General features: G+C 72.5%; 59 protein-coding genes and 1 riboswitch (1 of these 60 running past the window's edge). Of the genes, 48 read left to right on the top strand and 11 right to left on the bottom strand.

Features of this window, described 5'->3' with window-relative positions; genetic code table 11:
- The 9 genes in view from CCO04_RS15215 to CCO04_RS15175 are tightly spaced (at most 19 nt apart) and all read left to right on the top strand, a layout consistent with a single transcriptional unit that may run on beyond the window.
- Nucleotides 1-138, top strand: the 3' portion of a protein-coding gene (locus CCO04_RS15215) for an MCE family protein (protein ID WP_215814998.1). The gene continues 1224 nt to the left of window position 1, outside the view; only the last 138 of its 1362 coding nucleotides appear in the window; its start codon lies off the left edge, out of view; it ends in the stop codon at nucleotides 136-138.
- On the top strand, nucleotides 135-1406 hold the full coding sequence (locus CCO04_RS15210) for an MCE family protein (RefSeq protein WP_215814997.1): 1272 nt from the start codon (nucleotides 135-137) through the stop codon (nucleotides 1404-1406). Before CCO04_RS15215 ends, CCO04_RS15210 begins: the two co-directional genes overlap by 4 nt.
- Nucleotides 1403-1990 carry a hypothetical protein gene (locus CCO04_RS15205; RefSeq protein ID WP_215814996.1) on the top strand — a complete coding sequence of 196 codons (588 nt, stop codon included), beginning with the start codon at nucleotides 1403-1405 and terminating at the stop codon, nucleotides 1988-1990. Before CCO04_RS15210 ends, CCO04_RS15205 begins: the two co-directional genes overlap by 4 nt.
- A gap of 14 nt (nucleotides 1991-2004) precedes the next feature.
- On the top strand, nucleotides 2005-2904 hold the full coding sequence (locus CCO04_RS15200) for a hypothetical protein (protein ID WP_215814995.1): 900 nt from the start codon (nucleotides 2005-2007) through the stop codon (nucleotides 2902-2904).
- 19 nt (nucleotides 2905-2923) lie between these two features.
- Entirely contained in the window at nucleotides 2924-3931 is a 1008-nt protein-coding gene (locus tag CCO04_RS15195) for an NAD(P)/FAD-dependent oxidoreductase (protein WP_308281246.1), read from the top strand.
- Between the two features lie 5 nt (nucleotides 3932-3936).
- The gene (locus CCO04_RS15190) at nucleotides 3937-4404 is read left to right on the top strand and encodes a pyridoxamine 5'-phosphate oxidase family protein (RefSeq protein WP_215814994.1); all 468 of its coding nucleotides are present in this window, start codon (nucleotides 3937-3939) and stop codon (nucleotides 4402-4404) included.
- Nucleotides 4405-4418: 14 nt separating this feature from the next.
- Entirely contained in the window at nucleotides 4419-4613 is a 195-nt protein-coding gene (locus tag CCO04_RS15185; RefSeq protein WP_215814993.1) for a ferredoxin, read from the top strand.
- 2 nt (nucleotides 4614-4615) lie between these two features.
- A complete protein-coding gene (locus CCO04_RS15180) occupies nucleotides 4616-5518 on the top strand; it encodes a 3-oxoacyl-ACP reductase (RefSeq protein ID WP_215814992.1) in 903 nt (300 codons plus the stop codon).
- Between the two features lie 2 nt (nucleotides 5519-5520).
- Nucleotides 5521-6276 carry a glucose 1-dehydrogenase gene (locus tag CCO04_RS15175; protein WP_215814991.1) on the top strand — a complete coding sequence of 252 codons (756 nt, stop codon included), beginning with the start codon at nucleotides 5521-5523 and terminating at the stop codon, nucleotides 6274-6276.
- A 15-nt stretch (nucleotides 6277-6291) separates the two neighbouring features.
- On the opposite strand, the gene CCO04_RS15170 is transcribed toward CCO04_RS15175, so the two are convergent.
- The gene (locus CCO04_RS15170; protein ID WP_215814990.1) at nucleotides 6292-6903 is read right to left on the bottom strand and encodes a TetR family transcriptional regulator; all 612 of its coding nucleotides are present in this window, start codon (nucleotides 6901-6903) and stop codon (nucleotides 6292-6294) included.
- Nucleotides 6904-7053: 150 nt separating this feature from the next.
- Between CCO04_RS15170 and CCO04_RS15165 the strand changes: the two genes are divergently transcribed.
- From CCO04_RS15165 to CCO04_RS15155, 3 genes are read left to right on the top strand one after another with little or no spacing between them, the layout of a single operon-like run.
- Complete coding sequence (locus CCO04_RS15165) at nucleotides 7054-8349, top strand: glycosyltransferase family 4 protein (RefSeq protein WP_215814989.1); 1296 nt, start codon at nucleotides 7054-7056, stop codon at nucleotides 8347-8349.
- A gap of 10 nt (nucleotides 8350-8359) precedes the next feature.
- On the top strand, nucleotides 8360-9109 hold the full coding sequence (locus tag CCO04_RS15160; protein ID WP_215814988.1) for a class I SAM-dependent methyltransferase: 750 nt from the start codon (nucleotides 8360-8362) through the stop codon (nucleotides 9107-9109).
- A complete protein-coding gene (locus CCO04_RS15155; protein WP_308281244.1) occupies nucleotides 9106-10245 on the top strand; it encodes a prenyltransferase in 1140 nt (379 codons plus the stop codon). Before CCO04_RS15160 ends, CCO04_RS15155 begins: the two co-directional genes overlap by 4 nt.
- Here the strand turns inward: CCO04_RS15155 and CCO04_RS15150 are convergent.
- A complete protein-coding gene (locus CCO04_RS15150; protein ID WP_308281243.1) occupies nucleotides 10225-10881 on the bottom strand; it encodes a class I SAM-dependent methyltransferase in 657 nt (218 codons plus the stop codon). The genes CCO04_RS15155 and CCO04_RS15150 overlap by 21 nt on opposite strands.
- Nucleotides 10882-10931: 50 nt before the next feature.
- On the opposite strand from CCO04_RS15150, the gene CCO04_RS15145 reads away from it, so the two are divergent.
- Nucleotides 10932-13004: an acyl-CoA dehydrogenase family protein gene (locus tag CCO04_RS15145; protein WP_215814987.1), complete on the top strand. Its 2073-nt coding sequence runs from the start codon at nucleotides 10932-10934 to the stop codon at nucleotides 13002-13004.
- A gap of 355 nt (nucleotides 13005-13359) precedes the next feature.
- On the opposite strand, the gene CCO04_RS15140 is transcribed toward CCO04_RS15145, so the two are convergent.
- Nucleotides 13360-13557, bottom strand: coding sequence for a hypothetical protein (locus CCO04_RS15140; RefSeq protein WP_215814986.1), 198 nt, complete (start codon nucleotides 13555-13557; stop codon nucleotides 13360-13362).
- Between the two features lie 35 nt (nucleotides 13558-13592).
- Nucleotides 13593-14897 (bottom strand): alpha/beta hydrolase, encoded by a 1305-nt coding sequence (locus tag CCO04_RS15135; protein WP_215814985.1) that lies wholly within the window; start codon nucleotides 14895-14897, stop codon nucleotides 13593-13595.
- Nucleotides 14898-14961: 64 nt separating this feature from the next.
- On the opposite strand from CCO04_RS15135, the gene CCO04_RS15130 reads away from it, so the two are divergent.
- The gene (locus tag CCO04_RS15130) at nucleotides 14962-16365 is read left to right on the top strand and encodes a wax ester/triacylglycerol synthase family O-acyltransferase (protein ID WP_215814984.1); all 1404 of its coding nucleotides are present in this window, start codon (nucleotides 14962-14964) and stop codon (nucleotides 16363-16365) included.
- A 138-nt stretch (nucleotides 16366-16503) separates the two neighbouring features.
- Here CCO04_RS15130 and CCO04_RS15125 read toward each other — a convergent pair whose 3' ends face one another.
- Nucleotides 16504-17418 (bottom strand): alpha/beta fold hydrolase, encoded by a 915-nt coding sequence (locus CCO04_RS15125; protein WP_215814983.1) that lies wholly within the window; start codon nucleotides 17416-17418, stop codon nucleotides 16504-16506.
- 34 nt (nucleotides 17419-17452) lie between these two features.
- Between CCO04_RS15125 and CCO04_RS15120 the strand changes: the two genes are divergently transcribed.
- The 5 genes from CCO04_RS15120 to CCO04_RS15100 are packed head-to-tail and all read left to right on the top strand — an operon-like array spanning nucleotide 17453 to nucleotide 22101.
- On the top strand, nucleotides 17453-19615 hold the full coding sequence (locus CCO04_RS15120) for an acyl-CoA dehydrogenase (protein WP_308281242.1): 2163 nt from the start codon (nucleotides 17453-17455) through the stop codon (nucleotides 19613-19615).
- On the top strand, nucleotides 19612-20148 hold the full coding sequence (locus CCO04_RS15115) for a MaoC family dehydratase N-terminal domain-containing protein (protein WP_215814981.1): 537 nt from the start codon (nucleotides 19612-19614) through the stop codon (nucleotides 20146-20148). The genes CCO04_RS15120 and CCO04_RS15115 overlap by 4 nt, the downstream gene beginning before the upstream one ends.
- Nucleotides 20145-20534: a Zn-ribbon domain-containing OB-fold protein gene (locus CCO04_RS15110; RefSeq protein WP_252373344.1), complete on the top strand. Its 390-nt coding sequence runs from the start codon at nucleotides 20145-20147 to the stop codon at nucleotides 20532-20534. The genes CCO04_RS15115 and CCO04_RS15110 overlap by 4 nt, the downstream gene beginning before the upstream one ends.
- Nucleotides 20531-20932, top strand: coding sequence for a MaoC family dehydratase (locus CCO04_RS15105; RefSeq protein ID WP_215814980.1), 402 nt, complete (start codon nucleotides 20531-20533; stop codon nucleotides 20930-20932). The genes CCO04_RS15110 and CCO04_RS15105 overlap by 4 nt, the downstream gene beginning before the upstream one ends.
- A complete protein-coding gene (locus CCO04_RS15100) occupies nucleotides 20929-22101 on the top strand; it encodes a lipid-transfer protein (RefSeq protein WP_215814979.1) in 1173 nt (390 codons plus the stop codon). The genes CCO04_RS15105 and CCO04_RS15100 overlap by 4 nt, the downstream gene beginning before the upstream one ends.
- 4 nt (nucleotides 22102-22105) lie before the next feature.
- On the opposite strand, the gene CCO04_RS15095 is transcribed toward CCO04_RS15100, so the two are convergent.
- The gene (locus tag CCO04_RS15095) at nucleotides 22106-22600 is read right to left on the bottom strand and encodes a cupin domain-containing protein (protein ID WP_215814978.1); all 495 of its coding nucleotides are present in this window, start codon (nucleotides 22598-22600) and stop codon (nucleotides 22106-22108) included.
- Between the two features lie 160 nt (nucleotides 22601-22760).
- On the opposite strand from CCO04_RS15095, the gene CCO04_RS15090 reads away from it, so the two are divergent.
- The 8 genes from CCO04_RS15090 (at nucleotide 22761) to CCO04_RS15055 (ending at nucleotide 28393) form a co-directional block, all read left to right on the top strand.
- Entirely contained in the window at nucleotides 22761-23075 is a 315-nt protein-coding gene (locus CCO04_RS15090) for a hypothetical protein (RefSeq protein ID WP_215814977.1), read from the top strand.
- Between the two features lie 54 nt (nucleotides 23076-23129).
- Nucleotides 23130-23259, top strand: a riboswitch (FMN riboswitch).
- Between the two features lie 137 nt (nucleotides 23260-23396).
- Nucleotides 23397-24401: a bifunctional diaminohydroxyphosphoribosylaminopyrimidine deaminase/5-amino-6-(5-phosphoribosylamino)uracil reductase RibD gene (gene ribD, locus CCO04_RS15085; RefSeq protein ID WP_215815607.1), complete on the top strand. Its 1005-nt coding sequence runs from the start codon at nucleotides 23397-23399 to the stop codon at nucleotides 24399-24401.
- Nucleotides 24401-25009: a riboflavin synthase gene (locus CCO04_RS15080; RefSeq protein ID WP_215814976.1), complete on the top strand. Its 609-nt coding sequence runs from the start codon at nucleotides 24401-24403 to the stop codon at nucleotides 25007-25009. Before ribD ends, CCO04_RS15080 begins: the two co-directional genes overlap by 1 nt.
- The gene (locus CCO04_RS15075; RefSeq protein WP_215814975.1) at nucleotides 25006-26259 is read left to right on the top strand and encodes a bifunctional 3,4-dihydroxy-2-butanone-4-phosphate synthase/GTP cyclohydrolase II; all 1254 of its coding nucleotides are present in this window, start codon (nucleotides 25006-25008) and stop codon (nucleotides 26257-26259) included. Before CCO04_RS15080 ends, CCO04_RS15075 begins: the two co-directional genes overlap by 4 nt.
- Before the next feature lies 1 nt (nucleotide 26260).
- Nucleotides 26261-26746: a 6,7-dimethyl-8-ribityllumazine synthase gene (ribH, locus tag CCO04_RS15070; protein WP_215814974.1), complete on the top strand. Its 486-nt coding sequence runs from the start codon at nucleotides 26261-26263 to the stop codon at nucleotides 26744-26746.
- Nucleotides 26747-26805: 59 nt separating this feature from the next.
- Entirely contained in the window at nucleotides 26806-27069 is a 264-nt protein-coding gene (locus CCO04_RS15065) for a phosphoribosyl-ATP diphosphatase (RefSeq protein ID WP_038678649.1), read from the top strand.
- Between the two features lie 26 nt (nucleotides 27070-27095).
- Entirely contained in the window at nucleotides 27096-27938 is an 843-nt protein-coding gene (gene hisG / locus CCO04_RS15060; RefSeq protein WP_215814973.1) for an ATP phosphoribosyltransferase, read from the top strand.
- 5 nt (nucleotides 27939-27943) lie between these two features.
- A complete protein-coding gene (locus CCO04_RS15055) occupies nucleotides 27944-28393 on the top strand; it encodes a PH domain-containing protein (RefSeq protein WP_252373343.1) in 450 nt (149 codons plus the stop codon).
- Nucleotides 28394-28397: 4 nt separating this feature from the next.
- Here the strand turns inward: CCO04_RS15055 and CCO04_RS15050 are convergent, their stop codons facing one another.
- From CCO04_RS15050 to CCO04_RS15040, 3 genes are read right to left on the bottom strand one after another with little or no spacing between them, the layout of a single operon-like run.
- Nucleotides 28398-29291 carry an aldose 1-epimerase family protein gene (locus tag CCO04_RS15050; protein ID WP_215814971.1) on the bottom strand — a complete coding sequence of 298 codons (894 nt, stop codon included), beginning with the start codon at nucleotides 29289-29291 and terminating at the stop codon, nucleotides 28398-28400.
- A gap of 9 nt (nucleotides 29292-29300) precedes the next feature.
- A complete protein-coding gene (locus CCO04_RS15045) occupies nucleotides 29301-29837 on the bottom strand; it encodes a uridine kinase (protein ID WP_215814970.1) in 537 nt (178 codons plus the stop codon).
- Nucleotides 29821-31068: an amino acid deaminase/aldolase gene (locus CCO04_RS15040; protein WP_252373342.1), complete on the bottom strand. Its 1248-nt coding sequence runs from the start codon at nucleotides 31066-31068 to the stop codon at nucleotides 29821-29823. Before CCO04_RS15040 ends, CCO04_RS15045 begins: the two co-directional genes overlap by 17 nt.
- 26 nt (nucleotides 31069-31094) lie before the next feature.
- Between CCO04_RS15040 and CCO04_RS15035 the strand changes: the two genes are divergently transcribed.
- The 10 genes from CCO04_RS15035 to CCO04_RS14990 all read left to right on the top strand — a co-directional run bounded on the left by CCO04_RS15035 (nucleotide 31095) and on the right by CCO04_RS14990 (nucleotide 42480).
- Nucleotides 31095-31628, top strand: coding sequence for an SseB family protein (locus CCO04_RS15035; protein ID WP_215814968.1), 534 nt, complete (start codon nucleotides 31095-31097; stop codon nucleotides 31626-31628).
- Nucleotides 31629-31907: 279 nt separating this feature from the next.
- Nucleotides 31908-32591, top strand: coding sequence for a translation initiation factor IF-3 (gene infC / locus CCO04_RS15030; RefSeq protein WP_215815606.1), 684 nt, complete (start codon nucleotides 31908-31910; stop codon nucleotides 32589-32591).
- A gap of 54 nt (nucleotides 32592-32645) precedes the next feature.
- The gene (gene rpmI / locus CCO04_RS15025; protein ID WP_028654205.1) at nucleotides 32646-32840 is read left to right on the top strand and encodes a 50S ribosomal protein L35; all 195 of its coding nucleotides are present in this window, start codon (nucleotides 32646-32648) and stop codon (nucleotides 32838-32840) included.
- 41 nt (nucleotides 32841-32881) lie between these two features.
- On the top strand, nucleotides 32882-33268 hold the full coding sequence (gene rplT / locus CCO04_RS15020) for a 50S ribosomal protein L20 (RefSeq protein WP_215814967.1): 387 nt from the start codon (nucleotides 32882-32884) through the stop codon (nucleotides 33266-33268).
- A 5-nt stretch (nucleotides 33269-33273) separates the two neighbouring features.
- On the top strand, nucleotides 33274-34050 hold the full coding sequence (locus CCO04_RS15015) for an RNA methyltransferase (RefSeq protein WP_215814966.1): 777 nt from the start codon (nucleotides 33274-33276) through the stop codon (nucleotides 34048-34050).
- A 59-nt stretch (nucleotides 34051-34109) separates the two neighbouring features.
- A complete protein-coding gene (locus CCO04_RS15010; protein WP_308281239.1) occupies nucleotides 34110-35138 on the top strand; it encodes an ATP-binding protein in 1029 nt (342 codons plus the stop codon).
- A 4-nt stretch (nucleotides 35139-35142) separates the two neighbouring features.
- The gene (locus CCO04_RS15005; protein ID WP_215814965.1) at nucleotides 35143-35745 is read left to right on the top strand and encodes a DinB family protein; all 603 of its coding nucleotides are present in this window, start codon (nucleotides 35143-35145) and stop codon (nucleotides 35743-35745) included.
- A 45-nt stretch (nucleotides 35746-35790) separates the two neighbouring features.
- Nucleotides 35791-36888 (top strand): phenylalanine--tRNA ligase subunit alpha, encoded by a 1098-nt coding sequence (gene pheS, locus CCO04_RS15000; RefSeq protein ID WP_215814964.1) that lies wholly within the window; start codon nucleotides 35791-35793, stop codon nucleotides 36886-36888.
- Nucleotide 36889: 1 nt separating this feature from the next.
- Nucleotides 36890-39373 carry a phenylalanine--tRNA ligase subunit beta gene (gene pheT / locus CCO04_RS14995; protein ID WP_215814963.1) on the top strand — a complete coding sequence of 828 codons (2484 nt, stop codon included), beginning with the start codon at nucleotides 36890-36892 and terminating at the stop codon, nucleotides 39371-39373.
- Nucleotides 39370-42480: an AAA family ATPase gene (locus CCO04_RS14990; RefSeq protein WP_308281340.1), complete on the top strand. Its 3111-nt coding sequence runs from the start codon at nucleotides 39370-39372 to the stop codon at nucleotides 42478-42480. Before pheT ends, CCO04_RS14990 begins: the two co-directional genes overlap by 4 nt.
- Before the next feature lie 4 nt (nucleotides 42481-42484).
- Here the strand turns inward: CCO04_RS14990 and CCO04_RS14985 are convergent, their stop codons facing one another.
- Complete coding sequence (locus CCO04_RS14985; protein ID WP_215814961.1) at nucleotides 42485-43327, bottom strand: ABC transporter permease; 843 nt, start codon at nucleotides 43325-43327, stop codon at nucleotides 42485-42487.
- Complete coding sequence (locus CCO04_RS14980; RefSeq protein ID WP_215814960.1) at nucleotides 43327-44334, bottom strand: ATP-binding cassette domain-containing protein; 1008 nt, start codon at nucleotides 44332-44334, stop codon at nucleotides 43327-43329. The genes CCO04_RS14985 and CCO04_RS14980 overlap by 1 nt, the downstream gene beginning before the upstream one ends.
- A 102-nt stretch (nucleotides 44335-44436) precedes the next feature.
- Between CCO04_RS14980 and argC the strand changes: the two genes are divergently transcribed.
- From argC to CCO04_RS14925, 11 genes are read left to right on the top strand one after another with little or no spacing between them, the layout of a single operon-like run.
- Complete coding sequence (argC, locus tag CCO04_RS14975; RefSeq protein WP_215814959.1) at nucleotides 44437-45483, top strand: N-acetyl-gamma-glutamyl-phosphate reductase; 1047 nt, start codon at nucleotides 44437-44439, stop codon at nucleotides 45481-45483.
- Nucleotides 45480-45884: an ACT domain-containing protein gene (locus CCO04_RS29240; protein WP_215814958.1), complete on the top strand. Its 405-nt coding sequence runs from the start codon at nucleotides 45480-45482 to the stop codon at nucleotides 45882-45884. Before argC ends, CCO04_RS29240 begins: the two co-directional genes overlap by 4 nt.
- A gap of 31 nt (nucleotides 45885-45915) precedes the next feature.
- Nucleotides 45916-47067: a bifunctional glutamate N-acetyltransferase/amino-acid acetyltransferase ArgJ gene (gene argJ / locus CCO04_RS14965; RefSeq protein ID WP_215814957.1), complete on the top strand. Its 1152-nt coding sequence runs from the start codon at nucleotides 45916-45918 to the stop codon at nucleotides 47065-47067.
- On the top strand, nucleotides 47064-47987 hold the full coding sequence (gene argB / locus CCO04_RS14960) for an acetylglutamate kinase (RefSeq protein WP_215814956.1): 924 nt from the start codon (nucleotides 47064-47066) through the stop codon (nucleotides 47985-47987). The genes argJ and argB overlap by 4 nt, the downstream gene beginning before the upstream one ends.
- Entirely contained in the window at nucleotides 47984-49177 is a 1194-nt protein-coding gene (locus tag CCO04_RS14955) for an acetylornithine transaminase (RefSeq protein WP_257759322.1), read from the top strand. Before argB ends, CCO04_RS14955 begins: the two co-directional genes overlap by 4 nt.
- Nucleotides 49174-50106: an ornithine carbamoyltransferase gene (argF, locus tag CCO04_RS14950; protein WP_215814955.1), complete on the top strand. Its 933-nt coding sequence runs from the start codon at nucleotides 49174-49176 to the stop codon at nucleotides 50104-50106. The genes CCO04_RS14955 and argF overlap by 4 nt, the downstream gene beginning before the upstream one ends.
- 4 nt (nucleotides 50107-50110) lie before the next feature.
- Complete coding sequence (locus CCO04_RS14945) at nucleotides 50111-50635, top strand: arginine repressor (RefSeq protein ID WP_215814954.1); 525 nt, start codon at nucleotides 50111-50113, stop codon at nucleotides 50633-50635.
- 1 nt (nucleotide 50636) lies between these two features.
- Nucleotides 50637-52067, top strand: coding sequence for an argininosuccinate synthase (gene argG / locus CCO04_RS14940; RefSeq protein ID WP_215814953.1), 1431 nt, complete (start codon nucleotides 50637-50639; stop codon nucleotides 52065-52067).
- Between the two features lies 1 nt (nucleotide 52068).
- Entirely contained in the window at nucleotides 52069-52542 is a 474-nt protein-coding gene (locus CCO04_RS14935) for an NUDIX hydrolase (protein WP_215814952.1), read from the top strand.
- Nucleotides 52539-53969, top strand: coding sequence for an argininosuccinate lyase (gene argH, locus CCO04_RS14930; RefSeq protein ID WP_215814951.1), 1431 nt, complete (start codon nucleotides 52539-52541; stop codon nucleotides 53967-53969). Before CCO04_RS14935 ends, argH begins: the two co-directional genes overlap by 4 nt.
- A 22-nt stretch (nucleotides 53970-53991) precedes the next feature.
- Nucleotides 53992-54606, top strand: coding sequence for a DNA-3-methyladenine glycosylase (locus CCO04_RS14925; RefSeq protein ID WP_215814950.1), 615 nt, complete (start codon nucleotides 53992-53994; stop codon nucleotides 54604-54606).
- Nucleotides 54607-54971 lie beyond the last annotated feature (365 nt).

Here is a 54971-nt window from a genome sequence, read left to right as displayed (position 1 = left end):
GGCGGCCTGCTCGGTGGCAAGGGCGGCCTGCTGGGCAGTGACGGCCCGCTCAGCGGCCTGACCCGCGGGCTGCTCGGCACCCAACCGTCGTCGTACGACAACGGATCGACGCGCAGCCTGCTCGGAGGTGTCGCATGAGTCGCGGCGTACGGATCCGGCTGATGGCGTTCGTCGTCCTCAGCGCGGTCGGCATCACCTACATCGGCGCCAGCTACCTGGGCCTGGTCGACAAGATCACCGGGCGCGGGCTGACCGTGACCGCGAGCCTGCCCGGCTCCGGCGGCCTCTTCGAGGGCAGCGAGGTGACCTACCGCGGCGTCAAGATCGGCCGGGTCTCGCGGATGGACACCACCGAGGACGGCGTCGACCTCACCCTCGACCTCAAGGACGGCACCAAGCTGCCGCGCGACGCCCCGATGTTCGTGCACAACCTCTCCGCGGTCGGCGAGCAGTACCTCGACTTCCAGCCGCCCGACGACAAGGGCCCCTACGCCGAGAACGGCACCCGGTTCACCGGCAGCGACAAGTCGCTCCCGGTCGACGAGGGCGACCTGCTGGTCGACCTGAGCCGGTTCGTCGACTCCGTCGACAAGGGCAGCCTCCAGACGGTCGTCGAGGAGCTCGGGCTGATGTTCAACGACACCGGCACCGACCTGCAGCAGCTGCTCGACGGGGGACAGGCGTTCATCGCCGAGGCCAGCGAGCACACCGACGAGACCATCGCGCTGCTCGACAACGGTCTGGCCGTGCTGCGCACGCAGCGCGGCCAGAAGGAGAACATCCGCAAGTTCTCCCAGGACCTCAACACGATCACCACGACCCTGCGCGGCAGCGACGGCGACCTGCGCAAGGTGCTCAGCGCGACCCCGGGCGCGGCCCGCGAGGTCGACCAGCTGCTGCGCCAGCTCGAGCCGACGGTGCCGATCCTGCTGGGCGACCTGGTCTCGGTGAACCAGGTCCTGCTCAGCGAGCTCGACGGCATCGAGCAGCTGCTCGTGACCTACCCGGCGCTCATCGCCGGCGGTCCGACGGGCAGCACCTCCGACGGCTGGGGCCACGTCAACCTGCAGTTCGACTACAGCGTCCCGCCCTGCACCAAGGGCTACGTTCCCCCCAAGGACTGGCGCTCGACGCAGGACCTCACGGACGCCGAGCCGGCCAAGGTGAGCTGCACCGCGGGGCCGCCGTACGTGATGCGGGGGAGCAAGTACGCACCGGGCTACCGCAAGAACCGCGCCTCGCCCGGCCGCGTCTACAGTGACACCTACGATCCGGCCACGGGGGCAGTGCCGGGTCTGGTCGACACCGCGGGCAATCCGGTCAGGCTGAACCAGCCGGAGAACCTGTCCGTACTGGGAGGGGATGCGTGGAAGTGGCTGCTGATCGGTCCGGTGGCGGGCAAGTGACGGACGAGCGCAGTCGCGTCCGGCTCAACATCGCCCTCTACGCCGCGACGGTCATCTGCGGCTGCGTGGCGATCCTGCTGCTCTACATCCACGTCACCTCCGGCGACACCGTCGACGGCACCGACGTCGTCTCCGGCGCCGGAGAGGACGTCGGCCGCGGCGTCGTCGAGCCCGTCCCTCTCGCCGACGAGGCCGAGCAGAAGCGCACGGCCGCCCAGCTCGAGGCCGCCTCCAAGATGGTCACCGCCTTCGTCAACTTCGACTACCGCGAGCCCGACCGGACCATCGAGGCCGTGACCTCGATGGCGACCGGCGACTTCAAGGACCAGTACGCCAAGGGCGCCACGTCGCTGAAGAAGCTCGCCAACGAGGCCCAGTCCGACATGGTCGCCAAGGTCGTCTGGACCGGCCTGGTCGCCGGCGACGACGACACCGCGACCGTGATCGTCGCGACGAGCGGCGTCGTGAAGAACAAGACCACCCAGTTCCAGGAGGAGGCCCGCAACTACCGTCTGCAGCTCGAGCTCGTGCTCGAGGACGGTCGCTGGCTGACCAAGGACCTCCAGTACGTCGCGCTGGGCTGAGGAGACAAGACCCGATGAGCCGCCCCACGCCCCGCCGTCCCGCCAGCTCGCGCGGACAGACGCCGCGCCCGCGCAAGATCGCGGGCCAGGCCCCCGGTGTCGGTGCCGGTCCCGGGCGCCCGGCCGACGCCGACGCTGAAGTCGACGCCGAGGTCGAGGTCGACGACCTGACCGCGGACGCGCCTGAGGCCGCGGACGGTCCCGAGGCCGCGGACGCTCCCGAAGCCGCGGACGCTCCCGAGGCTGCCGTCCCGCCGGCCGGCCCGAGCCGCCCCAGCATCCTGGCCCGGCCCAAGACCACCCGCGTCCTGATCGCCACGCTCGTGCTCGTCACGGTGGCGCTGGTCGCCCAGTTCGTGCTGCTCGCGGTGGACACGCTCGGCGACGACGACGGCACGACGGGCGCCGACGGTGCGACCACGCTGACCGTGCCCAAGGGCCGGCCCATCGTCGCCGCGACGCTCCAGACCCGCGACGGCGTCGAGGCCGCGGCCAAGGCAGCGCAGGAGATCGTCGCGGTCGACTACAAGAAGTACGCCGCCGAGGTCGACGCCGCCGCCAAGCTGATGACGGCGCGCTTCGAGAAGCAGTACCGCGAGACCGCGACCGACATCGAGGAGCAGGTCGTCGGCCAGCAGACGGTGGTCCAGGCCAGCGTCGTCGCCCAGGGTGCCGTCCGGGCGAGCCGGACCCGGCTCGAGGCGCTGATCTTCCTCAACCAGGTCGTCGAGCGCACCCGCGAGGGCAAGAAGGAGACGGTCGTGACGCCCTTCAAGGTGCTCGTCACGATGGTCCACACCGACCACGGCTGGCTCGTCGACAAGCTCGACACCGACGCCTCCGACGGCGCGGCGCAGTCCGGGGCGCCGGCGCCGGCCGAATCGCCGTCCCCGAACGAAGACAAGACGAACTAGAACACGTTACAGTTCGGGGGTGCCTACACCCGTGAGCGGAGCGAGCCAGGTCGACTGCGACGTCGCGATCGTCGGTGCCGGTCCGACCGGGCTGTTCGCGACCTACTATGCCGGATTCCGCGGCCTCCGGGTGGCCTTGATCGACTCGCTGCCCGAGCTGGGCGGCCAGATCACGGCCATGTACCCGGAGAAGGCGATCCTCGACGTCGCCGGATTCCCGTCGGTCAAGGGCCGCGACCTGGTCGACGGACTGGTCGAGCAGGCGCTCGTCGCCAAGCCCGAGCAGCTCCTCGGCCGTACGGCGACCGAGCTGGCCACCGACGACGAGGGCCTCACGCTCACCCTCGACGACGGCACCGGGGTCCGCGCCAAGACGCTCATCGTGACCGCCGGCATCGGCAAGTTCAGCCCGCGCCCGCTGCCCGCCGCCGAGAGCTGGGTCGGGCGCGGCGTGGAGTTCTTCGTGCCGAGCTTCGAGCCCTACCGCGACCTCGACGTCGTCATCGTCGGTGGCGGCGACAGCGCCTTCGACTGGGCCCACCACCTCGAGCCCATCGCGCGCTCGGTGACCCTGGTCCACCGCCGCGACGCCTTCCGGGCCCACGAGCGCACGGTCGAGCAGGTGCGCGCGTCGTCGGTCTCGATCGTGACCAAGGCCGAGGTGAGCGCGCTGCGCGACGCCGCCGGCGGTACGACGGGCCCGCTCGCCGAGGTCGAGCTCAGCGTCGACGGCGTCCCCGAGGTCCGCCCGGCCCAGGCCGTGGTCGCGGCCCTCGGCTTCATCGCCGACCTCGGCCCCCTCCAGCAGTGGGGTCTGGAGACCCACCGCCGCCACCTCGTCGTCGACCCGTCGATGCGCACCAACCTGCCCCGGGTCTTCGCCGCGGGCGACATCACGGAGTACCCCGGCAAGGTCCGGCTGATCGCGGTCGGCTTCGGCGAGGCTGCCACGGCCGTCAACAACGCCGCGGTCGTCGTCGACCCCTCGGCCCACGTCTTCCCCGGACACTCCTCGGAAGGGAGCTGACCCCCATGAGCGCTGGACGCGACAAGGTCAAGCTGAGCGACGAGGAGGTGCAGGGCCTGCTCCAGGAGAACATCAAGGTCCAGGTCGCCGCCAACGGCAAGGACGGCTTCCCGCACCTCACGACGCTCTTCTACGACGTCCAGGACGGCAAGATCGCCTTCTGGACCTACGGCCGCAGCCAGAAGATCATCAACCTCGAGCGCGACCCCCGGGTGACCGCGCTGGTCGAGGACGGCACCGACTACTTCGAGCTGCGCGGCGTCTCCATCGAGGGCCGCGCCGAGATCGTGCGCGACCGCGACCGCATCCTCGAGATCGGCAAGGCCGTCTCGGTGCGGATGTTCGGCGTCGACTCGTTCGAGGCGCTCGGCGAGATCGGTGCCCAGACCGTCGAGAAGCAGGCGACCAAGCGGGTCGGCGTGATCATCCACCCCGACCGGGTCGCCTCGTGGGACCACCGGAAGATGACCTGAGAGAGGGCATGACGATGAAGATCAAGGTCGACTTCGACCTGTGCGAGTCCAACGGCCTGTGCGAGGCGATGGCGCCCGAGGTGTTCGAGCTGGACGACGACGACTTCCTGCAGCTGAGCACCGAGCACACGACGGACGAGAACATCGACAACGTGAAGCGTGCCGTCGCGGCCTGCCCGCGCGCCGCGATCACGCTGGTGGAGGAGTGAGCATGGAGGCGACGACGTCGCTGGACGGCAAGGTCGCGATCGTCACCGGCGCCGGCGCCGGGCTGGGTCGCGCGGAGGCGGTCGCCCTGGCGAGGGCCGGGGCGCGGGTCGTGGTCAACGACCTGCCGGGGGCCGGGGACGACGCGGTCGACGAGATCCGTTCGCTCGGCGGCCAGGCGGTCGTCGTACCGGGGGACGTGAGCGAGCGGGCCACGGCGGACGCCATGGTCGCGGCCGCCGTCGAGCTCGGCGGTCTCGACATCGTGGTCAACAACGCGGGCATGACCCGCGACCGGATGCTCTTCAACCTCGGCGACGACGAGTGGGACGCGGTCATCGCGGTCCACCTGCGCGGCCACTTCCTGCTCTCGCGCAACGCCGCCGCCTACTGGCGCGGCAAGGCCAAGGAGAGCGAGTCCGGCACGGTCTACGGCAGCATCGTCAACACCGCCTCCGAGGCGTTCCTCGGCGGCTCGCCCGGTCAGGCCAACTACGCCGCGGCCAAGGCCGGCATCGCCGCCCTGACGCTGTCGACGGCCCGCGGGCTGTCGCGCATCGGCGTGCGCGCCAACGCGATCTGCCCCCGCGCCCGTACGGCGATGACCGCCGAGGTCTTCGGCGAGGACGCCTCCGGCAAGGCCGTCGACCCCTACTCGGCCGACCACGTCGCGCCGCTGGTCGCCTACCTCGCCTCGCCGGCCGCCGAGCGGATCACCGGCCAGGTCTTCGTCGTGTACGGCGGCATGGTGGCCCTGGTCGCCGCACCGGTCGTGGAGCAGCGCTTCGACGCCGCCGGCGACCTGTGGACCGGCGACGACCTCGACAAGCAGCTCGGCGGCTTCTTCGCCGATCGCGACCCGAACGTCGGCTTCGCCGCCGACTCGATCATGAAGCTGACGGTGTAGCCATGGGACGTCTGGACAACAAGGTCGCGATCGTCACCGGTGGTGCGATGGGCCAGGGCGAGGCGATCGTGCGCGCCTACGTCGCCGAGGGCGCCAAGGTCGTCATCGCCGACGTCGCCAAGGAGCAGGGCCAGGCGCTCGCCGACGAGCTCGGCGCCGCGGCCCACTTCGCCCACCACGACGTGAGCGACGAGGCCTCCTGGACCGCGCTGGTCGAGGACGCCAACACGCGCTTCGGCCCGGTCAACGTGCTCGCCAACAACGCCGGCATCCTCCGCTTCGGTGACATCGAGCGGATGCCCGTCGAGGAGGTCGAGCTCGTCTGGCGGGTCAACCAGCTCGGCGTCTTCCTGGGCATGCAGGCGGTCAGCCGCACCATGCGCAAGAACGGCGGCGGCTCGATCATCAACGCCTCCTCCGTCGAGGGCCTGGCAGGTATGCCGTCGTGCACGGCGTACGCCGCGACCAAGTGGGCGATCCGCGGCATGACCAAGTGCGCGGCGATGGAGCTCGGCCCCAAGGGCGTCCGGGTCAACTCGGTGCACCCCGGCATGATCGACACTCCGATGACCCGGGTCCACGGCGGCGACGCCGCGATGGAGTACGGCGCCAGCAAGGTGCCGCTGCGTCGCGTCGGCACGCCCGATGACATCGCGCCGGTCTACGTCTTCCTCGCCAGCGACGAGTCGTCGTACATCAACGGCGCGGAGATCGCGGTCGACGGCGGCGTCACCAGCACCCACGCGTTCGGGGCCTGACGGCCCCGCACGGGGTCAGTCGCGGAGGATCAGGTGGATCGCCGTCTCCATGTGCTGCGCGGTCTCGGCAGCCGTGGAGCGGCCGGTCACCCAGGAGACCAGCGCGGAGAGCCACACGTCGCCGATGACGCGCGCCACGGCGACGTCCTCGTCGGAGACGGCTCCCTCGCTGGGCTCGCCGCCGTGCATGGCGTGGGTGACGATCGAGGTCATCGCCATGCCGACCACGTGGATCTCGGCGGCGACGCTGCTGTCGGCGAACATGAAGGCCCGGGTCAGCGCCTCGGTCAGCTTGGGGTCGCCCTGCATGCCGCGGGCCATCCGCTTGAGCACGTAGAGGACGCGGTCGGCCTGGTTGTCGCCGGGGATCTCACGCTCGTTGAGCCGGGTGGCGGCCTCGTCGAACTGACGGCCGAGCGCCGAGACCAGCAGGTGGATCTTCGACGGGAAGTAGCGGTACAGGGTGCCGAGGGCGACGTCCGCGTGCTCGGCCACGGCGCGCATCTGCACCGCGTCGAAGCCGCCCGACTTGGCCAGCTCGTACGTCGCGTCGAGGATGCGCTTGCGCCGCTCCCGCTGTGCGGCCGATCCGAGGTCGTCGGACGTGGACGGGTTCGCGATGGTCACCGGTACTCCTTGTGAGGTGCTGCGACGAGGCGGGTCGTTCTGGACCCAGTCGATAGGCTACCGGCAAGTAGCGCATAATTTGGAACACGTTCCACTACGTTTCTGTTTCGGCCCTGCTCCCCGGGAGCCCGAAAAGGGGAGAAGTACCTGATGCGAATCGCAATGCTGTCCTACCGCAGCAAGCCGCACGTCGGTGGCCAGGGGATCTACATCCGCCGGCTCACGCGCGAGCTCGCCGCGCTCGGCCACACCGTCGAGGTGTTCTCCGGTCAGCCCTACCCCGAGCTCGACGAGGGCGTGACGCTGACCAAGGTGCCGAGCCTGGACCTCTACCGACCCGGTGACGAGTTCCGCAACCCGCGTCCCAGCGAGTACCGCGACCTCATCGACGTCGAGGAGTGGCTGACCATGCGCAGCGGGGCCTTCCCCGAGCCGGTCACCTTCAGCAAGCGCGTGGTCAAGGTGCTGAAGGGGCGACGCGACGACTTCGACGTCGTCTTCGACAACCAGACGCTGGCCACGCCGCTGCTCGACATCGAGGACCCCGCGGGTGTCGGCCTGCCGCTGGCCACCACGATCCACCACCCGATCACCATGGACCGGCGCATCGAGCTCGCCGCCGCGGTGTGGGCCAAGCGCAAGCAGGGCTCCAAGTGGCGCTTCGAGCTGCCCAAGATCGGCGTGTGGCGCTGGTACTCCTTCCTGAACCAGCAGAAGCGCGCCGCGCCGCGGCTGCGCCGGGTGATCGTGCCCTCGGAGTCGTCCAAGCGCGACGTCGTCCGCGAGTTCAAGGTCGACCCGGACCGCATCGAGACGATCCTGCTCGGCGTCGACGACCGGTTCATGCCCTCGCCGGCACCCCGCGTCCCCGGGCGCATCCTGGCGATGGCCAGCGCCGACGCTCCGCTCAAGGGCATCTCGGTGCTGCTCGAGGCGTTCGCCAAGCTCGTCGTCGAGCGCGACCTCGAGCTGGTCCTCGTCACCAAGCCCAAGGAGGGCGGGGTGACCGAGAAGCTCATCGACAAGCTCGGCATCGCCGACCGGGTGTCGTTCGCCAACGGCCTGACCGACGACGAGCTGGTCGCCCTCATGGGCTCGGCCGAGCTGGCCTGCGTGCCCTCGCTCTACGAGGGCTTCTCGCTCCCGACCGCCGAGCTGATGGCCTGCGAGACCCCGCTCGTCGTGTCCCGGGCCGGCGCGATCCCCGAGGTCGTGGGCCCCGACGGGCTCTGCGCCGACGTGGTCGAGCCCGGCGACGTGGGCGCGCTGACCGCCGCCCTCGCCGGGCTGCTCGACGACCCGGCCCGCCGGGCCGAGATGGGCGCCGCCGGCCGCCGCCGGGTCAAGGAGCTGTTCAGCTGGAGCGCCGTCGCGGAGAGCACCGCGGCCGTGCTGGAAGACGTGATCGCCGAGTACCGGGCCGAGAAGGCCGAGAAGAAGGCCTGAGGAGACTGACATGCTGACCGTTGACTTCGACCGGCTGGGCCTGCAGCCCGGCGACCGCGTCCTCGACATGGGCGCCGGCGCCGGCCGGCACAGCTTCGAGATGTACCGCCGCGGCGCGGACGTCATCGCGTTCGACCTCGACGCCGAGGAGCTCGAGGGCGTCCGCAACCTCTTCGTCGCGATGAAGGAGGCCGGCGAGGTGCCGGCGGGCGCCGAGGCCGACGTCAAGCAGGGCGACGCGCTCGCGCTGCCCTTCGCCGACGGCGAGTTCGACCGGATCGTGTGCTCGGAGGTGCTCGAGCACATCCATGACGACGTCGCCGCGATCCGCGAGCTGATCCGGGTGCTGCGCCCCGGCGGCACCCTCGCCGTCACCGTGCCCCGCTGGCTGCCCGAGGTCATCAACTGGCGCCTCTCGGCTGACTACCACAACGCCGAGGGCGGGCACATCCGGATCTACACCGACCACGAGCTGGTCGACAAGGTCACCAAGGGCGGCCGGTTCAACGACGGCACGCCGGGTGAGGCGATGCTCTTCGAGGGCAAGAGCTACACCCACGGCCTGCACGCGCCGTACTGGTGGATCAAGTGCGCCGTGGGCGTCGAGAACGACGGGCACCCGCTCGCCAAGGCGTACCACAAGCTGCTGGTCTGGGAGATCATGAAGCAGCCCAAGACGCTCCAGCTCGCCGGCAAGGTCCTCGACCCGATGATCGGCAAGTCGATGGTGCTCTACTTCCGCAAGCCGGAGACCGCGTGACCGCCGTGCCCGAGGTGGCCCTGTCGCGGCTGCCGTACGTCGAGGGCGTGCTGTCGGCGCAGCAGGTCGCCGACACCGCGGCGGCGATCGCGGCGATGCAGGAGCCGTGGGGCGCCGTCCCGTGGACGACCGGCGAGCACGTCGACATCTGGAACCACGTCGAGGCCGCCATGGCGATGCTCGTCGGCGGCCAGGTCGAGGCGGCCGAGCGCGCCTACGCGTGGGTGCCGACGATGCAGCGCGCCGACGGCTCGTGGCCGATGAAGATCGTCGGTGGCGAGGCGGAGGACGAGCGCGGCGAGGTCAACATGTCGGCGTACTTCGCGGTGGGGCTGTGGCACCACTGGCTGGTGCGCCGCGACATCCGGTTCGTCGAGCGCTACTGGCCCTCGGTGCGGGCCGGGCTCGACTTCGTGGTCTCGCTCCAGGAGCCCTTCGGCGGCATCCGCTGGACGCCGGTCGACGACTTCTGCCTGCTCACCGGCAACTCCTCGATCTACCACTCGCTGCGCGCCGGCGTCGCGCTGGCCGACCTGATGGACGACCCGCAGCCGGAGTGGGAGCTGGCCGGTGGCCGGCTCGGGCACGCCGTGCGCACCCACCCCGACCGGTTCGCCGACAAGGCGAGCTACTCGATGGACTGGTACTACCCGGTCCTGGGCGGCCCGGTCCGCGGTGACGCCGCCCGGGCGCTGCTGGCCAAGCGCTGGGACGACTTCGTCGTGCCGGGCCTCGGCATCCACTGCGTCGACACCAACCCCTGGGTGACCGGCGCCGAGACCTGCGAGCTGGCGATGGCGCTCGACGTCATCGGCGACCCCGAGTCGAGCCGCCGGGCCCTGCAGCTGGTCACCGAGATGCAGCACCTGCGCGAGTCCGACGGGCGCTACTGGACCGGCTGGGTCTACTCCGACCCGACCCGCCCGGCGCCCGAGGGCGAGCCGCGCGACGTCTACTGGCCGCACGAGCACACGACGTACACGGCTGCCGCGGTGGTCCTCGCCGTCGACGCGCTGGGGGAGACCTACGGCCACGCCACCCCGGGCTCGGGGATCATGCGCGGCACCTCGCTCGCCCCGCACTTCGACGAGATCGCGCTCGAGTGCGAGTGCGCCTCAGAGCCGGTCGCCCGCTGAGCCCTGGGTGCGCTGCAGGACGCGGAGCGATCCGGTCACGGCGACCTCGGTGAACGCCCCGCTCGCGAGCGCGGGCAGGTAGATCAGCTCGTACGGCGGCCGCCCGCCGTCCGCGGGGTCGGGGAAGACGTCGTGGATGGCGAGGTAGCCGCCGGCCTCGACCCAGTGCGCCCAGCCCGCGAAGTCGGCGCGGGCCGGCTCCTCGCCGTGCCCGCCGTCGATGAACAGCAGGGACAGCGGCGTGCGCCAGTGGGCCGCCACCGTCGTGGACTGCCCGACGACCGCGACCACCTGCTCCTCGAGCCCGGCGCGGGCGATGTTCTTGCGGAACTGGCCCAGTGTGTCCATCAGGCCGAGCTCGGGGTCGACCACACTGGTGTCGTGGTGCTCCCAGCCCGCCTGGTTCTCCTCGGAGCCGCGGTGGTGGTCGACGGTGAAGACCGTGCCGCCCACCTGGCGCGCGGCCGCGCCGAGGTAGATCGCGGACTTGCCGCAGTAGGTGCCGACCTCCAGCACCGGACCGTGGGTGAGTCGCTCCAGCGCGATCCGGTGGAGCAGGGCACCCTCGTCCTCGGGCATGAAGCCCTTGGCCGCACGGGCGTGGTCCAGCAGGTCGGACGGCATGGTGTCGGTCACCGGGCCACTCTAGTAGAGTTAGAACGCGTTCTAGTTCTTGAGGAGCATCGATGTCGATCGGGATCAGCGACGAGCAGGCCGAGCTCGCCGACAGCCTGCGCAAGTGGGCCGCGAGCCTCGCGCCGCTGGCGGCCGTGCGCGCCGCCGAGGGCGATGCCTCCGCGACCTTCGCGGACGTGTGGTCCGCCGCCGACGAGATGGGCATCGCCGCGATCGCGGTGCCCGAGTCGGCCGGCGGCGGGGGCGGCACCGTCCTCGACCAGGCCGTCGCCCTGGAGGCCTGCGCCCACGAGCTGGTCCCCGGCGGACTCCTCGGCGCCGCGATCGGGTCGCTGCTGACCTCGCGCCCGGGTCGCTACGGCGTGCAGGTGCACCCCGGCGGCGTCGTCTGGGACGGCGGCCGCGCCGCCGAGAGCCTCCTGCTCGGGACCGGCGAGGTCGTGCCCGAGCCCGGCCTCGACCTGAGTGCGCGCCATGCCCGGGTCGCTGCCGGTTCCGCCGGCTCTGCTGACTCCGCCGGCGCGGCGGACGAGCGCCGTCGGCTCCTCGCCGTCACCCTCGCCGCCGCCGAGGCCGCGGGCGTCGCCCGCTGGTGCCTGGAGACGGCCGTCGACTACGCCAAGGTGCGCGAGCAGTTCGGCCAGAAGATCGGCGCCTTCCAGGCGATCAAGCACCTGTGCGCCCAGATGCTGGAGACCGCCGAGTCGGTCACCGCCGCCGCCTGGGACGCCGCGGGCGCGGCTGCCCTCGCCACCGACGCGGCTGACGCCGACGACTCGGCCGACGGCGCCGAGCAGTGGGCGTTCGCCGTGGACGTCGCGCAAGCGACCTGCTTCGACGGCGCGGTCGAGGTCGCCAAGGCCTGCATCCAGGTGCTGGGCGGGATCGGGTTCACCTACGAGCACGACGCCCACCTCTACCTGCGCCGGGCCCTGTCCCTGCGCGCCCTCGTCGGCTCCGCCGATGCCGCCGCCGAGCGGCTGACCGCCGCCGCGGTGACCGGCACCCGCCGCCGCGTCGACGTCGACCTCGAGGGCCGCGACGAGGAGATCCGGCCCGTGGCCCGGACCACCTCGGAGCAGATCGCCGCGCTGCCGGCGGCCGAGCAGCGCGCGGCCCTCGTGGACGCGGGCTACCTGACGCCGCACTGGCCGGCGCCCTACGGTCTCGGGGCCGATCCCGCCACGCAGCTGGTCATCGACCAGGAGCTGGGCCGGGCCGGCGTCGTACGGCCGGACCTGGTGATCGCCGGCTGGGCCGTTCCGACCATCCTCGCCCACGGCACCGACGCCCAGCGCGAACGGTTCGTACGCCCCTCGCTCCTCGGCGAGCTGACCTGGTGCCAGCTCTTCTCCGAGCCCGGCTCCGGCTCCGACCTCGCCTCGCTGCGCACCCGCGCGGTCCGCGTCGACGGCGGCTGGTCGCTGACCGGCCAGAAGGTGTGGACGTCGGTCGCCGAGCGCGCCGACTGGGGCATCTGCCTGGCCCGCACCGACCCCGACGCCCCGCAGCACAAGGGCATCACGTACTTCCTGGTCGACATGAAGGCGGCCGGGCTCGAGGTCCGCCCCCTGCGCGAGATCACCGGGGAGGCCCTGTTCAACGAGGTCTTCCTCGACGACGTCTTCGTCCCCGACGACTGCGTCGTCGCCGAGCCCGGCGACGGCTGGAAGCTCGCCCGCACCACCCTCGCCAACGAGCGCGTCGCCATGGCCAGCGCCCGCCTGACCAAGAGCGTCGAGCGCGCCGTCGAGCTCGCCGCCACCCGCGACCTCGGCCCCGTCGCCCGTACCAAGGTCGGCCACCAGGTCGCCCTCGCCACCGTCTGCGCCCTCCTCGGCGTCCGCACCACCCTCCGCGCCCTCGGCGGCCACGGCCCCGGCGCCGAGTCCAGCGTCGCCAAGCTCCTCGGCGTCCGCAGCCGCCAGGACTCCTCCGAGCTCGTCGTCACCCTCCAGGGCGACGACCTCGCCCTCCTCGCCACCCTCGGCAAGGAGTCCGGCGACCCCCTCGCCGCCGACGTCTGGGAGCAGCTCAACACCCGCTGCCTGTCGATCGCGGGGGGCACGACCCAGATCCTGCGGAACGTGGCGGCGGAGCGGATCCTGGGGCTGCCGCGCTAGGAGTCACGCTGGCCAGGAGGTGCCGGAAGCTGCGCAGCGCGGCGTGGGAGTCGCGGATACGTTGCTGAGCGTCATCGCGGCGATGGATGAGGTCGTTCTCGGGTCCCTCGTCGGTCCTCAGGAGCCTGGAGTGCGCGAGGTGCGCGCTGGCCCGCTCGCGGTGCAGCGCGTTGAGGACGTCCTCGATGTCGCGCTGGAGGTGGGGGCCGAAGCGGGCGTCGGAACTGGTCATCGTGGTCCTCCGAGATGGGCGGGTGCGGCGAACCTATGTCGCCTCGACCTCGCCCGCCAGGGTGGTGCCGGTCCCTGTCGGAGATCGTCGATCCTCTGCCGGGGAAGACCTCACGGCCCCCCGCTAGCCGCGCGCGTCGATGCGGTCGAGGGTCGACTGCATCCGGTCGAGGCGCTGGTCGACCTGGTCGAAGCGCCGGTCGACCTCGAGGAGTCCTTCGGTGATCAGCTGCTTGTTCTCGTCGAGCAGCTCGTAGATCGCTGCGATGTCATTGGTGTTGCGCTCGATACGGAGCTCGAGCTCGGCGTTGGTTGCGGCCATGGTGTCCTCCCGAGATGGGTGCGTGCACCGGAAACCTATGTCCCCTCGACCTCGCTCGCCAGCGGTGTCGCCACGCCTGTGGAAATCGTCGATTCCCCACCCCGCAAGGCCTCCCGCCGCCACCGGTTCCAGTGCCAGTGCAAGAACCGGTCCGTCGCCCGCACCAGGTGCTGCGACCGGATCGACGGGAAGATGTCGAACGCGTGCTGGGCTCCCGGCAGCTCCGCATACGTGACGCTGCGCTTCGACGTCGCCCGCAGTACGGCGACGAACGCGCGCGCCTGCCCCGGGTCGACGAGCGTGTCGCGCGCCCCGTGGACGACGAAGAAGTCGGGGGCGTCCGCGGTGACCCGGAGCAGGGGGCTGGCCTGCTCGAAGACCTCGCGCTCCTTGCGCGGCGACTTCTTGAACACGACGGGGGCGAGGAAGTGGTCGCGCATCTGCTCGGCGGTGCGCAGGCCGCTGGCGCCGGCCAGGTCGTAGACGCCGTAGTAGGGGACCGCGGCCTGGACCGTGGTGTCGGCCGACTCGAAGCCGGGCTGGAACTCCGGGGCGTTGGGGGTCACCGCGGCGAGCGCGGTGAGGTGACCGCCGGCCGACCCACCCGTGATCGCCACGTACGACGGGTCGCCGCCGTAGGACGCGATGTTCTCCTTGATCCAGGCGATCGCGGCCTTGACGTCGACGATCTGCGCCGGCCACGGGTCCCGCGGCGCGAGCCGGTAGTTGATCGCCACGCACACCCAGCCGCGCGCGGCCATGTGCTGCATGAGGGGCAGGCCCTGCTGGTCCTTGTTGCCGATCGTCCAGCCGCCGCCGTGCACCTGCAGCAGTACCGGCGCACCGGCGGCGGGGGTCACCTCGGAGGTGTAGACGTCCAGCACCCCCCGCCCGCCGTACGCCGTGAAGGGGATGTCGCGGTGCACCTCGACCCCCGCCCGGCGGGCCGCCCGCCCGAAGGCGAACGGGTTGGCCAGACGTCGCCAGGGCGTGGCCAGGTCGGCCGGGGTGGGCTTGGCGTCGAGCTCCTCGACGTAGTCGACGCCGAGGCCCTCGACGAGCGCCTCCTCGGCGTCGGCGGCGGCCTTCCGGCTCTGGCCGATCAGGTAGACCAGGCCGGCCGAGGACAGTCCGGCGAGGGCGAGGCCCGGTGCCGAGCGGCGCCGCTTGCCGGCGTGCCCCACGGCGTCGGCGACGGTCAGTCCGAGCACGTGCGGAGCGAGCTCACCGGTCAGCCAGCCCGCGAAGAACGCGGGGATCCCGGTGCGGAAGCCGGGGAGGGGCCGGATGGCGTTGGCGGTCAGCGCGGCGGTGATCGCCTGGCGCCGTACGAATCCCATGACCCGAGGATATCCGGCTCGTTGTGACAAACTGATACACGTTCTAGGACGCATGGGGGTACGGATGGACCGTCTGTCGGGGCTGGACGCGAGCTTCCTCTACCTGGAGACGCCGGCGCAGCTGATGCACGTGTGCGCGGTGATGGTGCTCGACCCGGCCACGATGACCGCGCCCTACTCCTTCGCCGGCCTCCAGAGCGAGATCGACCTGCGGGTGCGCGACGTGCCCGCGTTCACCCGCAAGGTCCGCGGCGTCCCGCTCGGCCTGGACCACCCGGTGTGGGTGCAGGACCAGGCGTTCGACATCGAGCGCCACGTCCACCGCCTCGCGCTGCCCACCCCCGGCGGGTACGACGAGCTGATGGACCTGTGCGCCCACCTGGCCTCGCTCCCGCTCGACCGCTCGCGCCCGCTGTGGGAGATGTGGGTGATCGAGGGCTACCGTCCCGAGGACACCGAGGGCGAGCGCGTCGTCGTGTTCGCCAAGATGCACCACGCCACCGTCGACGGTGTGTCCGGCGCCAACCTCGTCTCGCACCTGTGCTCCATCGAGCCCGACGCCGCGCCCATGGTCACCGAGCGCCCGGCGGCGCCGCGGAACCCGGGCCGCGGTGAGCTGCTCGGCCGCGCCGTCATCGGTACGGCGGCGCGCCCGGTCACCCTGGTCAAGGTGCTCAAGCCCTCGGCGCAGCTCGTCACCAAGTCGATCGGCCGCGCCCGCCGCGGTACGGCGATGGCCGCGCCCTTCTCGGCCCCGCGCACGTCGTTCAACGGCACCATCACCTCGCACCGCTCGATCGCGATGGCCGACCTCGACCTCGACGAGATCCGCCGGATCAAGAAGGTCACCGGCACGACGGTCAACGACGTCGTCCTCGCCGTCGCCGGGGGAGCGCTGCGTGCCTACCTCGAGGAGCGCGACGAGCTGCCCGAGAGCTCGCTGCTGGCCACGGTCCCGGTCAGCGTGCGCGACAGCTCGCGTCGCTCGACGGGCGCCAACAAGGTCTCCGCGCTGTTCACCAAGCTCGGCACCGACATCGCCGACCCGCTGGCGCGCCTGCACATGCTGGCCGAGCGCAACCAGCACGCCAAGGAGCACCACAACGCGATCAGCGCCGACGCGCTGCAGGACTGGGCCGAGTTCGCCGCCCCGCGCACCTTCGGCCTCGCGGTCCGCACGTACGCCAACCTGCGCCTCGCCGAGCGGCACCCGGTCGTGCACAACCTGGTCATCTCCAACGTGCCGGGCCCGCCGATCCCGCTCTACTTCATGGGTGCGCGCATCGACGCGCTGTGCCCGCTGGGGCCGGTCTTCCACGGCGCCGGGCTCAACGTGACGGTGATGTCGAACGCCGGGCAGATGCACGTCGGCGCCATCGCCTGCCGCGAGTCGATGCCCGACACCGACGCGCTCGTGCGCCACTTCCCGGCCGAGCTGGCCCGGCTGGGAGCCTGCGTCGGCAGCTGACGCCTGCTGCGCGCCGCGATGCACGCACGCCGGCGGCGTTGCCGGAGGCTCGACAGGCCCCGGCCTGCCTTCGCTCCGGCGCCTTGCCATCGCGCGCACCTCGCGACGCTCGCGACGGCGTCAGCTGCCGACGCAGGCTCAGCGAGGCGGTCGCCGCGGGAAGTCCCGCCGACGCGCGTTGACGGTCGCCGCCGCCTCGACCATCTTCGGCACGAACTTCTCCGCCGCCAGCACGCACCCGGCGTGCCCGTCGTCGACCTCGTGGATGGTCGCGCCCGGGATCGACCGGGCCAGCGCGATCTGCCGCGAGGTCGGGATCACCCGGTCGCGCATCATCACCACCACCGCGGTCGGTACGTCGATCCGCCCCAGCCACGGCCGCGAGTGGTGCCGTCCGAGCGCGGCGAGCGCCTGACCGACCGCCCACGGGCTGGTGGAGCGGAACTCCCGCAGCGCCCACTCGTGCATGTCGGAGGGCTCGAGCCCGCCACCCCGGGCGGCGGCCCGCGCCGCGCGCAGCGCCGTTCGGGAACGCGACACGCCGCGCAGCGCGAGCATCGAGGTCCCCATCCCGAAGAAGAAGCCGCGTTCGGCCGGCGTCAGCTGGAACCGGTCGGTGGTCGCGCCGAGCACGAGCCCGGAGACCAGCGACGGGTGCTGGCGCCACACCCGCTGGGCGACGATCGAGCCCATCGAGTAGCCGCCGACTACGACCTCGTCCAGGCCGAGCACGCCGGCCAGCGCCGCGACGTCGTCGGCGCAGTCGATGAGCGAGAACTCCGGGCTCTGGATGCCCTGCCCGTGCCAGCGCTGGTCGAGGGTGACCACCCGGAACCGGCGCGCGAGCGGCTCGATCGCGGGGAACCAGGTGAGCAGGCCCGTCGTGCCCAGCGCGTGCAGCAGGATGATCGTGGGAGAGTGGGGATCGGGCCCCGGCGTGTCCGTCACGTACGTCGCGCCCCGCCCCGGCAGCTCGACCAGCCGGCCCTCCGGAACGAGGGTGGACGGGAGGTGGACCCGCCGGCGGGCGACGTCCAGTGGGAGCACAGCCATGCGCGCAAGACTAGAACACGTTACAGTTTGTCTTGTGGATGCAGAGGCGATCAACGCAGTCCGCGCCGTCGTCGGCGAGGTCCTGGAGCGCGAGTCCGATGCCCGGGAGTGGTCCGCCTGGGCCGCTGCGGGCCTGACGTCGCTCCCCGTGCCCGAGGAGTACGGCGGCGAGGGGCTCGGTCTCGACTCCGTCGCCGTGCTCCTGCGTGAGAGCGGCCGCCGGGCGGTCCAGGTCCCGGCTTGGGAGACGCTGTGCTGTGGCGCGCTGACCCTGGCCGGCCACGGCACCGACGCCCAGCGCAAGGAGCTGCTGCCCGGCGTCGCCTCCGGCGAGGTCGTCCTCAGCCCGGCCCTGCGCGGCGCGGCGACGTACGCCGACGGCACGGTGAGCGGCCGCAAGCGCGCGGTCACGTACGCCGAGCGCGCCCACCGCCTGCTCGTCCTGGCCACCGACGCCGACGGCCGCGAGGTCGTCGCATTGGTCGACCCGAGCGGTCCGGGCGTCACCCTGGCGCCGTCGAGCGCGTCGAGCGCGACCCCCCAGCACACCGTCGTCCTCGACGGCGCGCCCGCCGAGCTGCTCGACGAGGGTGCCGCCGAGCGCCTCGACGCGCTGGCCCGGGCCGGCCTGGCCGTCACCGCCGCGGGCGTGCTCGCCGGCGCCCGCGACCTCACCGCCGACTACGTCAAGGGCCGGCAGCAGTTCGGCCGGGCGCTGGCGGAGTTCCAGGCGGTCTCGCTGCAGATGGCCGACGTCTACGTCGCCTCCCGCACGCTCGACCTGGCCGCGGACAACGCGGTCTGGAGGGTCGGCGAGGGCATCGCGGCCGGCGACGACCTCGCCGTGGCCGGCTACTGGGTCAGCCAGGTCGCCCCCTACGCCCTCCGCACCTGCCACCACCTGCACGGCGGCATGGGCGTCGACATCACCTACCCGCTCGTCGCCTTCACCACGTGGGGCACCGACCTCGCCCACGCCCTCGACACCCTCGCCGGCGACGTCCCGGTCGAGGACGCCGCCGCCAAGAACCCCGAGCTCACCGAGGACCAGCGCGCGCTCAAGGCGCGCCTGCGCGAGTACTTCGGCGGTGTCGCGGCCGAGTTCGACGGCATCCACGACCCCGACCCGGTCGAGGGCGCCTGGAACCGGCACGGTCCGACGTACGAGCGGATGATCCGCCGGCTCGGCACCGACGGCTGGATGGGCGTCGGCTGGCCCGAGGAGTACGGCGGCCACGGGCTCGGCGAGGTCGAGCAGACGATCTTCGCCAACGAGGCCCAGTACGCCGACGTGCACCTGCCGTCGGTCACCCTGCAGACCGTCGGCCCGACGCTGATCAAGTACGGCACCGAGCAGCAGAAGGCGCTCTTCCTGGAGCGCATCCTCAAGGGCGACGTGCACTTCGCGATCGGCTACAGCGAGCCCGACGCCGGCACCGACCTCGCGTCGCTGCGCACCACCGCCAAGCGCGACGGCGACCACTACGTCGTCAACGGCCAGAAGATGTGGACCACCGGCGGCCACCAGGCCGACTACCTCTGGCTCGCCGTGCGGACCGACCCCGACGCCCCGAAGCACAAGGGCATCTCGATCCTCATCGTCGACACCTTGGACCCCGGCTACAGCTGGACGCCGATCATCACCGCCGACGGCTCGCACCACGTCAACGCGACGTACTTCAACGACGTGCGCGTGCCCGTCGAGATGCTCGTCGGCGAGGAGAACCAGGGCTGGAAGCTGATCACCACCCAGCTCAACCACGAGCGGGTCATGCTCGGCCCGGCCGGCCGGATCGAGGGGCTGCGCGACCGGGTCGTGCGCTGGGCGGACGCGGCGGGCGTCCGCGACCGTTCCGACGTGCGGGACCTGCTCGGCAAGACCACCGCGGTCTTCCGTATCAATGAGCTGCTCAACTGGGAGGTCGCGCGGGCCGCGGCCGCCGGCGAGATCAAGGTCGCCGACGCGTCCTCGTCGAAGGTGTTCGCCTCCGACCAGGTCCAGCACCTCCTCGCCGACCTGATCGCCCTCGTGCACCGGCACGGGGACGCGGGAGAAGAGGGGACCAAGGAGTTGCTCGACTACCTCGACGCGCAGGCCAAGCGGAACCTGGTGCTCACCTTCGGTGGTGGCGTCCAGGAGGTGCAGCGCGAGCTGATCTCGATGTTCGGCCTCGGCCTGCCCCGGGTGCCCCGATGAGCGCCGGCGCGAGCGTGACCCCGGACCTGGTCCCGGCCGACCTGCACGCCCACCTCATGTCGGAGGCAGAGCGGATCCAGGGCTGGGGCGAGGCCGCCGAGCGGGTCGCCCGCGACGAGGTCAACCAGCCCACGATCAACAACTGGCTCGAGGCGATGGGCGTCGACAACCCGCGCTTCAAAGCGGGCGAGGCACCGCCGTCGATGGCCCAGGTCTGGACGATGTACGGCCTCGGTGGCAAGCCGTCCGAGCAGGACCCCCTGCACGCGATGATGCGGGTGCTCACCGACGCCGGCTTCACCGCCGTGCTCGGCACCAACTGCGAGCAGTCGTACGACCGCTACCTCCGGGTGGGGGAGCGGGTGCGGGTCACGACCGCGCTCGACTCCGTCGTCGGGCCGAAGGCGACCGGCATGGGCGTCGGCTACTTCGTGACCTCGCGCAACACCTGGTACGTCGGCGACGAGCGCGTCGCGACGATGCTGTTCCGCGTCCTCAAGTTCATCCCGCGGGCCAAGGAGGCCCAGGCATGAGCGGGCCCGTGCGTCCGGTGATCAGCCGCGACAACGCCTACTTCTTCGAGGGGACGGCGGCGCGCGAGCTCCGCATCCAGAAGTGCAACGCGTGCGGCGTCCTGCGCCACCCGCCGGGTCCGGCCTGCCCGGACTGCGGCGCTCTCGACCGCGGCTACGTCGTGGCCACCGGCCAGGGGACCGTCTTCTCCTACCTGGTCCACCACGCTCCGCAGGTGCCCGGCAAGGAGCTCCCGCTCGTCATCGCGCTGCTCGACCTCGACGAGGGCGTGCGGATGGTGGCCGAGGTGACCGAGCCTGTCGAGATCGGGGACCGGCTGCAGGTCGGCTGGAACGTGATCGACGACGACCTGACCCTCCCGATCTGGACGAAGGTGGCCCGATGACCAGCGCGACGACCAGCCCGATCAAGGCCGGAGACAAGCTGCCGGAGTGGTCGCTGCCGATCACCCCGACCCTGGTGGTGTCGACGGCGATCGCGACCCGCGACTTCCAGGACGTCCACCACGACCGGGACATCGCCCAGGCGGCCGGCTCGAAGGACGTCTTCGTCAACATCCTCACCTCGACCGCGCTCTGCGAGCGCTACGTCACCGACTGGGCCGGCCCGGACGTGCAGATCCAGGGGATCGCGATCCGCCTGGGCGCGCCGGCGTACCCCTACGACACGTTCACGTTCACCGGCGAGGTGACCGCCGTCGAGGACGGCACCGCCACGATCAAGGTGGTGGGCGCGGTGTCCCTCGGCGACCACGTCATCGGCACGGTCAAGGTGGCCGCATGAGCGAGCGCACCCTCTCCGGCAAGGCCGCCATCGCCGGCATCGGCGCCACCGAGTTCTCCAAGGAGTCGGGCCGCTCCGAGCTCCAGCTCTCGGTCGAGGCGGTCCAGCACGCCCTCGCCGACTGCGGTCTGACGCCCGCGGACGTCGACGGCCTGGTCACGTTCACCATGGACACCTCGTCCGAGATCGCGGTCGCCCGCGAGCTCGGCATCCCCGAGCTGCGCTTCTTCAGCCGGATCAACTACGGCGGCGGCGCCGCCTGCGCGACCGTCCAGCAGGCCGCGATGGCCGTCGCCACGGGGGTCGCCGACGTCGTCGTGGCCTACCGCGGCTTCAACGAGCGCTCCGGCGACCGCTTCGGCCAGGTCGCCAAGTGGGCCGCCGCCCAGGTCAACACCAACGGCCTCGACAACGCCTGGACCTACCCCCTCGGCCTCTCCACGCCCGCCGCCACGGTGGCCATGCAGGCCCGCCGCTACATGCACGAGTACGGCGCCACGTCCGAGGACTTCGGCCGGGTCGCGGTCGCCGACCGCCGCCACGCCGCCACCAACCCGGCCGCCTTCTTCCACGGCAAGCCGATCACCCTCGAGGACCACCAGGCCTCCCGGATGATCGCCGACCCGCTGCACCTGCTCGACTGCTGCCAGGAGTCCGACGGCGCCGTGGCGCTGGTCATCGTCTCGGCGGAGCGGGCGCGCGACCTGGCCCAGAAGCCGGCGTACATCGCGGCGGCGGCCCAGGGCTCGGGCAAGGACCAGTTCGTGATGACGTCGTACTACCGCGACGACATCGGCATCCCCGAGATCGGCGTGGTGGGCCGCGAGCTGTGGAAGCAGTCGGGCCTCACGCCCGGGGACATGCCGATGGCGATCCTCTACGACCACTTCACGCCGTACGTGCTGATGCAGCTGGAGGAGCTCGGCTTCTGCGGCCGCGGCGAGGCCAAGGACTTCGTCAAGGACGGGGCCATCGAGATCGGCGGCCGGCTGCCCATCAACACCCACGGCGGTCAGCTCGGCGAGGCCTACATCCACGGCATGAACGGCATCGCCGAGGGCGTGCGCCAGGTGCGCGGAACCTCCGTCAACCCCGTCGCCGATGCCGCGCACGTGCTGGTCACGGCGGGCACGGGAGTGCCGACGAGCGGGCTGATCCTCAGCGCCTGACGCCCTAGGACTCCTCGACCCAGACGTTGTCGTGCTCGCGCATGAACGCGTCGTACTCCTCGGGCGTCCACTGCTCGCCCCGCGCGAGCCGGTCGAGACCCTCGAAGTAGGGCTCACGGGGTGCGCCCGGCGCGAAGTGCAGCAGCATCGACGCCGGCGCCCCCGACTCGTTGCGGAACCCGTGCAGCCCACCGGGCGGCACGTGCAGGAAGTCACCGGGGCGCGCGGTCACCCACGCGTCACCGGTGTGGATCCGCACCTCGCCGTCGAGGATGTAGAAGGACTCGGCGATGCTGCGGTGGAAGTGCGGGCCGGGCCCGCTCACCGCGTCCGAGAACTCCCAGCGGTAGAGCCCGAACAGGCCGCCGGTCGCCTCCCCGCGCGCGAGGTAGTGGACCCGGTTGCCGTTGGGGTAGACGAGGTCGGCCTCGGCGTCACCGGGGCGCACCCACGCCGAGATCTCGCCGTCGCCGTCGTAGAGCGGAGGGGGGTACGACATGGCCTCACGCTACGACGTGAGGGGCCCGGAAATCAGGTGCGGCTCGCGCGACGCGCGGCGTAGTGTCGCCTCCGGCCGATCGCCCCGCAGACCGAGAGGAGGTGGACGTGGTGCCGAACCCAGCCTGACCACCGTGGTCGGGCTCCGTGAAGGAGTCACCATGTCCCTCCGCCGCCACTACCGCCGCCGGTTCCTCAACCGTCCCGGCAACCACGCCGGTGCCTACGCGATCGCCGACATCCGCATCTATCGCGGACGCGGGCGCAGCGCCGGCAAGAACGGCATCGATGCCACGCTCACGCTCTCCGACTGCAGCCGGATCATCGACCTCGACTTCAACGTCTACGACGAGGCGAGCGCCCGCAACGCGCTCTACAAGGCCGATCTCCTCCGCACAATGGTCGACGACTTCGTGACCGCCTACGAGAAGGCCGTCGCCGAGTGGCGCGAGATCGACGATCCCTCCGCCCAGTGACCGGGCCCACATCCCGCACCGCACTCCCATGTGCCACCATGGAGAGGAAAGAGCTCGCGTGCTCTGGGGTCGGTGAAACTCCGAACCGGCGGTGAAAGTCCGCGACCCGATCGCATCCAGCGATCGGTTGACCAGGTGGAACTCCTGGACCGACGGTCAAAGTCCGGATGGGAAGTGCACGCACGAGCGTCCGACGGACGAGCAGGTCGACCACGACCGCGAGCCCGCCGGGCGTCCCGCCAGCCCCGGAGTCCGCGTCCCTGACGACAGGACACGAGAGGCGAACAGGTGGCGGAGACGATCACCAGCGAGACCGACGCGATGCGTCGTGCCCTCGCGCTCGCGGCGACCCCGGGGGTGCCGCTGCACCCCAATCCCCGCGTGGGCTGCGTGCTGCTGGCCCCCGACGGCACGGTCGTCGGCGAGGGCTTCCACCACGGCGCCGGTACGCCGCACGCCGAGGTCGAGGCGCTCCGGGTGGCCGGGGAGCGGGCCCGGGGCGCGACAGCCGTCGTGACGCTCGAGCCGTGCAACCACACCGGGCGGACCGGTCCCTGCGCGCAGGCCCTCCTCGCCGCCGGCGTACGACGCGTGGTCGTCGCCCAGCGCGACCCCAACCCGCTCGCCCGGGGCGGGGCCGAGACCCTGCGGGCCGCGGGCGTCGAGGTCGAGCTCGGCGTGCTGGGCGACGAGGCCGAGCAGGTCAACCCGGCCTGGACCTTCGCGCACCGCCACGGCCGCCCGTTCGTGACCTGGAAGTTCGCCGCGACGCTCGACGGCCGCAGTGCCGCCGCCGACGGCACCTCGCGCTGGGTGTCCTCGCTCGCCGCGCGCCGCGACACGCACCGGCTGCGGGCGCTGGCCGACACGATGATGGTCGGCGCCAACACCGTGGCGGTCGACGACCCCCAGCTCACCGTCCGCGGCGACGACGACCAGCCGGTCGGCGTCCAGCCGCTGCGCGTGGTGATGGGGGAGCGCGACCTGCCCGCGGACCGGCGGATCTTCGACGACGCCGCGCCCACGCTGCACCTGCGCACCCGCGACCCCGAGGCCGCGCTGCGCACGCTCTACGCCGAGCACGACCGGCACCACGTCTTCCTGGAGGGCGGCCCGACGCTGGCCGCGGCCTTCCTCCAGGCCGGCCTCGTCGACGAGGTCGTCACCTATGTCGCCCCGATGCTGCTGGGCGCGGGTCGCTCGGCCGTCGGGGACCTCGGAATCCAGACCATCGCGGATGCGTTCCGCCTCGAGCTGACCGACGCGACCGTCGTCGGCGCGGGGGCGGACGCCAACGTCCGACTGACCATGAAGGGAACCAACTGATGTTCACCGGCATCGTCGAGGAGCTCGGCACCGTCGCCGCCGTGGAGGACCAGGGCGACGCCATCCGGCTCACCATCGCCTCGGACCTCACCCTGTCCGACGCGGGCCTCGGGGACTCGATCGCGGTCAACGGCTGCTGCCTGACCGTCGCCGAGCGCACCGACACCACCTGGACCGCCGACGTGATGGCCGAGACGCTGGACAAGACCAGCCTCGGCGGCCTCGCCGTGGGCGACCGGGTCAACCTGGAGCGCGCGGTCACGGCCGAGAAGCGCCTCGGGGGGCACATCGTCCAGGGCCACGTCGACGCGATCGGCCAGGTCCTCGCGCGCACGCCCAGCGAGCACTGGGAGATCGTCGAGATCGCCATGCCCGCCGAGCTCGGCCGCTACCTGGTCGACAAGGGCTCGATCACCGTCGACGGCATCTCGCTGACCGTCGTCGAGGCCAAGGACGCCAGCTTCACGCTGAGCCTGATCCCCGAGACCCTCGCCCGTACGACGCTCGGCTTCCGCGCCGCGGGGGACCAGGTCAACCTCGAGGTCGACGTCCTCGCCAAGCACGTCGAGAAGCTCCTCGGCGCCTACACCAAGGAGAAGACCGCATGAGTGACAAGGTCCGTCTGGACTCGGTCGAGCGCGCGATCGCCGACATCGCGGCCGGCCGCGCCGTGGTGGTCGTCGACGACGAGGACCGCGAGAACGAGGGCGACATCATCTTCGCCGCCAGCAAGGCGACGCCGGAGCTGATGGCGTTCACGATCCGCTACTCCAGCGGCGTGATCTGCGCGCCGATGCCGGGCGACATGCTCGACCGGCTCGAGATCCCGCTCATGACGCCGCACAACAAGGACGCCTACCGCACGGCGTACACGATCTCGGTCGACGCGCGCGACGGCGTCAGCACCGGCATCTCCGCGGCCGACCGCGCCCACACGGTGCGGGTCCTGGCCGACTCGGCGACCGAGCCGTGGGAGCTGACCCGCCCCGGGCACGTCTTCCCCCTGCGCTACCGCGAGGGCGGCGTCCTGGTCCGCCGCGGCCACACCGAGGCCGCCGTCGACCTGTGCCGGCTCGCCGGGCTGACGCCGACCGGCGTCCTGGTCGAGGTCGTCAACGACGACGGGACGATGAAGCGCGCGCCCGAGCTGCGCGCGTTCGCTGACGAGCACGGCCTGGCGATGATCTCCATCGAGGACCTGGTCCGGCACCGCCGTCGCGTCGAGAGCCACGTCGTGCGCGAGGCCGAGACCCGGCTGCCCACGAGCCACGGCGACTTCACCGCGATCGGCTACACGATCACCGTCGACGGCAGCGAGCACGTCGCCCTCGTCTACGGCGACCCCGCGGCCCTCGCCGGCAACGGACCGGTGCTGACCCGGGTCCACTCCGAGTGCCTGACCGGCGACGTCTTCGGCTCCAGCCGGTGCGACTGCGGTCCCCAGCTCAACGAGGCGATGGACCGGATCGTGCAGGAGGGCGCCGGCGTGGTGATCTACCTGCGCGGCCACGAGGGCCGGGGGATCGGCCTGGTCGCCAAGCTCCAGGCCTACCAGCTCCAGGACGGCGGTCGCGACACCGTGGACGCCAACCTCGACCTCGGCCTGCCCGCCGACGCGCGCCACTACGGCGCGGCCACCCAGATCCTCAAGGACCTCGGCGTGGACCAGGTCCGGCTGCTGACCAACAACCCCGACAAGGTGGCCTCGCTCGAGGACTACGGCGTCACGGTGACCGAGCGGGTGCCGCTCACGCCGCACCCCAACGGCCACAACCTGGCCTACCTGCTGACCAAGCGCGACCGGATGGGCCACGATCTTCCCGAGCTGCCCGACCTCGACCTCGAAGGAGCCAACTGACATGGCCGGACACGGTGCCCCCGACATCGCCCCCGTCGACTGCCACGACCTGCGGGTCGCGGTCGTCGCCGCGAGCTGGCACACCGAGGTGATGGACGGTCTCATCGCGGGCGCGCAGCGCGCCTTCGCCGACCACCAGGTCGAGGCGCCCGTCGTCGTACGGGTGCCCGGCACGTTCGAGCTGCCGGTCACCGCGGCGGCCCTCGCGCCGTCGTACGACGCGGTGATCGCGCTGGGCGTGGTCATCCGGGGCGGCACGCCGCACTTCGAGTACGTCTGCAACGCGGCCACCGACGGGCTGACGCGGGTCTCGCTCGACCACCACATCCCGATCGGCTTCGGCGTGCTGACCTGCGACGACGACGCCCAGGCGCTCGACCGGGCGGGCCTGGAGGGATCGCGCGAGGACAAGGGCTACGAGGCGGCCTCGGCGGCGCTGCAGACCGCGGCGACGCTCAAGCGGATCAAGCGCGGCTACACCGCCTGAGCCGCGGGACCTGAGACCGGCGCAAGGGTGACGGGAGCGACGCCGTAGGCTGAACTCCCGTGAAGACGTTCGACGAGCTGTTCGCAGAGCTCAGCGAGAAGGCACAGACGCGGCCCGAGGGGTCCGGCACCGTCCGGGCGCTCGACGCCGGCGTCCATACGATCGGCAAGAAGCTGATCGAAGAGGCCGCTGAGTCCTGGATGGCCGCCGAGCACGAGGGCAAGGACGCCACGGCTCTGGAGATCAGCCAGCTGCTGTACCACGCCCAGGTCCTCATGATCGCGAGCGGACTCTCGCTCGAGGACGTCTACTCCCACCTCTGAGGCTCCGCCTCACAAGAAGGCTCACGATGCTCAAGATCGCCGTCCCCAACAAGGGGGCCCTGTCCGAGTCCGCCTCGACGATGCTGCGCGAAGCCGGCTACGCGCAGCGCTCGGACTCCAAGCAGCTGACCAAGATCGACCCGGACAACGGGGTCGAGTTCTTCTACCTGCGCCCCCGCGACATCGCGCTGTACGTCGGCGAGGGCACCCTCGACGCCGGCATCACCGGCCGCGACCTCCTCCTCGACTCGCACTCGACGGCCTCAGAGTCGCTCCAGCTGGGCTTCGGCCGCTCGAAGTTCCGCTTCGCGGCCCGCCCCGGTGTCGCCACCGACGTGCGTGACCTGGCCGGCAAGCGCATCGCCACGTCGTACGACGGCGTGGTCAAGCGCTACCTCGTCGAGCAGGGCGTCGAGGCCTCGGTCGTCCGCCTCGACGGCGCCGTCGAGACCAGCATCCAGCTCGGCGTGGCCGACGTGATCGCCGACGTCGTCGAGACCGGCAGCACCCTGCGTGCCGCGGGCCTGGAGGTCTTCGGCGACGTCATCCTCGAGTCCGAGGGCGTGATGATCACCCGCGAGGGCGCCGACCCCGGCGCGCTCGAGGTCTTCACCCGACGGCTCCAGGGCGTCCTCGTGGCCCGCGCCTACGTGATGATGGACTACGACATCCGCGCCGAGAAGGTCGAGCAGGCCATCGCCCTGACCCCCGGCATCGAGAGCCCCACGGTCAGCCCGCTTCATCGCGAAGGCTGGGTCGCAGTCCGCTCCATGGTGCAGCGGGCCACCGCCCAGCGGGTGATGGACGAGCTCTTCGCGCTGGGGGCCCGCGCCATCCTGACCACTGACATCCACGCCTGCCGGCTCTGATGACGATGTCCGACCTTCCCCCGCTCCCGCGGACCTGGCGGCCCTTCGGCCCGCGGATGGCCGCCGCGGTCTTCGCGATCGTGCTCGTCGGCGCGTTCGCGTGGCTGTGGGTGCGCTTCGACGAGCAGACCAAGCAGGCCATCAACATCCTCGAGAAGGCGACCGTCATCGGCATCGTCGGGCTCGGGCTGGCGCTGATGCTCGCGCTCGCCCGGTCCCGCGTGGTGGCGCGTCCCGACGGGCTGACGATCGTCAACGGCTACCGCAAGCGCGAGCTCACCTGGGCCGAGGTCGGCACCGTGCGGATGCCGCGCGGCGCTCCGTGGCCGCACCTGGACCAGGGGGACGACGTACGGATCTCGCTGCTGGGGATCCACACCTCCGACGGCGCCCGCGCGGCGACGGCGGTGCGGGAGCTCAAGGCGGTCGTCGCCGCCCACCGCGCCGACAGCTGAACGGCTAGAGCGCCCGCACGCCCCACGACGCGGCGAACGTCTCGCCGGGCGCCAGCACGACCAGCCCGTCGCCGGAGTTGAAGGCGTCCGGGGGAGCGGTCATCGGCTCGACCGCGACACTCGTGCGCGGCGTCGCGGTGTCGTCGGCGGTGTAGACCTGCAGCCATCCGTGGTGCTCGTCGACCCACAGCGCCACCCCGGCCCCGCCCGGCGCGCGCAGCGTCACGGTCGCCCGGCCCGACGGGTCGCGGTCGAGGCCCGTGTAGGCGTGGTTGAGGACGGCGTCGGCCAGGGGAGCGGGCGTGCGGAAGGCGTCCCCCGGCTCGGTGCCGACCGGCAGCAGCCGCTCGTCGTCGGTGACCAGCCGGGCCACCGCGGGCAGGTCGAGCGTCCAGTCGTCGCAGGGGCCCGGGCCGGCGACGAGGTACGGGTGCGCCCCAGACGCGTACGGCGCCGCCTCGGCTGCCCGGTTCGTCGCGGCCTGGGTCACGGTGAGCCCGTCCTCGCCGAGCGCATAGGTCGTCGTGAGCGCCAGTGCCCACGGGTAGCCGGTCTGGGCCGGCAGGAAGTAGTCGAGCTCGACCCGGTCGGCCGCGACCGACCGCGCCGTCCACGAGACCCAGCGGACCAGGCCGTGCGAGGCGTTGCCGCGCTTCGGCTCGGTCAGCGCGAGCTGCTGGGTGGCCCCGCCGAAGGTGTAGCGCCCGTCGCGGATCCGGTTCGGCCACGGCACGAGCAGCTGCCCGCGCCCGCCCGAGGGCATGGCGTCCTCGGCGAAGCCGTCGACGAGGTCGCGTCCCTCGTAGGTCAGCGACCGCAGGGCGCCGCAGCCCTGGGTGACGACGGCGTGGTAGCCGTGCGCGGACAGGACGTGCTGGTCACCGGTGGGCGCGCTCACGCCGCCACCCTAGGTGCGCACCACCACGTCCGCCCACGACCGGGATTCCTCGCGCGCGTGCAGCGCGGCCTCGTCGGCCAGCCAGTCGTCCCAGTGCGGGCGCATCTCCTCGCCGTCGCGCTCGAGCCAGCGCGCCAGCCGGACGTCGAGCGGTGCCTCGACCCAGACCAGTGTCGTCACCAGCTCCCGGTACGACGCCGCTGCGCTCCCGACGCCTTCGAGGACCAGCAGCGGGCCCGGGAGCACGGTGCGGGTCTCGGCCCAGCCGTCGGCGTACCAGTCCCAGCGGCGCCAGGTGCCCGGCTGCCCGGCGGCGAGCGGGCGCAGCAGGGCCTCGACCGAGCCGGCGAGGCCGGGGAGTCCGCGCCAGCCCGCGAGCATCTCGTCGGTCCCGATCACGACCGCCTCGGGGGCGAGCGCGGCCAGGCCACGGGCGAGCGTGGTCTTGCCGGACCCGGCCAGGCCGTCGACGCAGATCAGCCGGCCCGAACCGAGGGTCGGCGGGCGCGACAGCGTGAGCTCGAGGACCTCAGAAGGCGAGACCATGGCCCCGGTACGACGGCACCGCGTCGATGAACCGGTCGCCCTGGGCCAGGAGCACGGTGGTGCCGTGCTCGAACGGCTCGCCCGACTTGGCGTGCCGGAACCAGACCAGCTCGCCGATCGCCAGCCGGCCGGCGTTGGTCCCCACGAGCGGGGTCTGCACCTCGCCGGCACCCTCGAGCCCGGTCAGGCTGAGCCCGGCGGGCGCCCACGGCGTCGGCGCCCGGTCGGCCCCGGCGGGCCCGGACGCGATCAGCCCGCCGCCGTGGACCGTGGCGACCTCGGCGGAGGGCCGGCGGGTCACCGGCAGGCCGAAGAAGGCGGCCGGGGCGGGGGAGAAGGAGCGGTAGTGGTCGAAGAGGGTCGGCCCGAGCAGCCCGGAGCCCGCGGTCACCTCGGTGACGACCGGGTCGGCGGCCGAGGACTCGATCGAGCCGGAGCCGCCGGCGTTCCAGAGCTCGAGGCCGGTGAAGTCGCCGCGCCCCTCGAGTGCGCTGAGCGCCTCGGCGATCGCGGTGCGGCGGGTGACGAGCTGGGTGACCGAGAGCTGCTTGAGCTTGCGGACCACCGCGGACTTGGCGCGCTGGTGCGGCACCGAGTCCGGGACGCCGGCCACCTGACCCTCGTAGGTCATCGCGCCGACGAGCTGGAAGCCCGGCCGGTCGATGACCGCCCGGGCGAGCGCGGCGACGGCGCCGACGTCGAACAGGGGGGAGCGCTTGGGGCCGACCAGCTGGCCGCCCCAGCGCAGCCCGGCGTCGATGTCGAGCGCGACCCGGACCGGTACGGCGGTCGAGGCGCGCAGCGAGTCGACCAGGTCGAGGTGGGCCACGTCGTCGACCATGATCGTGATCCGCGAGGCGGCGCGCGGGGAGGCGATGAGCGCGGCGAGCGCGGCCCGGTCCACGGACGGGTAGGCGACGACGATGTCGTCGCACACGTCGTTGTCGGCCAGCCAGAGCGCCTCGGCCAGCGTGTAGGCGAGCACCCCCGCGAAGCCCTCGGTCGCCAGCGCCCGCGCCACCAGCGCGGGCACCCGCAGCGACTTGGACGCCACTCGGATCGGCGTCCCGCCCGCGCGGCGCGCGAGGTCCGCGGCGTTGGCGTCGAAGGCGTCGAGGTCGACCACGAAGGTCGGGGTGGACAGGGGCTCCGGCCAGGCGTCGACCGCGTCGGCGAGCCGGGCCGCGAGGCGGTTGCGCGCGACGAACGAGTGGTGCTGCACGAACGCCATGCTTCCACGGATGGGAGAATGTGCCCGTGACCGCATCGCCGAACGAGCGTCCCGACGCCCGCCGCCTCCAGGGCTCGGAGTACGTCGACGACGACGGGTCCGCCGACACCGCACTCGCCGCGGCGCTCACCGGCCACGCGGGCGGGACCGCGCCCTACCCGGCCGTCCTCGCGGCGCTGGCCCCCGCGCGCCTGCTCGTCCCGGTGGTCGCGATGCTCGGCGAGGTCGAGGTGGGCGAGGACGGCCTGGCCCGCGACAAGTCGAGCGACATGGCGGCGGTGCTGCTGACCGGCGCCGACGGCCGGCTGGCGCTGCTCGCCTTCTCCGACCTCGACGCGCTGACCCGCTGGGACCCCCAGGCCCGCCCGGTGCCGGTGGCGGCCCACCTGGCCGCGGCGACCGCCGTCCAGGAAGGGGCCGCCGCGCTCGTCGTCGACGTCGCCGGTCCGCACCCGTTCGTCCTCGACGGCGACGACCTGCCCCGGCTCGCCTCCGGCTGGCAGCCGGTCCAGCTCGACGACGGGGGCTGGGGCTGGCTGGGCTCGAGCGCCGCGGATTAGCGGACCCGGGAACAAGTCCGATAGCATCTGGCGTTGACCGATCTGTCATGCCTTCACCGGCACGGCAGATCCCACAAGCGGGGACCAGCACCATCGTCTCCCACCCGCAACGGCCGCCAGGTCGTCGGGTCCGGTCCATGGAGAGCACCACCGCTCCCCGGGCGTAGCCAACGCGCGGAGAGCACCGGGGCTCGTGACTGGCTTCCGCTTCGTGACTAGCGGGAGCCACTTTCGCGTTTTGCGGCTGCTGAGCTCCTACCGTTCGAATTTGGAGGACACATCAGCACCGAGCTGCGCATCAACGAGCGGATCCGGGTTCCCGAGGTCCGTCTCGTGGGACCCAACGGCGAGACCGTCGGCATCGTCCCCACCGACCAGGCCCTCAAGCTCGCGCAGGAGGCCGACCTGGACCTGGTGGAGATCGCCCCGATGGGCAAGCCGCCCGTCTGCAAGCTCATGGACTACGGGAAGTTCAAGTACGAGAACGCCCAGAAGGCCCGTGAGGCGCGACGGAACCAGACCAACGTCATCATCAAGGAGATGAAGCTCCGGCCCAAGATCGACGCGCACGACTACGAGACCAAGAAGGGTCACGTCGTTCGCTTCCTCAAGGCCGGCGACAAGGTCAAGATCACCATCATGTTCCGCGGCCGCGAGCAGCACCGCCCCGAGCTGGGCTACCGGCTGCTGCAGAAGCTGGCCGAGGACGTCCAGGAGCTGGGCTTCGTGGAGTCCAACCCCAAGCAGGACGGCCGCAACATGACCATGGTCATCGGCCCGCACAAGAAGAAGGCCGAGGCCAAGGCCGAGGTCAAGGCGGCCAAGGAGGAGCGGCGCGCCGAGCGCGAGGCCGAGGCTGCCGCCGACGCCGCCGCCCAGGCTGAGCGCGTCGCCGTGAAGCCGGCCGCTCAGAAGAAGGAGCGGGGTCGCTCCGAGAACCTCGACCCCGAGATCGACGCCTGAGCGTCGCGCCTGAGCGCCTGAGACGTACACACAGCAACGAGAGATAGAGACGAGATGCCGAAGAACAAGACGCACTCCGGTGCCAGCAAGCGGTTCAAGGTCACCGGCAGCGGCAAGATCCTTCGCGAGAAGGCCGGCAAGCGCCACAACCTCGAGAAGAAGGCCTCCAAGGTCACCCGCCGCCTGACCGGCACCGTCGAGGTCGCCAAGAACGACGTCCCGCGCGCGAAGAAGATGCTCGGTCTCTGACCAGCCGCTTTCGTACCTAGCACCACACAAGGAGTAAGAAGATGGCACGCGTCAAGCGCGCAGTGAACGCGGCGAAGAAGCGTCGTACCACCCTCGATCGGGCCAGCGGCTACCGCGGCCAGCGCTCGCGGCTGTACCGCAAGGCCAAGGAGCAGGTCACCCACTCGCTGGTCTACAGCTACAACGACCGGCGCAAGAACAAGGGCAACTTCCGCCGCCTGTGGATCCAGCGGATCAACGCGGCCGCTCGCGCCGAGGGCCTGACCTACAACCGCTTCATCCAGGGTCTGAACCTGGCCGGCATCGAGGTCGACCGCAAGATCCTCGCCGACCTCGCGGTCAACGACCCGGCCGCCTTCTCGGCGATCGTGGCGCAGGCCAAGGCCGCGCTGCCCGAGGACGTCAACGCGCCCCAGGTCTCCGCCTGAGTCACATGACGGACCCCCTGACCGCGGGCAACTCCCGCGTGAAGGAAGCCCGGAAGCTCAGCCGCCGCTCGGTGCGAACCGAGCGGCGGCTCTTCCTTGCCGACGGCCCGAAGGCCGTCGAGGGCGCCCTCGCGGTGCCCGGTTGCGTCGTGGAGGTCTTCGCGACGCCGGCCGCCGCCCAGCAGTACGACGTCCTGCTCGGCACCGCCCCGCTGACCCTGGTCGACGAGCGGGCGATGAGCGGCCTGAGTGACAGCGTGAACCCGGCCGGCCTGGTCGCGGTGTGCCGCTTCCTCGACAACGAGCGGATCCCGACCCCGCTGCTCATGACGATCTGCGCCGACGTGCGCGACCCCGGCAACGCCGGCACGGTCATCCGCACCAGCGACGCCGCCGGCGCCGACTGCGTCGTGCTGGCCGGTGACTCCGTCGACCCCTACAACCCCAAGACCGTGCGGGCCAGCGTCGGCAGCCTCTTCCACGTCCCGATCGAGGTCGAGCGCGACGCGGCGACCGCCGTGCGGCGCGCCCAGATCGCGGGCCTGACCGTGCTGGCCGCCGACGGCGAGGGCGAGGTCGACCTGTTCGGCGCCGAGGACCTGCTCGCCCGGCCCACCGCCTGGCTGTTCGGCAACGAGGCCTGGGGTCTGCCGCCCGAGCTGGCCGAGCTGGCCGACCACCGGGTCCGGATCCCGATCCTGGGCGCGGCGGAGTCGCTCAACCTCGCCACGGCGGCCGCGGTCTGTCTCTACGCCAGCGCCCGCGCCATGATGAACGGGTGAACACCCCGCGGCGTTCTTCTCCTCCGCTTCGCTCCCCCGAACAACGCCGCGGGGACCCCGTGAGCGACCCCCTCGACCTGCTCCCCGACGGCGTCGTCGTGGCCGGCCCGGACGGCCGGGTCACCGCGATCAACACGGTCGGCGCGCGGATGCTCGGCACCGGAGCGGAGGCCGTCGGCCGCCCGCTCGACGAGGTGCTCGCGCTCTCCGACCACGAGGCGCTCGCGTGGACGGCGGTCAACACGCCGTACGACGGGCTCTCGACCCGGACCGGCGTGCCCGAGCAGTCCTGGCTGCTGCCCGACGGCACCGAGGTCCTGGTCACCGCCCGGCTCCACCGCGCCGAGCGCGGCGGACCGGTCGGCGCGGTCGCCGTCAGCCTGCGCTCGGGCCGCGGCCGGGCCCGGCTCGACCGGGACCGCTCCGACCTCGTCGCCACCCTGGCCCACGAGCTGCGCTCGCCGCTGACCGGCGTCAAGGGCTTCGTGCACGCGCTGCTCAACCGCTGGGACAAGCTCACCGACGAGCAGAAGCGGCTCATGCTCACCACCGCCGGCGCGGACGCCGACCGGCTCAGCCGGCTCATCACCGAGCTGCTCGACGTGGCCCGCATCGACACCGGCCGGCTCCAGCTGCACCGCCGGCCCACCGACCTCGGGGCCAAGGCGGACCGGGTCGTGCAGTCGCTGGGCGTGGTCACCTCGACGCCGATCGAGCTGGCCGTCGACGACGACCTGCCGCCGGTCGACGCCGACCCGGACAAGGTGATGCAGGTGCTCACCAACATCGCCGAGAACGCGGTGCGCCACGGCAGCGGCACCGTCCGGATCCACGTCGGCACCTGGGCCGAGGACGCGTCGTACGTCGCGGTGACGGTGACCGACGAGGGCGACGGGATCGCGCCCGAGCTGCGTCAGCGCATCTTCACCAAGTTCTGGACCGAGGGCACCGGCGGCGGCTCCGGCCTCGGGCTCTACATCGTGCGCGGCCTGGTCCGGGCCCACGGCGGCACCATCGTGGTCGACGACCGGCCTGGGGGCGGCGCGCGCCTGGTGACCACCTGGCCCCGGGTTCCGGCGGCACAATGAGGTCATGACCGCGCTCCCGCCGCCCGCCGTCGTCCTCCGCAAGTACCTCGCCAGCGCCCGCACCGCGTTGGTCTGGAAGCTGGAGGGCCTGGGGGAGCGGGACCTGCGGCTGCCGCGCACCCCGACGGGCACCAGCCTGCTCGGGATCGTGCTCCACTGCGCCAACGTCGAGATCGGCTACTTCGGCCCGACCTTCGCGCGTGCGTGGCCCGAGCCGCTGCACCCGGCGCTCATCCCCGACGACGCCTACGACACCGACCCCCAGGCCGACTGGACCGTCCCCGCCGACCTGCCCGCGGCCGAGCTGGTCGCCTTCTACGCACGCGTGGGGGAGTTCGCCGACGCGGCCTTCGACGAGCTCGCGCTCGACGCCCCCGGACGCGTCCCGTGGTGGCCCGAGGGACGCGCCGAGACCACCCTGCACGAGGTCGCCGTGCACGTGCTGAGCGACCTCCACCGGCACGCCGGGCACGCCGACGTGCTGCGCGAGATGATCGACGGCGCGGCCGGGATGCGGCCCGGGATGACCAACGTCCCGGACGCCGTCGACTGGCCCGCACAGGTCGCCCGGCTGACCGCCATCGCCGAGCGCTTCCCCCCGGAGTGAATACCGGTTCGCGGTCGGGACCCTCCCCTTCCTAGACTTGCGCCGATGTCTGGCCCGAATACTGACTACGACCCTGTGGAGGTCGCCGCCGTGAGCCCTGCCGAGCTCGAGGCCGCGCGCGACGCCGCGCTGGCCGCGATCGCCGCCGCCACCGACCTCGAGCAGCTCAAGGCGGTGCGCAGCGAGCACGCCGGCGACCGCTCGCCGCTCGCGCTGGCCAACCGGGAGATCGGTGCGCTGCCGCCCCAGGCCCGCAAGGAGGCCGGCCAGCGGGTCGGCCAGGCCCGCGGTGCGGTCAACCAGGCGCTCGCCGCGCGCACCGAGGTGCTCGAGGCCGAGCACGAGGCGCGCATCCTGGTCGAGGAGGCGGTTGACGTCACGCTGCCCACCGACGAGGAGCCGGTGGGCGGGCGGCACCCGCTGACCACCGGCGCCGAGCTGATCGCCGACATCTTCGTCGCGATGGGCTGGGAGGTCGCCGAGGGTCCGGTCATCGAGGCCGAGTGGCTCAACTTCGACGCGCTCAACCTGGGCCCGGACCACCCGGCGCGCACCATGCAGGACACCTTCTGGACCGAGCCGGCCGACCACCACGTCGTGCTGCGCACCCACACCAGCCCGGTCCAGGCGCGCACCATGCTGACCCGCCAGCCCCCGATCTACGTCGTGTGCCCGGGCCGCGTCTTCCGCACCGACGAGTACGACGCCACCCACTCGCCGATGTTCCACCAGGTCGAGGGCCTCGCGATCGACGAGGGCATCTCGATGGCCCACCTCAAGGGCACGCTCGACCACTTCGCGAGCCAGATGTTCGGTGAGGGCATCACGACGCGGTTCCGGCCGTCGTACTTCCCGTTCACCGAGCCGTCGGCCGAGGTCGACCTGATCTGCTTCGTGTGCCGCGGCGTCGACTCCGACGCCTGCCGCACCTGCCGCGGCGAGGGCTGGATCGAGTGGGGCGGCTGCGGCATCGTCAACCCGCGCGTGCTCCAGGCCTGCGGCGTCGACTCCGAGCGCTACTCGGGCTTCGCCTTCGGCATGGGCATCGACCGGACGCTGATGTTCCGTCACGGCCTCGAGGACCTGCGCACGCTCTTCGAGGGCGACGTGCGCTTCACCACCGCTTTCGGAAGCGAGCTCTGACATGAAGGCCCCTGTCTCCTGGATCCGGGAGCTCGTCGACCTGCCGGCCGAGGTCACCACCGAGGTGCTGACCGACCGGCTGACCGCGCTCGGTCTCAAGCTCGAGGGCATCCACGCCGCGGGCGCCGAGATCCGCGGCCCGCTGGTCATCGGCAAGGTGCTCACCAAGGAGCCCGAGCCGCAGAAGAACGGCAAGACGATCAACTGGTGCACCGTCGACGTCGGTGACGCCAACGGCACCGGTGAGCCCCAGGGCATCGTCTGCGGCGCCCACAACTTCGAGCCCGGCGACCTCGTCGTCGTCATCCTCCCCGGCGGTGCGCTGCCGGGCGGCTTCGAGATCTCCGCGCGCAAGACCTACGGCCACGTCTCGGCCGGGATGATCTGCTCGGTGCGCGAGCTCGGCATCGGCGAGGACCACGACGGCATCCTGGTGCTGCCCGCCGACGCCGGTGCGCCCGGCGACGACGTCTTCGGCCTGCTCGGGCTCGACGAGGAGGTCATCGAGTTCGAGATCAACCCCGACCGGGCCTACGCGCTCTCGCTGCGCGGCGTGGCCCGCGAGGCGGCGCTCGGCTTCGGCGTCCCGTTCACCGACCTCGCCGAGCGCACGCTGCCCGAGGCCGACGGCAAGGCCTGGGAGGTCGTCGTCGACGACCCGGCCGGCTGCCCGGTCTTCGCCGCGCGCCTGGTCAGCGGCTTCGACCCGGCCGCGCCCACCCCCGACCACATCAAGCAGCGCGTCGAGCAGGCCGGCATGCGCTCGATCTCGCTCGCCGTCGACATCACCAACTACGTGATGCTCGAGCTCGGTCAGCCGATCCACGGCTACGACGCCGACAAGGTCGCGGGCGCGCTCGGCGTACGCCGGGCCCGGGAGGGCGAGAAGCTCACCACGCTCGACGACGCCGTCCGCACGCTCAGCACCGAGGACCTCGTCATCACCGACGACTCCGGCCCGATCGGCCTGGCCGGCGTCATGGGCGGCGCGACCACCGAGATGTCGGCGACCACGACCCGGATCCTGGTCGAGGCCGCGCACTGGGACGCCACCTCGATGTTCCGCACCGGCCGGCGCCACAAGCTGACCTCCGAGGCCGGCAAGCGCAACGAGCGCGGCGTCGACCCGCTGCTGCCCGCCGTCGCCGCCGACCGCGTGGTCGAGCTGCTCGTCGAGCACGGGGGAGCCACGGCCGAGCCGGGCGCCACGCTCGTCGGCACCGCGCCCCAGCGCGCGGCGATCACCATCGCCACCGACCTGCCCGCGCGCCTGAGCGGCATCGAGATCTCCGCGATGACCACCGTCGAGAACCTCCGCGCGATCGGCGCCACGGTCACCGAGCTCGAGGCCGGCACGATCGAGGTCGTCCCGCCGAGCTGGCGTCCCGACCTCAACGACCCCTACGACCTGGTCGAGGAGGTCGTCCGGATCGTCGGCTACGACCAGGTCCCGAGCGTGCTGCCGCGCCGGGCCACCGGCCGCGGCCTGACCCGCACCCAGCGGCTGCGCCGCCGGGTCGGGCGCACCCTCGCCGGGGCCGGCCTGGTCGAGGTGGTGAGCTTCCCGTTCGTCGGCGAGGCCACCTTCGACAAGCTCGGCCTGCCGGCCGGCGACCCGCTGCGGACCACGGTCGGCCTGGCCAACCCGCTCTCCAGCGAGGAGCCCGCCTACACCACGACGCTGCTGCCGGGCCTGCTCGACGCGGCCGGGCGCAACCTCGGCCGCGGCGCCCCCGGCGTCGCGCTCTTCGAGACCGGCACCGTGGCCTTCCCGGCCGACAACGGCCCGGCCCCGATCTACGGCGTGCACACCCGCCCGTCCCCGGCCGAGCTCGAGAAGCTCGTCGAGGCGCTCCCGCTCCAGCCGCAGCACCTCGCCGTCGTCCTCGCGGGCGAGCGGCGCCGCTCCGGTTGGTGGGGTGCGGGTGCCGACGCCGCGTGGAGCGACGCCCTGGCCGTCGTACGACGTCTGGCGGGCGAGCTCGGCGTCACCGTCGAGGTCGCCTCGGCCAACCGGATGCCGTGGCACCCGGGCCGGTGCGCGGTCGTGTCGATCGCCGGGGTCCAGGTCGGCCACGCCGGTGAGCTGCACCCGACGGTGTGCCGCTCCTACGGCCTGCCGGCCCGCAGCGCCGCGGTCGAGCTCGACCTCGACGCGCTGATGGCCGCCGCCACCGACGTCACCCCGGGGCCGACGTTCTCGACGATGCCGCTGGCCAAGGAGGACGTCGCGCTCGTCGTCGACGACGCCGTCACCGTGGCCGCCGTCGAGGCGGCGCTGCGCGAGGGCGCCGGCGAGCTGCTCGAGACGGTGCGGCTCTTCGACGTCTACACCGGCGAGCAGATCGGTGCCGGCAAGAAGTCGCTGGCCTTCGCGCTGCGCTTCCGGGCTCCCGACCGCACCCTCACCGAGGCCGAGACCGGTGCCGCGCGCGATGCCGCCGTCGCCCGGGCCGCCGAGCTGACCGGAGCGGTGCAACGCTGAGCGCCGGGCCGCGGCTGCGGCTGGCCGACGAGGTCACCTGGGACGGCGCGGCCGTCCCCGGTGAGCGCACCCGCGTCCTCCTCGCCGTGCTGGCCGAGGCCCGCGGCAAGGCCGTGGGCGAGGAGCGCCTGATCGAGGAGATCTGGGGCGACGAGCCGCCGGCCAACCCGACCAAGGCCCTCCAGGTCGTGGTCTCCCGGGCCCGCTCGGCCACGGCCGCCGAGGTCGTCGAGCGCGCCGGGCACGGCTACCGGCTCGCGCTCGACACCGGGGACGTCGACGTCTGGACCCACGACCACGCGGTCGAGGCCGCCCGCCGGGCCGCCGCCGCGGGGGCCTGGAGCGAGGCCGTCGCCCACCTGCCCCACCTCGACGGCCGGCCCGCGCTGGCCGGCCGGATCCTGTCCGCGCTGGGCCGCCACGACGAGGCGCTCCCGCTGCTCGAGGCGGCCGGCACCGGCACCGGTACCGGCGCCGGCGCTCGCGAGGACGCCCGCGACGACGCCTGCCTGGCGGCGCTGCTGCGCAGCGAGGCCGCCGTCCGCGGCGTGCCGGCCGCGCTCGCCCGCTACGAGACCTACCGCGCGGGCCTGGCCGACCGGCTCGGCGTCGACCCCTCGCCCGAGCTCCAGGCGCTCCACGCCGAGCTGCTGCTGCGCGACCGCCCGGTCCGCTCCGGGCTGAGCCACTACGCCAGCAGCCTGGTCGGCCGCGACGACGACCTGACCCGGCTGCGCGCGCTCGTCCGCACCCACCGCGTGGTCTCGATCGTGGGCCCCGGTGGTCTGGGCAAGACCCGGCTGGCCCAGCTGGTCGCAGCCGAGGCCGAGCAGCCGGTGGTCCACGTGGTCGAGCTCGTCGGTGTCGTCGACCCGGCCGACGTCGTCTCCGAGGTGGGCTCGGTGCTCGGCGTGCGCGACTCGGTCCACGGCCGCAAGGTGCTGACCCCCGAGCAGCAGCGCGACGTCCGCTCCCGGATCGCCCAGCAGCTCGACCAGGCCCCGGCCCTGCTGGTCCTCGACAACTGCGAGCACCTGGTCGAGGCGGTCGCCGACCTGGTCGCCTTCCTCGTCGCGGTCACCCCCTCCCTGCGGGTGCTGACCACGACCCGTGCGCCGCTGGCGATCACCGCCGAGCACGTCTTCGAGCTGAGCCGGCTCGGCGCGGCCGACGCGAGCGACCTGTTCCGGCAGCGCGCGCTCGCCGCACGCCCGGGCGTCGCCCTGCCCGAGGCCGCCGTCGCCGAGATCGCCGAACGTCTCGACGGCCTGCCGCTGGCCATCGAGCTGGCCGCGGTCAAGGTCCGGGCGATGTCGGTCGGCGACATCGCGACCCGCCTCGAGAACCGGTTCGCGCTGCTGCGCGGCGGCGACCGCAGCGCCCCCGACCGGCACCAGACCCTGCTCGCCGTCATCGACTGGTCCTGGAACCTCCTCGCCGACCGCGACCGCCGCGCGCTGCGCCGGCTCTCGGTCTTCCACGACGGGTTCACCCTCGACGCGGCCGAGTCGATGCTCGGCGCCGACGCGCTCGTCAGCGTCGAGGAGCTCGTCGCCCAGTCGCTGCTGACCCTGGTCGACGCCGGTGCCGGCGCGCCGCTGCGCTACCGGATGCTCGAGACCGTCCGCGAGTTCGGCCGGATGCAGCTGGTCGACGCGGGCGAGGAGGCCGCCGCCCAGCGCGACCACCGCGACTGGGCGCTCGCCGTCGCCGACCGGTTCGGCGCGCGGCTCTTCACCCGCGACCAGGTCGCCACCGTCGACGCGATCGCGATCGAGGAGAACAACCTCGCCGACGCCCTGCGCCGGGCCCTGGCCGGGCCCGACCCCGACGCGGTCGCCTCGCTGATGGCCGCCCTCGGCGGCTTCTGGAGCATCCGCGGCGAGCACGCCCGCGTGATCATGCTCTGTGAGGCCGTCTCCGCCGTCCTGAGCGAGGTGCCGGCCGCGCCCGAGCGCGCCGACCAGACCCGGGCGGCGCTGTGCCTGACCCTGGTCAACTCGTGGATCGCCCAGCTCGACGTCCTCGACGACCTGCTCGCCGAGCTCGCCCGCCTCGGCCCCGGTACGACGAGCCCCCGCGTCGCCGCGATGACCACCGTCGTCCTCGGCGCGAGCGCCCCGGCGGCCAGCCCGCTGCTCTCGCCCTCCGACGCGCTGATCCACGACCCCGACCCGCTTGTCCGCGGTGTCGCGCTCCAGTGGCGCAGCCACGAGCGCGAGAACATCGGCGACCCCGAGGCGGCCATCGAGGCGGCCGAGGAGGCGCTGGTGCTCGCCACGGACGACGGCGGTCCCTGGACCCGGGCCGTGCTCCACGCCCAGCTGGCCGGGCTCTACAGCCAGGTCGGGCGCCTCAGCGCCGCCGAGCCGCACGCGCGGGCCGCCGTACCGATCCTGGTGCGGCTGGGTGCCCACGAGGACGCGCTCCAGGCGATGACCGTCGCTGCGGTCGCCTGGATCGAGCGCGGCGACCCCGATGCCGCCGAGCGCGTGCTCGACGAGGTGCTGGCGCGCACCGACCTCGTCTCCGGCGGCGGCGGTCAGGTCGGCGCCCGCGGCACGCTCCTGGTCACCCAGGCCGAGATCGCGTTCGCCCGCGGCCAGGTCGACGAGGGCTGCCGGATCGTCGAGCAGGCCGCCGAGGCGATGGCCGCGGTCCGGTTCCCGGGGATGGGCATCGACACCGACATCGCGCCGTGGCGGATCTACGGCAACACCGTGGCGATCCTGGCGTTCGCGCTCCACGACCGCCCGGCCCAGGGCCGCGAGCTCTACCGCTGGCTCGTGGCGGCGCTGCCGCGGGTCCTCGACCGCGACCGGACCTTCGTCGACGTACCGGTCGTCGGGCTGATGCTCTTCGCCTTCGGCACCTGGGCCCTGAGCTTCGGCACCCTGCGCCCGGCCGAGGCGGTCCGGGTGCTGACGCTGGCCGAGCGGATGTCCTACCCGCGCTTCGTGCCCTCGCTGTCCTGGGACCGCGCGGTGGCCCGCTGCGAGGAGGCGGCCCCCGGCGAGCTCGCCCTCCTCGCCGCCGAGTACGGCGAGCGCCGCGGGCCCGACCTGATGGACGAGACCCGCGACGTCGTCGCTCGCTTGCTGGGCTGAGGCCTCAGATCTTGCGCGAGTAGGACCGCACCGCCAGCGGCGCGAAGATCGCGACCACCACGGCGCAGCCGAGCAGCGCCCAGCCGACCTCGGCGGTGACCTGGCCCTCGTTGATCAGGTCACGGCACGCGGTGACCACGTGCGAGACCGGGTTGACCTTGACGAACGCCTCCAGCCAGCCCGGCAGCGACTCGGCCGGGACGAAGGCGTTGGACAGGAAGGTCAGCGGGAACATGATCATCATCGAGATGCCCTGCACCGCCTGGGCGGAGCGGGCCACGGTGCCGAGCCAGGTGAAGATCCAGGCCAGCGACCAGGCCGCGACGATGGTGAGCAGCCAGCCGCCCAGGGTGCCGAGGAAGCCGCCGCCGGGCCGGAAGCCCATCGCGATGCCGACCAGGATGGTCAGGGTCGCGGCGATCATGTAGCGGATGACGTCGGCCAGCGCGGGGCCGGCCAGCGGCGCGATCCGGGCGATCGGCAGCGACCGGAACCGGTCGAAGACGCCCTTGTCCATGTCCTCGCGCAGCTGGGTGCCCATCGCCATGCAGGTGGTGAGCGCGGTCTGGGCGAGGATGCCGGGGATGATCAGCGGCAGGTAGTCCTTGACGCTGCCCGAGATCGCGCCGCCGAAGATGTAGGCGAACATCGCGGTGAACAGCAGCGGCTGGATCGTGACGTCGAAGAACTGCTCCGGGTTGCGGCGCATCTTTTTGGTCGCGCGCCAGGCCATCGCCAGGGTCTGGTCGATGGTCTCGCGCAGGGACGGGCGGCTCGCCAGCTCCTCCGGTACGACGACCGCGCGGGCGGCCAGGGGAGTCCGGGGGCTGTCGGTGAGGGCGGTCATCAGGCCACCTCCTCGTTCTCGTGCTCGTGCTCGGTGGACTCGCTGTGGTGCCCGGTCAGGGCGAGGAAGACCTCGTCCAGCGTGGGCTGGCGCACGGTCGCGGTGGTGATGGACAGCTCGGCCTGGCGCAGCGCGATGAGCACGTCGCCGGCCCCGTCGGCGTTGGCGAGCGGGACGTTGAGCCCGCCGGCCTCCGGGGTGAGCACCGGCGCCTCGCCGAGCGCGCGCTCGACGACCGCGGCCGCGGCGGCGGTCTGGGTCCGGTCGGTGAGCCGCAGGTGCAGGGTCGAGGAGCCGACGCCGGCCTTGAGCTGCTCCGGCGTGCCCTCGGCGACCTTGCGGCCGGCGTCGATGACGGCGATCCGGTCGGCGAGCTGGTCGGCCTCGTCGAGGTACTGGGTGGTGAGCAGGATCGTGGAGCCCTGTGCGACCAGCTCGCGGATGGTGTCCCACATCTGGCCGCGGGTGCGCGGGTCGAGACCCGTGGTCGGCTCGTCGAGGAAGATCAGCGGCGGGCGCGAGATCAGCGACGCGGCGAGGTCGAGCCGGCGCCTCATGCCGCCGGAGAAGTTCTTGATCTGCCGGGTCGCGGCCTCGGTCAGCCCGAAGCGCTCCAGCAGGTCGGCCGCGATCGTGCGCGCGGCCGGCGGGCGGTGGCCCAGCAGCCGGGCGAACAGCACGAGGTTCTCGGTCGCGGTGAGGTTCTCGTCGACCGAGGCGTACTGACCGGTGACCCCGAGCAGCTGCCGGATCCGGTGCGGCTGGCCGGCGACGTCGACGCCGAAGATGGACGCGCGCCCGCTGTCGATCGGCAGCAGGGTCGCGAGCATGGAGAGCATGGTGGTCTTGCCGGCGCCGTTGGGTCCGAGCACGCCGAAGACCTCGCCGCGCGCGACCTGCAGGTCGACGCCGTCGACGGCGCGGAAGTCGCCGAAGGTCTTGACCAGGCCCGTCGCGTCGACCGCGAGGTCACCGCGGGGCGCCGGGGGGTGGAGGTTGTCGTTCATGGGCCCTAGCCTGGGAGCACCCGGTTTCAGTTCGGCTTCACCGGATCCGCGGGCGCTTTCAGCGGGCCCCTTTCGCGACTTCATGCAGGGTCTTGTATATTCATGCACATGAGCAAGGTGAAGGTCGCCGTCGCCGGCGCCAGCGGGTACGCCGGAGGCGAGGTGCTGCGGCTGCTGCTGGGTCACCCCGGCGTCGAGATCGGTGCGGTCACCGCGGGCAGCAACGCGGGGGAGCGGCTCGGTGCCCTCCAGCCGCACCTGCTGCCGCTGGCCGACCGGGTGCTCGATCCGACCACCGTCGAGGTGCTCGCCGGGCACGACGTCGTCTTCCTCGGCCTGCCGCACGGCCAGTCCGGTGCCCTCGCCGAGGCGCTCTCCGCGCGCGACCCCGCCGTGGTGGTCGTCGACTGCGGTGCTGACTTCCGGCTCGAGGACGCCGCCGTGTGGGAGCGGTTCTACGGCAGCCCCCACGCCGGCACCTGGCCCTACGGGCTGCCCGAGCTGCCCGGCAACCGGGACCTGCTCCGCGGCGCCCGGCGGGTCGCCGTACCGGGGTGCTACCCGACGATCTCCTCGCTGACCCTCGCCCCCGCGGTGGCCGCAGGTCTCGTCGTACCGGACGTCGTGGTGGTCGCCGCCTCCGGCACCAGCGGCGCCGGCAAGGCCGCCAAGCCGCACCTGCTCGGCAGCGAGGTCATGGGCAACACGAGCGCCTACGGCGTGGGCGGCGTGCACCGGCACACCCCCGAGATCACCCAGAACCTCGGCCGGCTCACCGACGCCGAGGTCAAGGTCAGCTTCACGCCGCTGCTCGTCCCGATGGCCCGCGGCATCCTCGCCACCTGCTCGGCCCCGCTGGCCGCGCCGGTGAGCGCCGAGGAGGCGCACGCGGTCTACGCCAAGGCCTACGCCGACGAGCCCTTCGTCCACGTCCTGCCCGCAGGACAGTGGCCCCAGACCCAGGCGGTGCTCGGCTCCAACGCCGTGCATCTCCAGGTGACCGTCGACGCGGCGGCCGGCCGGCTCGTCGCCGTCGGCGCGATCGACAACCTCGCCAAGGGCACCGCCGGCGCCGCCGTGCAGTGCATGAACCTCGCCCTGGGTCTCGACGAGACCACGGGCCTGACGACGGTAGGACTGGCCCCGTGACCGAGCAGCAGACCTTCTCCCTCTCGCGCTTCCCCGAGACCCTCGCGATCGTCCGGCTGGCGCCGGGCGCGGAGATCCCGGAGTGGGCCGAGTCGTCGTCCATCTTCTCGATCACCGCGACCGCGACCGAGACCTCGCTCATCTGCGCGGGCCGCAGCGTCCCCAAGAAGGCGCGCCACCGCAAGCCCTACACGGCGTTCAGCGTCGACGGGGTGCTCGACCTCGACCAGGTCGGCGTGCTGCTGGCGCTGCTGACGCCGCTGGCCGACGAGGAGATCAGCGTGCTGACGCTCTCGACCCACGACACCGACTGGATCCTGGTGCCCACCGCCAAGGCGGACCGGGCGGAGGAGGCGTGGCGACGATCGGGGCACACCGTCGCCCCCGCCGTCCCCGTCTGAACCTCCGCACCGCAAAGGAACCACCCGCACCATGAGCGTCACCCATCCCGCCGGCTTCGTCGCCGCCGGCGCCGCCATCGGCCTGAAGTCGAGCGGCAACAAGGACTTCGCCCTCGTCGTCAACCAAGGCCCCACCTTCGACTCCGCCTCGGTCTTCACCAGCAACCGCTGCAAGGCCAACCCGGTCCTGTGGAGCGAGCAGGTCGTCAAGGACGGCGTCGTGCGCGCGGTCGTCCTCAACTCCGGCGGCGCCAACTGCTACACCGGCCCCGAGGGCTTCCAGACCACCCACCAGGTCGCGGAGAAGGTCGGCGAGCTCGTCGGCATCGCCGCCGGTGACGTGGTCGTCTGCTCGACCGGCCTGATCGGGCTGGTCAACGACCGCCAGACGCTGCTCGACGGCGTCGCCACCCTCCAGGCCCGGCTCTCCGCCGACGGCGGCGACGACGCGGCCGAGGCGATCATGACCACCGACACGGTCTCCAAGCAGGTCGTCGTCGAGGGGGCCGGTTGGTCCATCGGCGGCATGGCCAAGGGCGCCGGCATGCTCGCGCCCGCGCTGGCCACCATGCTCGTGGTGATCACGACCGACGCCGTCGTACCGGCTGCCGACCTCGACACCGCGCTCCGCGCCGCCACCCGGGTCTCGTTCGACCGGCTCGACTCCGACGGCTGCCAGTCCACCAACGACACCGTCACCCTCATGGCCAGCGGCGCCTCCGGCGTGACGCCGAGCCTGGCCGAGCTGACCGCGGCGCTGACCGAGGTCTGCCGCTCGCTGGCGGTCCAGCTCCTCGCCGACGCCGAGGGCGCGGACCACGAGATCGCCATCACCACCGTCAACGCGGCCAGCGAGGACGACGCGGTCGAGGTCGGCCGCAGCGTCGCGCGGAGCAACCTGTTCAAGGCCGCCGTCTTCGGCAAGGACCCCAACTGGGGCCGCGTCCTCGCCTCCGTCGGTACGACGCAGGCCGCGTTCGACCCGGCGAACCTCGACGTCGCGATGAACGACATCTGGGTCTGCCGCAACAGTACCCCCGCCGAGGACCCCGCACTGGTCGACCTGTCGGGCCGCAAGGTCACCGTCACCATCGACCTCAAGGCCGGCGACGCCGAGGCCACGGTGTGGACCAACGACCTCACCCACGCCTACGTCCACGAGAACAGCGCGTACTCCTCATGACCGAGACTCCTGGCAAGCCCGACCCGTTCAAGGCCGAGACCCTCGCCGGGGCGCTGCCCTGGCTCAAGGCCTACCACGGCAAGGTCGTCGTCATTAAGTACGGCGGCAACGCCATGACCGACGAGACCCTCAAGCGCGCGTTCGCCGAGGACATCGCCTTCCTGCGCTTCGCCGGCTTCCGCCCGGTCGTCGTGCACGGCGGCGGTCCCCAGATCTCCCAGATGCTCGACCGGCTCGGCATCGAGTCCGAGTTCCGCGGCGGCCTGCGGGTGACCACGCCCGAGGCGATGGACGTCGTCCGGATGGTCCTCGTCGGCCAGGTCCAGCGCGAGCTGGTCGGCCTGATCAACGAGCACGGCCCGCTCGCGGTCGGCCTGTCCGGCGAGGACGCCGGTCTCTTCACCGCCGAGCAGACCGGCACGGTCGTCGACGGCGAGGAGGTCGACCTCGGCCTCGTCGGCGAGGTGGCCCAGGTGCGGCCCGAGGCGGTCCTCGACCTCATCGAGGCCGGCCGGATCCCGGTCGTGTCCAGCGTCGCGCCCGACGCCGACGGCGTCGTCCACAACGTCAACGCCGACTCCGCGGCCGCCTCGCTGGCCGCCGCGCTCGGCGCCGAGAAGCTCCTCGTGCTCACCGACGTCGAGGGTCTCTACCTCGACTGGCCGGACCCCGAGGAGGTCATCGGCGAGATCAGCCCCGAGGCGCTCGAGGAGATCCTCCCGTCGCTGGCCAGCGGCATGATCCCCAAGATGAGCGCGTGCCTGCAGGCCGTGCGCGACGGCGTCAAGCGCGCGACCGTCGTCGACGGCCGCCAGGCGCACGCCGTCCTGCTCGAGCTCTTCACCGACGAAGGCGTCGGCACCCAGGTGCTGCCCGGCGTCACGACCAAGACCCGCAAGGCCCGGGAGGCCCTGAAGTGACCACCACGACCGAGTGGACCGAGCGGTACGCCGGCTCCCTCATGAACACGTTCGGCCCGCCCAAGACGGTTCTGGCCCGCGGCGCGGGCGCCCACGTCTGGGACGCCGACGGCCGCGAGTACGTCGACCTGCTCGGCGGGATCGCCGTCAACGCCCTCGGCCACGCCCACCCGCGTCTGGTCGCGGCGGTGACCGAGCAGCTGCAGACCCTCGGCCACATCTCGAACTTCTTCGCCAGCGGCCCCCAGATCACGCTCGCCGAGCGGCTCGTGGGCCTGCTCGGCGCCGACGCGCGGGTGTTCTTCACCAACTCCGGCACCGAGGCCAACGAGGCGGCGCTCAAGCTGACCCGTCGTACCGGCCGGACCCGGATCGTCGCGACCGAGGGCTCCTTCCACGGCCGCACCATGGGGGCGCTCGCGCTGACCTCCAAGGAGGCCTACCGCGCGCCCTTCGAGCCGCTGCCCGGTGAGGTCGTGTTCGTGCCCTACGGCGACGAGGCCGCGCTCGCGGCCGCCGTCGACGACACCACGGCCGCCGTCCTGGTCGAGCCGATCCAGGGCGAGGCCGGCGTGATCGTGCCGCCGCGGAGCTACCTGCCCGCCGCCCAGCGCATCGCCCACGAGCACGGCGCGCTGCTCTGGCTCGACGAGATCCAGACGGGCGTCGGCCGGACCGGCACCTGGTTCGCCCACCAGAACCCCGCGCTCGTCGACGCCCCGGTCGTGCCCGACATCGTCACGCTCGCCAAGGGCCTGGCCGGCGGCATCCCGATCGGCGCCTGCCTGGCGACCCACGGCTCCGGCAAGCTCTTCGACCCGGGCAACCACGGCACGACCTTCGGCGGCAACCCGGTCGCCGCGGCGGCCGCGCTCGCCGTCCTCGACGTGCTCGCCGAGGACGACCTGCTCGCCCGCGCCACCGCGCTCGGCGCCCGGCTCCAGCAGGGCACCGGCGCCGACCCCCGCGTGGTCGAGACCAGGGGAGCGGGCCTGCTCGTCGGGCTCACCCTGGCCGAGCCCAAGGCCGCCGAGGTCGTCGCGGCCGCCCAGGACGCCGGCTTCATCCTCAACGCGGCCACCCCCGAGCGGATCCGGATGGCGCCGCCCTTCGTCCTCACCGACGCCGACACCGACGCGTTCCTCGCGGCCTGGCCCGCGATCCTCGACCAGGCGGGGGTGAGCGCATGAGCACCCGCTCCTTCCTGCGCGACGACGACCTCAGCCCGGCCGAGCAGGCCGAGGTCCTGGCGCTCGCGGCCCGGCTCAAGGCCGAGCCCTACGACCACCAGCCGCTCGCCGGTCCGCGCACCGTCGCGATGATCTTCGACAAGCCGACCCTGCGCACCCAGGCCTCGTTCGCCGCGGGCATCGCCGAGCTCGGCGGGCACCCGATGCTCGTCGACGGCACGCTGGCCGGCATCGGCAAGCGTGAGTCGGTCGCGGACGTCACCCGGGTGCTCGACCGCCAGGCCTCCCAGATCGTGTGGCGCACCTACGCCCAGGCCAACCTCGACGACATGGCCGCCCACTCCGGCGTCCCGGTGATCAACGCGCTCACCGACGACTTCCACCCGTGCCAGCTGCTCGCCGACCTGCTCACCATCACCGAGCACAAGGGCGAGCTCGCCGGCCTGACCGCGGCCTTCCTCGGCGACGGTGCCTGCAACATGGGCAACTCCTGGCTCCTGGCCGGCGCCACCGCGGGCATGCACATCCGGATCAGCGGCCCCGAGGGCTACGTCCCCTCCGACGAGATGTTCGCCCGGGCCAACGAGATCGGCGCCGCCACCGGCGGCTCCGCCACGGCGATCGGCGACCCGCTCGCGGCCGTCACCGGCGCCGACGTGGTCATCACCGACACCTGGATCTCGATGGGCAAGGAGGACGAGGCCTCCACCCGCCGCGCGGTCTTCGGGCCCTGGTCGGTGACGCCCGCGCTCGTCGCCGCGGCCAACACCGACGCGATCGTGATGCACTGCCTCCCGGCGTACCGCGGGGTCGAGATCGCCGCCGAGGTCATCGACGGCCCCCAGAGCGTCGTGTGGGACGAGGCCGAGAACCGCCGCCACGCGCAGAAGGCGATCATGACCTGGCTGCACGAGAAGGCGCAGGCCTGAGCCGATGAGCGAGCACGCCCTGACCCCGATGACCAAGAACGCCCGGCAGGCGATCGTCGTCGAGCTCCTGGAGACCCGCGAGGTGCGGTCCCAGCAGGAGCTCGCCGACCTCCTGGGCGCTCGGGGCGTGCACGTCACCCAGGCCACGCTGAGCCGCGACCTCGTCGAGCTCGACGCGGTCAAGGTGCGCTCGGCCAGCGGCGGCCTCGTCTACGCCGTACCGGCCGAGGGAGGCGACCGGACCCCGGTCACCGGCGAGAGCGCCGCCTCGCAGCACCGGCTGTCCCGGCTGGCCTCCGAGCTGCTCGTCAGCGCCGAGGCCAGCGCCAACCTCGTCGTCCTGCGCACCCCTCCGGGAGCGGCGCAGTTCCTCGCCAGCGCCATCGACAAGGTGGAGCTCGGCGACGTCCTCGGCACCATCGCCGGCGACGACACCGTGCTCGTCATCGGGCGCGATCCTGCCGGGGGAGACGCCCTGGCCCACAAGTTCACCGCTCTCGCCGAAGGCGACACCCGAAAGGATTCATGAGTTGAGCAAGGTCCTGACCTCCCTGCCTCAGGGAGAGCGCGTCGGTATCGCCTTCTCCGGCGGCCTCGACACCTCCGTCGCGGTGGCCTGGATGCGCGACAAGGGCGCCATCCCGTGCACCTACACCGCCGACATCGGCCAGCCCGACGAGCCGGACATCGCCGGCGTCCCCGTCCGCGCCCGCGAGTACGGCGCCGAGATCGCCCGCGCGGTCGACATCAAGCCCCAGCTGGTCGAGGAGGGTCTCGCCGCGCTCGCGTGCGGTGCCTTCCACATCCGCTCCGGCGCCAAGGCCTACTTCAACACCACCCCGCTCGGCCGCGCCGTGACCGGCACGATGCTCGTGCGCGCCATGCAGGCCGACGACGTCAACATCTGGGGCGACGGCTCGACCTACAAGGGCAACGACATCGAGCGGTTCTACCGCTACGGCCTGATGGCCAACCCCGAGCTGCGGATCTACAAGCCCTGGCTCGACGCCGACTTCGTCGCCGAGCTCGGTGGGCGCCACGAGATGAGCGAGTGGCTCGTCGCGCACGGCCTGCCCTACCGCGACTCCACCGAGAAGGCCTACTCCACCGACGCCAACATCTGGGGCGCGACCCACGAGGCCAAGACCCTGGAGCACCTCGACGTCTCGCTCGAGACCGTCGAGCCGATCATGGGCGTGAAGTTCTGGGACCCCTCGGTCGCCATCGAGACCGAGGACGTCGCCGTCACGTTCGAGGCCGGCCGACCGGTCGCCCTCAACGGCAAGCGGTACGACGACGCGGTGGCCCTGGTCGACGAGGCCAACCGGATCGGCGGACGCCACGGCCTGGGCATGTCCGACCAGATCGAGAACCGGATCATCGAGGCCAAGTCCCGCGGCATCTACGAGGCGCCCGGCATGGCGCTGCTCTTCGCGGCGTACGAGCGGCTGCTCAACGCGATCCACAACGAGGACACGCTCGCCAACTACCACCTCGAGGGCCGCAAGCTCGGCCGGCTGCTCTACGAGGGCCGCTGGCTGGACCCCCAGGCGCTCATGCTGCGCGAGTCGATCCAGCGCTGGATCGCCTCGCTCGTCACCGGCACCGTCACCCTGCGCCTGCGCCGCGGCGACGACTACACGATCCTCAAGACCGACGGCCCGAACTTCTCCTACCACCCCGAGAAGCTCTCGATGGAGCGCGTCGAGAACGCCGCCTTCGGCCCGACCGACCGGATCGGCCAGCTCACCATGCGCAACCTCGACATCGCCGACAGCCGCGCCAAGCTCGAGCTGTACGCCGGCCAGCCCCTCGACCAGGGCACCGTCCTGGTCGAGAACGGCACGCTCTTCGGTGAGCTTCCGGCCGGTGGCTACGACCAGATCACCGCCAACCCCGACGGCGGCGACGAGGGCGAGGCGATCCTCGAGGAGGCCGCCATGGAGCTCGGAACCGACTGACATGCACCACGAGCCGACCCGGCGCACGGTGGCGCGGGTGCTCCCGGTCAGCAGCGCGGGCACCGTCCTGCTGCTGCTCGGCTGCGACCCCGCGGTGCCCGAGGTGCGCTACTGGTTCACCATCGGGGGAGCGGCCGACGCGGGGGAGTCCCTCGCCGCGGCCGGCGCCCGCGAGCTGCGCGAGGAGACCGGCATCGCCGTGGACCCCGCGCGGCTGGGTGAGCCGTTCGGCACGTTCGAGGTGGAGTTCTCCTGGGACGGGCGCGACTACGTCAACGAGTCGACGTTGTTCGCGCTCGCCCTGGAGGAGACGCCGATCAGCTTCGCGGGTCTCGACCAGCTGGAGTCGCAGTCGATCTTCGACGCCGCCTGGTGGACCCCCGACGATCTCGACCACGACGGCCGCGCGGTGGACCCGCGGCTGATCGACCAGATGCGGGCGGCGATCGCGCACGTCCGGGGAGGAACGTCATGAGTACCAACACCGGCAAGCTCTGGGGCGGACGCTTCGAGGGCGGTCCCTCGCCGGAGCTCGACGCGCTCTCGCGCTCGACGCACTTCGACTGGCGCCTGGGCCTCTACGACATCGCCGGCTCCCACGCCCACGCCAAGGCGCTCGGTGCCGCGGGCCTGCTCACCGCCGACGAGGAGGCGACGCTGCACGCCGGGCTCGACGCCCTCGCCGCACGCTTCCGCGACGGCTCGCTGCGGCCCGACCCCTCCGACGAGGACGTGCACGGTGCGCTCGAGCGGCTCCTCATCGAGGAGGTCGGTCCCGAGGTCGGCGGCAAGCTGCGCGCGGGCCGGTCGCGCAACGACCAGATCGCCACGCTCTTCCGCTGCTACCTGCTCGACCACTCGGTGACCGTGGCCGGCCTGGTGCTCGACCTCGTCGACGCCCTGGCCGCCCAGGCGGACACGCACCTGACCTCGGTCGACGGGGGAGCGGCGATCATGCCGGGGCGCACCCACCTCCAGCACGCCCAGCCGGTGCTGCTCTCGCACCACCTGCTCGCCCACGCGTGGGCACTGCTCCGCGACGTCGAGCGCCTCGGCGACTGGCGGCGGCGGGTGGCCGGCGACTCGCCGTACGGATCGGGGGCGCTGGCGGGCCAGAGCCTCGGCCTCGACCCCGAGCTGGTCGCCCGCGAGCTCGGCTTCACCGGCTCCACGGCCAACTCGATCGACGGCACGGCCTCGCGCGACTTCGTCGCCGAGTTCGCCTTCGTGGCCGCGCAGACCGGCATCGACATCAGCCGGATCGCCGAGGAGGTCATCCTCTGGGCGACCAAGGAGTTCGGCTTCGCGACGCTCCACGACTCCTGGTCGACGGGGTCGAGCATCATGCCCCAGAAGAAGAACCCCGACATCTCCGAGCTCGCCCGCGGCAAGGCCGGTCGCCTGGTCGGCAACCTGGCCGGCCTGCTCACCACGCTCAAGGCGCTCCCGCTCGCCTACAACCGGGACCTCCAGGAGGACAAGGAGCCGGTCTTCGACTCCGTCGACACCCTCGAGGTGCTGCTGCCCGCGTTCACCGGGCAGATGGCGACCCTCGTCTTCGACACCGCCCGGATGGGCGAGCTCGCCCCCCAGGGCTTCTCGCTCGCCACCGACATCGCGGAGTGGCTGGTCAAGCAGGGAGTGGCCTTCCGGATCGCCCACGAGCTGGCCGGTGCCTGCGTGCGTGAGTGCGAAGGGCTCGGCATCGAGCTCGACGAGCTCAGCGACGAGCAGTTCGCTGCCATCTCACCGCACCTCACGCCCGACGTGCGCAGCGTCCTGACCGTCGAGGGCTCCGTCGCCTCGCGCGACGGTCGCGGCGGTACGTCGCCCGTCCGGGTCACCGAGCAGCTCGCCGAGCTGCGCTCTCGCGTCTCCGACGCCCGCACCGCCCTGGCCTGAGTCCCGGACCCCGCCCGGAACCATGTCGCTCGCCGAGCAGCTGGCGGCGCCGCCCCTCGAGGTGGCGCCCCGGCTGCTCGGTGCCGTTTTGCGCCACGGCGCGGTCGCCGTACGGCTGACGGAGGTGGAGGCCTACGCCGGCGCCACCGATCCCGGCTCCCACGCCTACCGCGGCCGGACCCGGCGCAACGCCACCATGTTCGGCCCCGCCGGCCGGCTCTACTGCTACCTCAGCCACGGCATCCACATCTGCGCCAACGTCACCGTGGGGGAGGAGCACGGCCCGGGCGCCGTCCTGCTCCGCGCCGGCGAGGTCGTCGCCGGCCTCGACCTCGCGCGCGAACGTCGTCCCGGTTCCTCCGATCGCGACCTCGCCCGCGGCCCCGGTCGTCTCGGCCGGGCCCTCGGCCTCACCCTCGCCCTTGACGGCGCCGCCCTCGACGGCACGGACCTCGACGTCGGCGACCTCCGGCTCGAGCTGCCGGACCAGCCGGTCCCGGCCTCCGTCGTACGGACCGGGCCGCGGACCGGCCTGCGCCGGGCCAGCGACCGCCCCTGGCGCTCGTGGATCGACGGCGATCCCACCGTCTCCGCCTATCGACGCCACCCCCGCGCCGAGGGTCCCGAACCCTCCTGAGGGGGTCTCCGGGAGCGCATTTCACGCTCGGAGAACCCCCTCCGGACGTGGGGGGACCCCCCGATTTGCAACCCGGCCGCCATGTGTTGGTAATGTTCTTCCTGCCGGGCCACGCGGCAGAAAAACTTCGGGCCAAGGTCCTAGACCTAGCCAAACGAAGTTTCGTCGTGTGCCCAGCACCCGGGGCTCGCCCCACCCAGACACTCCGGCCGAACAGGTGGAGTTGACGGGGGGAAACGAACCGGGTAAGGTTTCACAGGTTGCCCCGCGACTTAAGCCCACCAGGGTGAGAGCGCGAGAGCGTGTGATGTTTGAGAACTCAACAGTGTGTCATGCAAATAGATTGTTGTGACGTTTGTGCGTCC

This window comes from Pimelobacter sp. 30-1 (genome assembly GCF_018831735.1).
Taxonomy (GTDB): Bacteria; Actinomycetota; Actinomycetes; order Propionibacteriales; family Nocardioidaceae; genus Nocardioides.
The sequence above is the reverse complement of the archived record's forward strand: the minus strand, read 5'-3'. Positions and strand labels throughout refer to the sequence as shown.

What these genes read in the sequence shown, in the direction of transcription:
- CCO04_RS15090 (WP_215814977.1), top strand. Translation starts at nt 22,761, where the DNA reads ATGTCCCTCCGCCGCCACTACCGCCGCCGGTTCCTCAACCGTCCCGGC.
- ribH (WP_215814974.1), top strand. Translation starts at nt 26,261, where the DNA reads ATGGCCGGACACGGTGCCCCCGACATCGCCCCCGTCGACTGCCACGAC.
- CCO04_RS14935 (WP_215814952.1), top strand. Translation starts at nt 52,069, where the DNA reads ATGCACCACGAGCCGACCCGGCGCACGGTGGCGCGGGTGCTCCCGGTC.
- CCO04_RS15105 (WP_215814980.1), top strand. Translation starts at nt 20,531, where the DNA reads ATGACCAGCGCGACGACCAGCCCGATCAAGGCCGGAGACAAGCTGCCG.
- CCO04_RS15185 (WP_215814993.1), top strand. Translation starts at nt 4,419, where the DNA reads ATGAAGATCAAGGTCGACTTCGACCTGTGCGAGTCCAACGGCCTGTGC.
- CCO04_RS15015 (WP_215814966.1), top strand. Translation starts at nt 33,274, where the DNA reads ATGACGGACCCCCTGACCGCGGGCAACTCCCGCGTGAAGGAAGCCCGG.
- CCO04_RS15210 (WP_215814997.1), top strand. Translation starts at nt 135, where the DNA reads ATGAGTCGCGGCGTACGGATCCGGCTGATGGCGTTCGTCGTCCTCAGC.
- CCO04_RS15005 (WP_215814965.1), top strand. Translation starts at nt 35,143, where the DNA reads ATGACCGCGCTCCCGCCGCCCGCCGTCGTCCTCCGCAAGTACCTCGCC.
- argJ (WP_215814957.1), top strand. Translation starts at nt 45,916, where the DNA reads ATGAGCGTCACCCATCCCGCCGGCTTCGTCGCCGCCGGCGCCGCCATC.
- pheS (WP_215814964.1), top strand. Translation starts at nt 35,791, where the DNA reads ATGTCTGGCCCGAATACTGACTACGACCCTGTGGAGGTCGCCGCCGTG.
- CCO04_RS15080 (WP_215814976.1), top strand. Translation starts at nt 24,401, where the DNA reads ATGTTCACCGGCATCGTCGAGGAGCTCGGCACCGTCGCCGCCGTGGAG.
- CCO04_RS15125 (WP_215814983.1), bottom strand. Translation starts at nt 17,418, where the DNA reads ATGGCTGTGCTCCCACTGGACGTCGCCCGCCGGCGGGTCCACCTCCCG.
- CCO04_RS15130 (WP_215814984.1), top strand. Translation starts at nt 14,962, where the DNA reads ATGGACCGTCTGTCGGGGCTGGACGCGAGCTTCCTCTACCTGGAGACG.
- CCO04_RS15115 (WP_215814981.1), top strand. Translation starts at nt 19,612, where the DNA reads ATGAGCGCCGGCGCGAGCGTGACCCCGGACCTGGTCCCGGCCGACCTG.
- argC (WP_215814959.1), top strand. Translation starts at nt 44,437, where the DNA reads ATGCACATGAGCAAGGTGAAGGTCGCCGTCGCCGGCGCCAGCGGGTAC.
- CCO04_RS15055 (WP_252373343.1), top strand. Translation starts at nt 27,944, where the DNA reads ATGTCCGACCTTCCCCCGCTCCCGCGGACCTGGCGGCCCTTCGGCCCG.
- CCO04_RS15190 (WP_215814994.1), top strand. Translation starts at nt 3,937, where the DNA reads ATGAGCGCTGGACGCGACAAGGTCAAGCTGAGCGACGAGGAGGTGCAG.
- CCO04_RS15165 (WP_215814989.1), top strand. Translation starts at nt 7,054, where the DNA reads ATGCGAATCGCAATGCTGTCCTACCGCAGCAAGCCGCACGTCGGTGGC.
- CCO04_RS14945 (WP_215814954.1), top strand. Translation starts at nt 50,111, where the DNA reads ATGAGCGAGCACGCCCTGACCCCGATGACCAAGAACGCCCGGCAGGCG.
- CCO04_RS15075 (WP_215814975.1), top strand. Translation starts at nt 25,006, where the DNA reads ATGAGTGACAAGGTCCGTCTGGACTCGGTCGAGCGCGCGATCGCCGAC.
- CCO04_RS14985 (WP_215814961.1), bottom strand. Translation starts at nt 43,327, where the DNA reads ATGACCGCCCTCACCGACAGCCCCCGGACTCCCCTGGCCGCCCGCGCG.
- CCO04_RS15200 (WP_215814995.1), top strand. Translation starts at nt 2,005, where the DNA reads ATGAGCCGCCCCACGCCCCGCCGTCCCGCCAGCTCGCGCGGACAGACG.
- CCO04_RS15180 (WP_215814992.1), top strand. Translation starts at nt 4,616, where the DNA reads ATGGAGGCGACGACGTCGCTGGACGGCAAGGTCGCGATCGTCACCGGC.
- hisG (WP_215814973.1), top strand. Translation starts at nt 27,096, where the DNA reads ATGCTCAAGATCGCCGTCCCCAACAAGGGGGCCCTGTCCGAGTCCGCC.
- ribD (WP_215815607.1), top strand. Translation starts at nt 23,397, where the DNA reads ATGCGTCGTGCCCTCGCGCTCGCGGCGACCCCGGGGGTGCCGCTGCAC.
- CCO04_RS15145 (WP_215814987.1), top strand. Translation starts at nt 10,932, where the DNA reads ATGTCGATCGGGATCAGCGACGAGCAGGCCGAGCTCGCCGACAGCCTG.
- CCO04_RS15140 (WP_215814986.1), bottom strand. Translation starts at nt 13,557, where the DNA reads ATGGCCGCAACCAACGCCGAGCTCGAGCTCCGTATCGAGCGCAACACC.
- rpmI (WP_028654205.1), top strand. Translation starts at nt 32,646, where the DNA reads ATGCCGAAGAACAAGACGCACTCCGGTGCCAGCAAGCGGTTCAAGGTC.
- argB (WP_215814956.1), top strand. Translation starts at nt 47,064, where the DNA reads ATGACCGAGACTCCTGGCAAGCCCGACCCGTTCAAGGCCGAGACCCTC.
- argF (WP_215814955.1), top strand. Translation starts at nt 49,174, where the DNA reads ATGAGCACCCGCTCCTTCCTGCGCGACGACGACCTCAGCCCGGCCGAG.
- CCO04_RS15175 (WP_215814991.1), top strand. Translation starts at nt 5,521, where the DNA reads ATGGGACGTCTGGACAACAAGGTCGCGATCGTCACCGGTGGTGCGATG.
- CCO04_RS15100 (WP_215814979.1), top strand. Translation starts at nt 20,929, where the DNA reads ATGAGCGAGCGCACCCTCTCCGGCAAGGCCGCCATCGCCGGCATCGGC.
- CCO04_RS15095 (WP_215814978.1), bottom strand. Translation starts at nt 22,600, where the DNA reads ATGTCGTACCCCCCTCCGCTCTACGACGGCGACGGCGAGATCTCGGCG.
- CCO04_RS15040 (WP_252373342.1), bottom strand. Translation starts at nt 31,068, where the DNA reads ATGGCGTTCGTGCAGCACCACTCGTTCGTCGCGCGCAACCGCCTCGCG.
- pheT (WP_215814963.1), top strand. Translation starts at nt 36,890, where the DNA reads ATGAAGGCCCCTGTCTCCTGGATCCGGGAGCTCGTCGACCTGCCGGCC.
- CCO04_RS15045 (WP_215814970.1), bottom strand. Translation starts at nt 29,837, where the DNA reads ATGGTCTCGCCTTCTGAGGTCCTCGAGCTCACGCTGTCGCGCCCGCCG.
- CCO04_RS14980 (WP_215814960.1), bottom strand. Translation starts at nt 44,334, where the DNA reads ATGAACGACAACCTCCACCCCCCGGCGCCCCGCGGTGACCTCGCGGTC.
- CCO04_RS15135 (WP_215814985.1), bottom strand. Translation starts at nt 14,897, where the DNA reads ATGGGATTCGTACGGCGCCAGGCGATCACCGCCGCGCTGACCGCCAAC.
- CCO04_RS15110 (WP_252373344.1), top strand. Translation starts at nt 20,145, where the DNA reads ATGAGCGGGCCCGTGCGTCCGGTGATCAGCCGCGACAACGCCTACTTC.
- CCO04_RS15160 (WP_215814988.1), top strand. Translation starts at nt 8,360, where the DNA reads ATGCTGACCGTTGACTTCGACCGGCTGGGCCTGCAGCCCGGCGACCGC.
- argH (WP_215814951.1), top strand. Translation starts at nt 52,539, where the DNA reads ATGAGTACCAACACCGGCAAGCTCTGGGGCGGACGCTTCGAGGGCGGT.
- CCO04_RS14925 (WP_215814950.1), top strand. Translation starts at nt 53,992, where the DNA reads ATGTCGCTCGCCGAGCAGCTGGCGGCGCCGCCCCTCGAGGTGGCGCCC.
- rplT (WP_215814967.1), top strand. Translation starts at nt 32,882, where the DNA reads ATGGCACGCGTCAAGCGCGCAGTGAACGCGGCGAAGAAGCGTCGTACC.